General features: G+C 38.5%; 59 protein-coding genes, 1 riboswitch and 1 other annotated feature (2 of these 61 cut by a window edge). Of the genes, 44 read left to right on the plus strand and 15 right to left on the minus strand.

What is annotated here, in order from left to right; genetic code table 11:
- Nucleotides 1–664 carry the start of an aspartate ammonia-lyase gene (gene aspA, locus MKY07_RS08065; RefSeq protein WP_008406686.1) on the minus strand. 752 nt of this gene lie to the left of the window's left edge, so only the first 664 of its 1,416 coding nucleotides appear in the window; it begins with the start codon at nt 662–664; the stop codon falls past the left edge of the window.
- 212 nt (nt 665–876) lie between these two features.
- On the opposite strand from aspA, the gene MKY07_RS08070 reads away from it, so the two are divergent.
- Nucleotides 877–1,401, plus strand: a complete 525-nt coding sequence (locus MKY07_RS08070) for a dehydrogenase (protein WP_339264363.1) — start codon at nt 877–879, stop codon at nt 1,399–1,401.
- 322 nt (nt 1,402–1,723) lie between these two features.
- A riboswitch (glycine riboswitch) is annotated at nt 1,724–1,802 on the plus strand.
- Nucleotides 1,803–2,062: 260 nt separating this feature from the next.
- On the plus strand, nt 2,063–3,400 hold the full coding sequence (locus MKY07_RS08075) for an amino acid permease (protein WP_339264364.1): 1,338 nt from the start codon (nt 2,063–2,065) through the stop codon (nt 3,398–3,400).
- Between the two features lie 41 nt (nt 3,401–3,441).
- Here the strand turns inward: MKY07_RS08075 and MKY07_RS08080 are convergent, their stop codons facing one another.
- From MKY07_RS08080 to MKY07_RS08090, 3 genes are read right to left on the minus strand one after another with little or no spacing between them, the layout of a single operon-like run.
- Entirely contained in the window at nt 3,442–3,615 is a 174-nt protein-coding gene (locus MKY07_RS08080) for a hypothetical protein (RefSeq protein WP_339264365.1), read from the minus strand.
- Nucleotides 3,612–4,820, minus strand: coding sequence for an MFS transporter (locus tag MKY07_RS08085; protein ID WP_339264366.1), 1,209 nt, complete (start codon nt 4,818–4,820; stop codon nt 3,612–3,614). Before MKY07_RS08085 ends, MKY07_RS08080 begins: the two co-directional genes overlap by 4 nt.
- An 11-nt stretch (nt 4,821–4,831) precedes the next feature.
- The gene (locus tag MKY07_RS08090; protein ID WP_008407926.1) at nt 4,832–6,103 is read right to left on the minus strand and encodes a helix-turn-helix domain-containing protein; all 1,272 of its coding nucleotides are present in this window, start codon (nt 6,101–6,103) and stop codon (nt 4,832–4,834) included.
- A 214-nt stretch (nt 6,104–6,317) separates the two neighbouring features.
- Here MKY07_RS08090 and MKY07_RS08095 point away from each other — a divergent pair, with 214 nt between their 5' ends.
- The 30 genes from MKY07_RS08095 (at nt 6,318) to MKY07_RS08240 (ending at nt 35,287) form a co-directional block, all read left to right on the plus strand.
- A complete protein-coding gene (locus MKY07_RS08095) occupies nt 6,318–6,869 on the plus strand; it encodes a GNAT family protein (RefSeq protein WP_008407924.1) in 552 nt (183 codons plus the stop codon).
- Between the two features lie 198 nt (nt 6,870–7,067).
- Nucleotides 7,068–7,973, plus strand: coding sequence for an ABC transporter ATP-binding protein (locus MKY07_RS08100; protein ID WP_008407922.1), 906 nt, complete (start codon nt 7,068–7,070; stop codon nt 7,971–7,973).
- Nucleotides 7,960–8,898: an ABC transporter permease gene (locus MKY07_RS08105; protein WP_339264367.1), complete on the plus strand. Its 939-nt coding sequence runs from the start codon at nt 7,960–7,962 to the stop codon at nt 8,896–8,898. The genes MKY07_RS08100 and MKY07_RS08105 overlap by 14 nt, the downstream gene beginning before the upstream one ends.
- Nucleotides 8,899–9,161: 263 nt before the next feature.
- Complete coding sequence (locus MKY07_RS08110; protein WP_041865763.1) at nt 9,162–9,896, plus strand: GntR family transcriptional regulator; 735 nt, start codon at nt 9,162–9,164, stop codon at nt 9,894–9,896.
- Nucleotides 9,893–11,062, plus strand: coding sequence for an iron-containing alcohol dehydrogenase (locus MKY07_RS08115; protein ID WP_339264368.1), 1,170 nt, complete (start codon nt 9,893–9,895; stop codon nt 11,060–11,062). The genes MKY07_RS08110 and MKY07_RS08115 overlap by 4 nt, the downstream gene beginning before the upstream one ends.
- A complete protein-coding gene (locus tag MKY07_RS08120; RefSeq protein WP_008407916.1) occupies nt 11,035–12,783 on the plus strand; it encodes a thiamine pyrophosphate-binding protein in 1,749 nt (582 codons plus the stop codon). The genes MKY07_RS08115 and MKY07_RS08120 overlap by 28 nt, the downstream gene beginning before the upstream one ends.
- Before the next feature lie 3 nt (nt 12,784–12,786).
- Nucleotides 12,787–13,716 (plus strand): bile acid:sodium symporter family protein, encoded by a 930-nt coding sequence (locus MKY07_RS08125; protein WP_339264369.1) that lies wholly within the window; start codon nt 12,787–12,789, stop codon nt 13,714–13,716.
- On the plus strand, nt 13,713–14,663 hold the full coding sequence (locus tag MKY07_RS08130) for an SDR family oxidoreductase (RefSeq protein WP_339264370.1): 951 nt from the start codon (nt 13,713–13,715) through the stop codon (nt 14,661–14,663). Before MKY07_RS08125 ends, MKY07_RS08130 begins: the two co-directional genes overlap by 4 nt.
- 171 nt (nt 14,664–14,834) lie before the next feature.
- Nucleotides 14,835–16,472, plus strand: a complete 1,638-nt coding sequence (locus MKY07_RS08135) for a diguanylate cyclase (protein ID WP_014824076.1) — start codon at nt 14,835–14,837, stop codon at nt 16,470–16,472.
- A 17-nt stretch (nt 16,473–16,489) separates the two neighbouring features.
- The gene (locus tag MKY07_RS08140) at nt 16,490–16,870 is read left to right on the plus strand and encodes a response regulator (RefSeq protein ID WP_008407909.1); all 381 of its coding nucleotides are present in this window, start codon (nt 16,490–16,492) and stop codon (nt 16,868–16,870) included.
- Entirely contained in the window at nt 16,845–19,661 is a 2,817-nt protein-coding gene (locus MKY07_RS08145) for an ATP-binding protein (protein ID WP_339264371.1), read from the plus strand. The genes MKY07_RS08140 and MKY07_RS08145 overlap by 26 nt, the downstream gene beginning before the upstream one ends.
- A 30-nt stretch (nt 19,662–19,691) precedes the next feature.
- Complete coding sequence (locus MKY07_RS08150; protein ID WP_339264372.1) at nt 19,692–20,924, plus strand: DNA polymerase IV; 1,233 nt, start codon at nt 19,692–19,694, stop codon at nt 20,922–20,924.
- A gap of 266 nt (nt 20,925–21,190) precedes the next feature.
- A complete protein-coding gene (locus MKY07_RS08155; protein WP_339264373.1) occupies nt 21,191–22,675 on the plus strand; it encodes an MFS transporter in 1,485 nt (494 codons plus the stop codon).
- 118 nt (nt 22,676–22,793) lie between these two features.
- Nucleotides 22,794–23,243, plus strand: a complete 450-nt coding sequence (locus MKY07_RS08160) for a hypothetical protein (RefSeq protein WP_008407903.1) — start codon at nt 22,794–22,796, stop codon at nt 23,241–23,243.
- Nucleotides 23,244–24,182, plus strand: a complete 939-nt coding sequence (locus tag MKY07_RS08165) for an RNA methyltransferase (RefSeq protein WP_339264374.1) — start codon at nt 23,244–23,246, stop codon at nt 24,180–24,182. It abuts the gene before it with no gap.
- 127 nt (nt 24,183–24,309) lie between these two features.
- Nucleotides 24,310–24,744 carry a MarR family transcriptional regulator gene (locus tag MKY07_RS08170; protein ID WP_008407898.1) on the plus strand — a complete coding sequence of 145 codons (435 nt, stop codon included), beginning with the start codon at nt 24,310–24,312 and terminating at the stop codon, nt 24,742–24,744.
- Nucleotides 24,745–24,820: 76 nt separating this feature from the next.
- Nucleotides 24,821–25,804 carry a ring-cleaving dioxygenase gene (locus MKY07_RS08175; protein ID WP_339264376.1) on the plus strand — a complete coding sequence of 328 codons (984 nt, stop codon included), beginning with the start codon at nt 24,821–24,823 and terminating at the stop codon, nt 25,802–25,804.
- A 33-nt stretch (nt 25,805–25,837) separates the two neighbouring features.
- Nucleotides 25,838–26,440 (plus strand): alpha/beta hydrolase, encoded by a 603-nt coding sequence (locus MKY07_RS08180; protein ID WP_339264377.1) that lies wholly within the window; start codon nt 25,838–25,840, stop codon nt 26,438–26,440.
- A 440-nt stretch (nt 26,441–26,880) separates the two neighbouring features.
- Entirely contained in the window at nt 26,881–27,822 is a 942-nt protein-coding gene (gene rnz / locus MKY07_RS08185; RefSeq protein WP_339264378.1) for a ribonuclease Z, read from the plus strand.
- A gap of 124 nt (nt 27,823–27,946) precedes the next feature.
- A complete protein-coding gene (locus MKY07_RS08190) occupies nt 27,947–28,177 on the plus strand; it encodes an acyl-phosphate glycerol 3-phosphate acyltransferase (protein ID WP_339264379.1) in 231 nt (76 codons plus the stop codon).
- Between the two features lie 220 nt (nt 28,178–28,397).
- The gene (locus MKY07_RS08195) at nt 28,398–28,730 is read left to right on the plus strand and encodes a nitrite reductase (protein ID WP_339264381.1); all 333 of its coding nucleotides are present in this window, start codon (nt 28,398–28,400) and stop codon (nt 28,728–28,730) included.
- A 61-nt stretch (nt 28,731–28,791) separates the two neighbouring features.
- A complete protein-coding gene (locus tag MKY07_RS08200) occupies nt 28,792–29,121 on the plus strand; it encodes a histidine kinase (RefSeq protein ID WP_339264382.1) in 330 nt (109 codons plus the stop codon).
- Between the two features lie 13 nt (nt 29,122–29,134).
- Entirely contained in the window at nt 29,135–29,830 is a 696-nt protein-coding gene (locus MKY07_RS08205) for a hypothetical protein (RefSeq protein WP_339264383.1), read from the plus strand.
- A 48-nt stretch (nt 29,831–29,878) separates the two neighbouring features.
- Entirely contained in the window at nt 29,879–30,160 is a 282-nt protein-coding gene (locus MKY07_RS08210; protein ID WP_008407889.1) for a hypothetical protein, read from the plus strand.
- Between the two features lie 106 nt (nt 30,161–30,266).
- The gene (locus MKY07_RS08215) at nt 30,267–30,962 is read left to right on the plus strand and encodes a UDP-N-acetylmuramyl pentapeptide phosphotransferase (protein ID WP_339264384.1); all 696 of its coding nucleotides are present in this window, start codon (nt 30,267–30,269) and stop codon (nt 30,960–30,962) included.
- A gap of 338 nt (nt 30,963–31,300) precedes the next feature.
- Nucleotides 31,301–31,636 (plus strand): cupin, encoded by a 336-nt coding sequence (locus MKY07_RS08220; RefSeq protein WP_339264385.1) that lies wholly within the window; start codon nt 31,301–31,303, stop codon nt 31,634–31,636.
- Between the two features lie 27 nt (nt 31,637–31,663).
- A complete protein-coding gene (locus MKY07_RS08225) occupies nt 31,664–31,828 on the plus strand; it encodes a tRNA U-34 5-methylaminomethyl-2-thiouridine biosynthesis protein (protein WP_339264386.1) in 165 nt (54 codons plus the stop codon).
- Nucleotides 31,829–31,877: 49 nt separating this feature from the next.
- A complete protein-coding gene (locus MKY07_RS08230; protein ID WP_339264631.1) occupies nt 31,878–32,333 on the plus strand; it encodes an SMI1/KNR4 family protein in 456 nt (151 codons plus the stop codon).
- 65 nt (nt 32,334–32,398) lie between these two features.
- Nucleotides 32,399–32,764, plus strand: a complete 366-nt coding sequence (locus MKY07_RS08235; RefSeq protein WP_339264387.1) for a hypothetical protein — start codon at nt 32,399–32,401, stop codon at nt 32,762–32,764.
- A gap of 291 nt (nt 32,765–33,055) precedes the next feature.
- A complete protein-coding gene (locus MKY07_RS08240; RefSeq protein ID WP_339264388.1) occupies nt 33,056–35,287 on the plus strand; it encodes a PBP1A family penicillin-binding protein in 2,232 nt (743 codons plus the stop codon).
- A gap of 233 nt (nt 35,288–35,520) precedes the next feature.
- Here MKY07_RS08240 and MKY07_RS08245 read toward each other — a convergent pair whose 3' ends face one another.
- Together MKY07_RS08245 and MKY07_RS08250 are read right to left on the minus strand one after the other, a co-directional pair.
- Nucleotides 35,521–35,913, minus strand: coding sequence for a cohesin (locus tag MKY07_RS08245; protein WP_339264389.1), 393 nt, complete (start codon nt 35,911–35,913; stop codon nt 35,521–35,523).
- 201 nt (nt 35,914–36,114) lie between these two features.
- Nucleotides 36,115–36,669, minus strand: a complete 555-nt coding sequence (locus tag MKY07_RS08250) for a nucleotidyltransferase family protein (protein WP_339264390.1) — start codon at nt 36,667–36,669, stop codon at nt 36,115–36,117.
- Nucleotides 36,670–36,865: 196 nt separating this feature from the next.
- On the opposite strand from MKY07_RS08250, the gene MKY07_RS08255 reads away from it, so the two are divergent.
- Entirely contained in the window at nt 36,866–37,153 is a 288-nt protein-coding gene (locus tag MKY07_RS08255; RefSeq protein ID WP_014824058.1) for a hypothetical protein, read from the plus strand.
- A 76-nt stretch (nt 37,154–37,229) separates the two neighbouring features.
- Here MKY07_RS08255 and MKY07_RS08260 read toward each other — a convergent pair whose 3' ends face one another.
- The 3 genes from MKY07_RS08260 to MKY07_RS08270 form a co-directional block, all read right to left on the minus strand.
- Nucleotides 37,230–37,694, minus strand: coding sequence for a DMT family transporter (locus MKY07_RS08260; RefSeq protein ID WP_339264391.1), 465 nt, complete (start codon nt 37,692–37,694; stop codon nt 37,230–37,232).
- An 11-nt stretch (nt 37,695–37,705) separates the two neighbouring features.
- The gene (locus MKY07_RS08265; RefSeq protein WP_251688254.1) at nt 37,706–38,134 is read right to left on the minus strand and encodes a DMT family transporter; all 429 of its coding nucleotides are present in this window, start codon (nt 38,132–38,134) and stop codon (nt 37,706–37,708) included.
- An 81-nt stretch (nt 38,135–38,215) separates the two neighbouring features.
- Nucleotides 38,216–38,530, minus strand: coding sequence for a metalloregulator ArsR/SmtB family transcription factor (locus tag MKY07_RS08270; protein ID WP_008407867.1), 315 nt, complete (start codon nt 38,528–38,530; stop codon nt 38,216–38,218).
- Between the two features lie 584 nt (nt 38,531–39,114).
- Between MKY07_RS08270 and MKY07_RS08275 the strand changes: the two genes are divergently transcribed.
- Entirely contained in the window at nt 39,115–39,549 is a 435-nt protein-coding gene (locus tag MKY07_RS08275; RefSeq protein WP_339264392.1) for a DUF3885 domain-containing protein, read from the plus strand.
- 351 nt (nt 39,550–39,900) lie between these two features.
- Here MKY07_RS08275 and MKY07_RS08280 read toward each other — a convergent pair whose 3' ends face one another.
- From MKY07_RS08280 to MKY07_RS08290, 3 genes are all read right to left on the minus strand, one after another.
- Entirely contained in the window at nt 39,901–40,164 is a 264-nt protein-coding gene (locus MKY07_RS08280) for a hypothetical protein (protein ID WP_339264393.1), read from the minus strand.
- Nucleotides 40,165–40,293: 129 nt separating this feature from the next.
- Nucleotides 40,294–40,650 carry an ABC transporter gene (locus MKY07_RS08285; protein WP_339264632.1) on the minus strand — a complete coding sequence of 119 codons (357 nt, stop codon included), beginning with the start codon at nt 40,648–40,650 and terminating at the stop codon, nt 40,294–40,296.
- Between the two features lie 320 nt (nt 40,651–40,970).
- Nucleotides 40,971–42,206: an IS110 family transposase gene (locus tag MKY07_RS08290; RefSeq protein ID WP_339264394.1), complete on the minus strand. Its 1,236-nt coding sequence runs from the start codon at nt 42,204–42,206 to the stop codon at nt 40,971–40,973.
- Between the two features lie 385 nt (nt 42,207–42,591).
- Here MKY07_RS08290 and MKY07_RS08295 point away from each other — a divergent pair, with 385 nt between their 5' ends.
- Together MKY07_RS08295 and MKY07_RS08300 are read left to right on the plus strand one after the other, a co-directional pair.
- Complete coding sequence (locus MKY07_RS08295; RefSeq protein ID WP_339264395.1) at nt 42,592–42,975, plus strand: pilus assembly protein PilB; 384 nt, start codon at nt 42,592–42,594, stop codon at nt 42,973–42,975.
- Nucleotides 42,976–43,217: 242 nt separating this feature from the next.
- Nucleotides 43,218–43,460 carry a hypothetical protein gene (locus MKY07_RS08300; RefSeq protein WP_008407863.1) on the plus strand — a complete coding sequence of 81 codons (243 nt, stop codon included), beginning with the start codon at nt 43,218–43,220 and terminating at the stop codon, nt 43,458–43,460.
- A 339-nt stretch (nt 43,461–43,799) separates the two neighbouring features.
- Here MKY07_RS08300 and proC read toward each other — a convergent pair whose 3' ends face one another.
- Nucleotides 43,800–44,606: a pyrroline-5-carboxylate reductase gene (proC, locus tag MKY07_RS08305; protein ID WP_339264396.1), complete on the minus strand. Its 807-nt coding sequence runs from the start codon at nt 44,604–44,606 to the stop codon at nt 43,800–43,802.
- A gap of 70 nt (nt 44,607–44,676) precedes the next feature.
- Nucleotides 44,677–44,888, minus strand: a binding site (T-box leader).
- Between the two features lie 310 nt (nt 44,889–45,198).
- On the opposite strand from proC, the gene MKY07_RS08310 reads away from it, so the two are divergent.
- Nucleotides 45,199–46,140 carry an MBL fold metallo-hydrolase gene (locus MKY07_RS08310; RefSeq protein WP_339264397.1) on the plus strand — a complete coding sequence of 314 codons (942 nt, stop codon included), beginning with the start codon at nt 45,199–45,201 and terminating at the stop codon, nt 46,138–46,140.
- A 359-nt stretch (nt 46,141–46,499) separates the two neighbouring features.
- On the opposite strand, the gene MKY07_RS08315 is transcribed toward MKY07_RS08310, so the two are convergent.
- The gene (locus tag MKY07_RS08315; RefSeq protein WP_339264398.1) at nt 46,500–47,339 is read right to left on the minus strand and encodes a YitT family protein; all 840 of its coding nucleotides are present in this window, start codon (nt 47,337–47,339) and stop codon (nt 46,500–46,502) included.
- A gap of 153 nt (nt 47,340–47,492) precedes the next feature.
- Nucleotides 47,493–48,191 carry a diphthine--ammonia ligase gene (locus MKY07_RS08320; protein ID WP_008407857.1) on the minus strand — a complete coding sequence of 233 codons (699 nt, stop codon included), beginning with the start codon at nt 48,189–48,191 and terminating at the stop codon, nt 47,493–47,495.
- A 307-nt stretch (nt 48,192–48,498) separates the two neighbouring features.
- Between MKY07_RS08320 and MKY07_RS08325 the strand changes: the two genes are divergently transcribed.
- From MKY07_RS08325 to MKY07_RS08355, 7 genes are all read left to right on the plus strand, one after another.
- Nucleotides 48,499–49,845: a glycoside hydrolase family 28 protein gene (locus MKY07_RS08325; RefSeq protein WP_339264400.1), complete on the plus strand. Its 1,347-nt coding sequence runs from the start codon at nt 48,499–48,501 to the stop codon at nt 49,843–49,845.
- Between the two features lie 22 nt (nt 49,846–49,867).
- The gene (locus tag MKY07_RS08330; RefSeq protein WP_339264401.1) at nt 49,868–51,208 is read left to right on the plus strand and encodes a sugar ABC transporter substrate-binding protein; all 1,341 of its coding nucleotides are present in this window, start codon (nt 49,868–49,870) and stop codon (nt 51,206–51,208) included.
- A 137-nt stretch (nt 51,209–51,345) separates the two neighbouring features.
- Entirely contained in the window at nt 51,346–52,287 is a 942-nt protein-coding gene (locus MKY07_RS08335; protein WP_008407851.1) for a sugar ABC transporter permease, read from the plus strand.
- Between the two features lie 6 nt (nt 52,288–52,293).
- A complete protein-coding gene (locus MKY07_RS08340) occupies nt 52,294–53,130 on the plus strand; it encodes a carbohydrate ABC transporter permease (protein WP_339264402.1) in 837 nt (278 codons plus the stop codon).
- A gap of 31 nt (nt 53,131–53,161) precedes the next feature.
- Nucleotides 53,162–54,499 carry a sugar ABC transporter substrate-binding protein gene (locus tag MKY07_RS08345; protein WP_339264403.1) on the plus strand — a complete coding sequence of 446 codons (1,338 nt, stop codon included), beginning with the start codon at nt 53,162–53,164 and terminating at the stop codon, nt 54,497–54,499.
- 85 nt (nt 54,500–54,584) lie between these two features.
- Nucleotides 54,585–55,691 carry a glycoside hydrolase family 88 protein gene (locus tag MKY07_RS08350; RefSeq protein ID WP_339264404.1) on the plus strand — a complete coding sequence of 369 codons (1,107 nt, stop codon included), beginning with the start codon at nt 54,585–54,587 and terminating at the stop codon, nt 55,689–55,691.
- Nucleotides 55,692–55,916: 225 nt separating this feature from the next.
- Nucleotides 55,917–57,671, plus strand: partial view of a sensor histidine kinase gene (locus MKY07_RS08355; RefSeq protein ID WP_339264405.1) — the 5' portion only. It continues 15 nt past the right edge of the window; the window shows 1,755 of its 1,770 coding nt (coding positions 1–1,755); the start codon lies at nt 55,917–55,919; its stop codon lies beyond the right edge, outside the window.

Genomic DNA, 57,671 nt, shown 5'->3' on the forward strand with positions numbered 1-57,671 from the left:
GCAGCATTGTCTGCTGCGCTTTTTTGATGCGAGCAATATCACGAGAAACAACGGCAGCGTAGGCACCAAATTCCTGACCTAAACGAACGGGTACAGCATCTTGTAAATGCGTACGTCCCATTTTAACGATTGAATCGAATTCTACTGATTTTTTGATAAAGCTATCACGCATCATTTCCATTGCAATAATTAGATTATCTAATGTAGAAACTGTTGCGATATGGATAGCCGATGGGAATGCATCATTTGTTGACTGCGCCATATTGACATGGCTGTTAGGACTAATGATTGAATAAGTACCTTTTTCTTCCCCTAAAATTTCCAGTGCACGGTTAGCAATTACTTCATTGGCATTCATGTTCATTGAAGTGCCTGCTCCGCCCTGAATTGGATCTACAACAAACTGGTCATGTAATAGTCCTGAAATAATGTCATCGGATGCTTGTGCAATTGCATTGGCAATTACCGGATCCAATTTACCGATAGCGGCATTTGCAAGTGCCGAACTTTTCTTTACGATGGCAAATGCACGAATTAATTCAGGGTGCATTGTCATTTTAGTAATCGGGAAATTTTCTAATGCACGAGTTGTTTGAACGCCGTAATAAACGTCCTTTGGGATTTCTAATGTGCCTAAAAAGTCTTTTTCAATACGTGTACTCATTTGTACAAACCCTCCAAGAGAATGGTGTAATAGTTGGATAAACAACTACATTATACGCCATTTTATGATAAAAGCTTACTTGCTGAATTATTAGTTTATTTAACATAATCTTGTAAGTTTAAATTAACCAATAGTAACAGATAAAATGTGGGAAAATCGAAACTTTTTTATTTTTCATCCGACTAATTATGTAAGAAACGAGGTGATGGACATTGAAAAAATGTTTTAGTTGCATGCTTGTCATGGGACTGATCTTTCTACTTGCAGCATGTAATACGAAAGAGCAAGCAACCTCATCCAATTCGACCAACCCTGTTCAGGAAGAAAATCAAGTTGAATATGAATTACTGTTTCAATTAGATTCGATTCCCCCTGAAGTTGGTACGAGTATTTCAATCGTGCAGGATGAAAAGCTTTATACGACGTGGGCCGATATTTTTGGTTTTGAATCGATTCCGCCCATCGATTTTGAAACAGAAGAAGTGCTGTTTGTCACAGGGTATTCAGATGGCTGTGGAAGAGAAATTGAAAAAATCGAAAAAGACGGGGATACATTGGTTATTACTTTAAATTACCCTGAAAATATTCGCGAGAAAGACATCGCCTGCACAGACATTGCTTTAGACAATACGTATGTTGTCAAAATGAAAAAGTCAAACACAACAAAAGGTAAGCTGATCGATATCAATCGAACAACATACGAAGAAGATTCAACAGTACAGGAAAAACTGCAGTAAACGAAAACAGAATTACGAGGGGCTACCAATTCCTCTATATGAAATATTACACTGAAAATATTGAATTTTCGGTGTAATATTTTTTTAGTCATGAATTTTCTGCAAGATGAAAACATTATGTTGGGAATAAGGTTAAATTGCTATTTACATAATAACTGACTACGATTATCCATTGTAAGGCGGGCATAAAATTGATAGTATGATTATCGTACAATAATAGTATTGAACGCGAGCTATAGGAAACTGGAAGATGCCAGATGACCTATAGGCAACTAATTGCATACATATCAAGCGTTGATCGTCGTGGATAAAACTACTGGCGGGAGCAGTTTCTGGAGAGAGCGCGTATACCGCGTCGCCGAAGGGTTCATAATCTCAGGCAAAAGGACAGAAGAGTAATGAGAGACGCTTTTCCTTAAAAATTGGTGTATGTAGCATCCACTGTTTGAAAAAGAAAAGCCCTCGATAGATGTCACAGATTTTTTGGAATCTGGACGCGATTTCGCAGAGGCGAGATCGATTATTCTTAGACACAGGGACTGGCACATAATCAGTCCCTGTTTTAATTTTCCAGAAAAAATTACTTGATGGACCGCGGTGAAGTACTTATTATTTTGCGCTGTGTAAACAGACAAAATACTTATCCTTTGGAGGAATCGTTTTGGAACAACAAGAATTAAAGCGCGATCTGAAAAATCGACACGTTCAGTTAATAGCGATTGGAGGAACAATCGGAACGGGGTTGTTTTTAGGGTCAGGTAAAGCGATCTCACTTGCAGGACCTTCTATTATCTTTGCATATTTAATCGTTGGTATCGCACTATTTTTCGTCATGCGTGCACTTGGCGAAATGCTTTTATCAAAAGGCGGCTATGCATCGTTTACCGAGTTCGCCACTGAATATTTAGGGGATTGGGCAGGCTATATTACCGGCTGGACATACTGGTTCTGCTGGGTTATGACGGCAATGGCGGATATAATCGCTGTCGGTATGTACACGCAATACTGGTTCGACATCCCGCAATGGGTACCGGCTATCGCATGTTTAGTAGTTTTACTAATTTTGAATTTATTGACGGTCAAACTGTTCGGAGAGCTGGAGTTTTGGTTTGCGTTGATTAAAATCATCACAATTGTTGCATTGATTGCAATTGGAATTATATTGTTGATCATTGGTTTTGAAACAGATACAGGCAAAGTTGCCGTATCGAACCTATGGGAGCACGGAGGGTTATTCCCGAATGGGGCATTTGGATTCTTAATGGCGTTCCAGATGGTTGTCTTTGCATTCGTTGGGGTTGAATTAGTAGGGGTAGCTGCTGCTGAAACGGCAAACCCTAAAAAGAATATCCCATCTGCAATCAATAAAATTCCCGTACGTATTCTGCTGTTTTATGTAGGGGCATTATTCGTCATTTTAACCATCAATCCTTGGGATACATTAAGCGCTGCAAGTTCACCATTCGTTCAGGTTTTCGCATTGGTGGGTATTCCGATTGCAGCAGGTTTAATTAACTTTGTTGTGCTGACATCAGCTGCTTCTGCAGGGAATAGCGGGATGTTCTCAACGAGCCGTATGCTGTACAGTTTAAGTAATAATAAACAAGCACCAAAAGCATACGGTAAATTAAACAAAAATGCGGTGCCGCAAAATGGTCTGATATTTTCTGCGGTCGTAGTTTCGATTGGGGCATTGCTTAGCTACTTCATGCCGGACGATGCATTCAGTATCGTGACAACAATTAGTGCGATTTGTTTTATTTGGGTTTGGAGCATTATTCTGATTTCGCATATCATTTACAAAAAGCGTCATCCGGAATTACATAAAACTTCAGTTTTCAAAGCGCCATTAACACCATTCATCAACTATTTAGTATTGGCATTCTTCTTATTTTTACTAGTCATTATGGGTATTTCCGAATCAACGAGAACATCTCTGCTGTTAACACCGATATGGTTTATACTGCTGTTTGTTCTTTATAAGGTTCGAAAAAAATAACAGTAAACCGGGTTTCCATCGAGGAAGCCCGGTTTTTTCTATTAGTTTATTTTCCGCAAAAATTGGCTTCTTGCTTCTGAGAAGATTTTATTGTCACATGAATCACAGGAAAATTTCCCCTGCATATTCCGTTTGTAATTCCGGTATTTTACCGTTCCTTCTATTAATAAAAATGGTTTTTTACAGCAGTAGCAAATTGTTTCATACGTAATCATGTTAGCTCCTCCTTTACAAAAAGTGATTTATTGTGTAACAGGTGGAAATAGACGATACATGCGATGACAGCGCCGATAAAGGCAAAGAGGCTAGTTGTCAGCTGAATTGTATAGATTTCCGCCAAATATCCAATGATCAAGGTTAAGGTAATTTGCATTACGCTTTCTATCAGGCCAAGCGAACTGCCGAACCGTCCCATCAATTCGGTCGGAATAGTCTGCTGGTAAAAGGTCGCGTAGCCCGCATTGCTGAATGCCATAAACAGTCCGAGCAATATGAAAGCAGCGACCGCAATCGTCAAATTAGGCGAGAAATAAAATGTGAAATAGGATAGTAACGTACATGTAAACCCGATGCCAATGTATGAGACGAGTGACAGACTATTGACGAATCGGGCAGCCAAATAGCCGCCGACAATGGCACCGATTCCCGTGATACCTACAATGATTCCGTAAACTGAATCCGTTACTTGATGAAAATCCTTCAAAAACGACATTTCCTGAGAATCAAGCGAATAGCAGATCATTAAAGCTGTTGAATATAAAATAAAGAACTTCAGTACCGCTTTTCGTTGCGAAATGAAAGTCCAGACGATTGAAAAATCTTCACGGATGACAGCGGGTGTCAGTACAGTAGCGGTACCTGCCGATTTCTGCTCAACATTCGGCAATAAAAACATCATGAACGCACTGAACAGCAGCATGACACCATTCACCCACATTGCCGCAGCAGTACTGCTTATGGCGATAATGGCACCGCTTAAAGCAGGTCCAATCATAAAGCTTCCCGAGCCTAACATGCTGTTGATCGCATTAAACCGAAGACGATCATTTGGCAATACAAGTTTTGTAATCATAAATGTGCTGCTCGGATTGGCAAAACAGACGGCGACATTTGCCAAAAAGATAAAACTGTATATAAGCCAAATTTCCGAAAGCAGCGGCATCAAACACACAAGACCTGCGCGGAAAACATCACAAATAATTAAGATGGTTCTTTTATTGGCTCTGTCTACGATCGAGCCTGCAAAAAAACTGCACATAATGCGGGCAATCGGACCAATGATATAGATACCCGCAACCGCAGCCGGGGATTCAGTCAAATGCCAAACCGTTAAATTGAGAGCGATCAAGTAAATCCAGCTGCCCAATTTTGATGCGCCAAACCCAAACCATAAATAGAAATATTCTTTACGTAACTTCATCTCATCACCCCTTAGCTGCTCATTCGTTGACGAACTTTTTCACTCGCTTCCAATGCCTGCCTGTAGCAATTACTTGCCTGTTTATAGGCGTGGAGCTGCTCATAAAACTGTCCCCATAATGGAGCATAGAACAGAATTAGCGAATAATACTGCTGTTCATCGAAATGGGTAAAAGCTTCATCCTCCAGTAATTTCAATCCGCGGATCGTATGTGCTGTATCAACCGCATACTGCAATAACCTCCGCTGATAAATATGATGAGGGACAGTAAACCGAATTTCTTCATAGCGATTAAAGAGTATTTCCAACTGCTCGAAATCCTTTTGTACAAAGCATGTACGCATCCAGTTGATCGCCGAATGCAAGTCTTCGTCGTATTGATTCGCCAGTTCATAATGTTTAGACGCTTCCGGGAAATTTTCCTGGCATTCAAAACAGTAGGCTATGTTGTTATGCAGTGAGCTCCATTGCACCGGTGTTTGGATGGACTGGACATTTGACAGTAATTCAAGTCCTGCTTCAAACTCCTGAATAGCTTCACGGAATCGGTGCAAATCATTAAAAATTACACCTTTCATTGAGTAAAGTTTCAACTGAAACAAAGGTTTATACTGGTGGATAAAAAATTGCTGTGCCAGTTCAATATGTTCAAGCGCTTTGTGCAACTTGTAGCTTCGGTGATTCGCAAAAGCGATATGATAATGGTAGTTAGCCAGCTCAAACGGGTGGGCATTCGATAAATATTGCGCAAATTGATTTTCCGCTTCTTTAAGGGATAACTGTTCAAATTCGTGAAAAGAAAGATGGCCGAACGCCGTAATCGCTACGAATAGCTGCGTGATCCGATCTTTTTTCCAGCTGACGAGCGGCTCGACTTCATTGAGTATTGTTCTTGCATCATCATCATCTTTTATTGAGTACAGGAAACGTGCATATACAAGCTTTGCCATCAGCTGCTGTTCAAAAGGCTGCTCATCGTTTTGGATATCGGTCAATTGTTTAATTTCATCGGATGTTAGCTCGGCATTTAATAATAGTTTTTCGTATAGCTGCTCCAAAAAAGCGGTTTGGTTTTTCAATTGTTGTTCGAGCTGGTTGAAATCGATGCCTAAGTTTTCAAACAGCTGCGCATAAATCGAATGTTCTGCTATAACAAGTCCGTTCTCAATTCGGCTTAAATAGGAAGGGGTACAGATGCCGAATGCCACGTCATCTTGTTTCCGCTTCTTTTTTTGACGATAATATTTTAATAGCTTTCCCCAAGCATGTTCATTGTTTTCCATAAAAACACCTCATAGTTAGTTTACCAAAATACAAACCGGGAATATTGCGAATTTTCTTTAAAAAAAGCACAATTAACGCTGTGAAAATGGTAAACTTACACAAATCATTAAAGGATTAGATATTTTAATTGCATATTCTGAAATAGCTCTATATGATAAGAAAATAAAAAAGGGTTTATTGTTTTAAATGGGAGCTTAGATTGGAGAGATAGTAATGTTCTTTTACGAAGTAGATAATGAAATTCAATTAAAATTGATTACACAAAATGATGCAGAAGAAATCTTTGCTTTCATTGACCGTTCACGCGATTATTTACGCGAATGGCTTGGGTGGGTAGATAATACAAAAACTGTCGAAGATACACGCGATTTTGCCGCAATGAATTTATCAAAATTTGCAAAGCGTGAAGGTCTCGATACAGCGATTTTTTATAAAGGACAATTTGTCGGGAAAGTATCGATTAATACAATTAACTGGTCTCTGAAAAAATGTGAGATCGGCTATTTTTTAGATGAAGAATTCCAAGGTGAAGGGATTATGACACGCGCTGTAAAAGGCATCATTGATATTGCCTTCAATGAATATAAGCTTGGGAAAGTCGAAATTCATGCAGCCGTCAACAATACGAAAAGCCGTCATATTGCGGAGCGACTAGGCTTTATGCATGAAGGGACAATCCGTCAGGCAGAGTGGCTGTACAATCATTATGTCGATCATGCGGTGTATGGTTTGTTAAAAGACGAATGGGTAGGAGAATATAAATAACTGTTTTTGGCCTCATCAGAAGTAACTGATGAGGTTTTTTGTCGGAAAAATTATAAATAATGAAACTTTTTCCATACTCATCAAGTATAGTAATTAGAATCTATTACATGTGAAGTCATTAATGCCAATACATAAAACATTTAGGCACACGAAAAAGTGCTTGTAATAGAAGAAAAAGCAGAAAGCAGGTGTGGACAATTGTCACAGCCAATTGTGGAAATTAAAAATCTGAATAAAACGATTAAAGGCAAACACATTATTAAAGATTTGAATCTCGACTTTTATCCAGGTCAAATAACGGGCTTTTTAGGTCCGAACGGGGCGGGTAAAACGACGACGATCCGTATGATGACGGGGTTAATGTATCCTTCAAAAGGAGAAGTAATCATCGATGGGAAACAGCTGTCGACAAATTATGAAGAAGCGATCAGTAATATCGGTGTAATCGTTGAAAACCCGGAAATGTACAAATATATGTCAGGGTACAAAAACTTGCAGCACTTTGCCCGTATGCATAAAGGGGTAACAAAACAGCGTATTGATGAAGTCGTAGCACAAGTGGGTCTGCAAAATCGTATTCATGAAAAAGTAAAAACGTATTCGTTAGGGATGCGTCAACGTCTCGGACTGGCACAGGCGATGCTGCATCGTCCAAAGTTTCTGATTTTGGATGAGCCGACGAATGGTCTGGATCCGGCCGGTATCCGTGAATTCCGTATGTACTTACGCAAAATTGCGGAAGAGGATAATGTGGCAATCGTTGTATCGAGCCACCTTTTATCGGAAATCGAGTTAATGGTAGATCGTATTGCGATTATCCAAAATGGCGAGCTGATTGATATTCGCGAACTACAACATGTTGCGGCAGCACAATATTATATTGAAGTCGGACAGCCGGACCAGCTTCAGGCAATGTTCGAAGAGCCGTTAACAAAAGAAAACGGCGGCTATGTAGTGAATCTGACAAAAGAAGAAGTGCCTGCGCTTGTTCGTAAATTCGTTGAATCCGGTATCGATCTTTATACGATCCAGCCGATTCAAAAACGTCTTGAAGATCAATTTATCGAGATGACAGGTGGAGGTGCTATCGATGCAATACGTTAAAAATGAATGGATCAAAATGTGGTCGCAAAAAAATGCTTGGATTATGTGCGGGCTTTTAATCATGTTAATCGTATTTGTGGCTGGTATGAACAAATATTATGATGTGGATTCAAGTACTAAAGAGGCGCGCATAGCAGCAAACGAAGAAATGATGGCGTATCCGAAAGAAATGCTTGCTTCGGAAGATATAACGCCGGAAGATGAGCAATATTTCAAGGAAGAAATTGCGATGGCCGAATACCGTATCGCCAATGATTTGCCAGCAGCAAATGCCATGACATTTACGGAACATATGGATTTATCATTATCATTGACAATCATGGTGACGGGTATTTTTACAGTTGTGATTGCGGCAGGTATCGTATCTTCTGAGTTCGGTACTGGTACGATTAAAATGTTGCTGACGCGACCTGTATCAAGATGGAAAATTTTACTTTCGAAACTTGTTGCGTCCATTCTTTATGGTATTGTACTCTTTGCCGCTGGAATCGTTGTCGCATTAATTATCGGGATAGCTTTATTCGGTACAGATAGTTCGATAGCGTTATCGATTGTTGATGGGCAAATCGTGCAGGATACGGTGAAAAATACCTTTATTGAAACGACGCTTTATTCACTCGGTTCTACAATTATGACAATTATATTTGCGTTCATGATCGGTACAATATTTGGTTCAAGTACGTTAGCGGTAAGTTTATCGCTGTTCATTTTACTAATGGGTTCAACGGCGACAATGTTTATCGCCCAATATGATTTCGCGAAATACATTTGGTTTGCCAATGATTTATCATATTATGCACCGGGCAGTATGCCAATGATTGAAGGATTAACGTTTACATTCTCGTTAGTTGTCAATATTGTATATGCCGTTATTTTCTTGGCAATTACGTTCGGTTACTTTATGAAGCGTGATGTGACGGCATAGAGCAGAAAAAAATTTTTTAACAATACAATATAGCGGAAAAATATAATTTAAAAAATTCCCCATTCCTTTATCAATTTAGATTTAGGAAATGGGGAATTTTTGTTTTTTCCATTTAACGGAAATGATAGTTTGAAATATTATAGTAAAATCATATATTAGAAAATTCTGAAAATTAATTGTAATTATTGGAAACTACCTCTATAATCAATTTTACAAAGTTAACTGGTACGGACGTTATGATGTGCGGACCATTGGAGGTGGATATGTTGAACTTTGAAAATCATATTCCGTTACATATTCAGCTGAAGGATTTATTGAAAACTGAAATTGTCGAAGGGAAGTATGTAGAGAAAATTCCGAGTGAACGTGAATTGATGGAGCGTTTTACTGTTAGTCGATCCACCGTGAGAGAGGCGGTAAAGCATTTAGTCCATGAAGGCGTTTTGAAAAAAATCCACGGAAAAGGAACATTTATCACAAAAAATAAGACAGTGCATGACTGGCTTAATTCTTTGAACAGTTTTACAGAGACGGTTAGGCAAATGGGGATGAAGCCTGGGGCGAGACTACTGTATGCAAAAAATATTGATAACTTTCCAGAAGCAAATGCGATATTAGGGCAATCCATATTATTTGCGATATCCAGAGTACGAACTGCTGATGATCAGCCTATTTCAATTGAACGCCATTTTTACCATACTCATCTAGGGAAACAAATAGCCGCACACAATCTGAATGAAGCGACAATCTATGACATTATCGAAAAAGAATTGAAGATTACGATGGTGGAAGCTGAACAGACGATCCGCTGTAGTCCGATTAGTGAGGAAGATGCCAAATTGCTTGATTTGAAGCCTTATACAAATGTTTTAAATATTGAACGGGTCATATTGGGCGTGCAGGGTGAAGTGATTGAATATTACAGTAGCCTGTTCCATCCAGAACTGTATATGTTGAAACTGAAAACAAAAAGGACGGCTGGAGGTGCGAGCTCATGATTTATGAACTGTTCCTACCAAAAAAAATCGTGGCAGGTATCGATTCATTTCAACGATTATCAGCGGAAATCAAACAACTAAAGATACAGCGACCATTCATCCTATACAGCAGGAGTGCATTAGCGAATCAATTGGAAAATTTAAAGCAGGAAGTCTGTGATGCACACTTTTATGAAATTTCAAAAGGGGAGCCAACAACAGATGAACTTGACCGGGCTCTAGCTGAGCTTCATATAAACAGCTGTGACGGTGTTATAGCAATCGGCGGCGGGAGTGTCATTGACTTAGCGAAAGCGGTGGCTGTTTTTGCGGTAAATCCGAACTTGGGTTTAAGCGATGTTCCGAACATCCCTGAATTGAACAGAATGCCGTTTATTGCCATTCCTACTACTGCCGGAACAGGTTCTGAAGCTACAAAAGTAACGGTGATTACAGGCGAGAAACTTCAAAAAAAGCTTAATCCTGCACACCCGAGCTTCATTCCGGATGTCGTCATTTTAGACGCAACGCTTACGGTAAATGTGCCGCCATCCATTACGAGTTTTACGGCACTGGATGCGTTAACTCATGCAATTGAAGCATTCGTTTCAACGAAAGCTAATGCGATGAGTGATTATTTTGCTAAAGAAGCGATTTCCTGTATTTCAAAAAATATTGAGACCGTTTATGAACAGCCGCACAATATTGAGGCGAGACAGCAATTATTAATGGGAAGCTTTTACGCAGGAATAGCGTTTTCCAACTCTTCGACAAATTTGGCACATGCAACAGGGCGTGCACTAGGCGTAAAATTCCATATGCCTCATGGTCAGTGTGTCGCTCTGATGCATCCGTTTGTGATCCAATATTCGCTGGAAAGTGCGTATAAACGATACGAGGAAATTGCTAAAATCATCGGGATAACAGGGGCCCAATTTTTAAATGACTATTTGGACGAACTGAACAGGAAACAGCACGTTTGGAAGAGTGCACAAGCGATTGAACCATTACTGACGGATGAAGTGATCGAGCAACTTGCGGATCAAGCATTAGCCGGCAATGGTATTTTAACGAACAGGCAAGTGCCGAAAAATGGGGATATTCAAATAATTTTTAAGCAATTAAGAAAGCGTTTACAAATTGAAGGGGGAATTGTGCAATGGCAACAATGTCAGGTGGAGAAGTAGTAGCAAAAATGTTGGCAAAAGAAGGTGTAGATAACATCTTTGGGATTATTGACGGAACGTATTTCGGATTTTATTCGAATTTGCAAAAGCATGGAATTGAGCTCATCTCACCACGCCATGAAACGAGTGCTGCACATATGGCAGGCGCGTATGCTAGAGTGACAAATCGATTAGGGGTATGTATGGCTAGTAATGGACCGGGTGTAGCCAATATTTTGCCAGGTTTGGTAGTGGAAGAAGCGGAAGGCAATCGGGTGTTGTGCATTACGAGTGCAAGACGGACAGGCATAATGTATCCTGACCGCGGCGGAACATATCAGTGCTTCGATCAGACCGCAACCATTAAACAGTTTGCCAAATGGAGTGAGGCAGTACCTTCCTTTGACCGCATTCCTGAAATGCTGCGAATGGCATTGCGCAAATGCTATGAGGGGCGTCCGGGTGTCGTTCATTTGGATATTCCGGAAAATATTATGAATACGAAAGTAAATTGTGAACTGAATTTTTGGGAGCCTTCGCAATACCGCATGCTGGAGCTGCCGAAAGCATCGAACTATCAGATTGAACGTACAGCCCAACTATTGAAGTCAGCAACATTTCCGATTATTCATGCAGGCAGCGGTGTCATCCATGCAGGAGCAAAAAAGGAGTTGACCGAAGTTGCGGAAAAATTGCAGGCAATGGTTACTACAAGCTGGGCAGGACGCGGTGCCATGAGTGAGGATAACGTCCTTATGATGCCAATGGTGCATATTGAAGCAAATAATAATGTACGAAACGATGCGGATGTCGTATTAATATTAGGTTCTCGCCTCGGCGAAACCGACTGGTGGGGGAAAGCACCTTACTGGAATGCACATCAAACAGTCATTCAAGTGGATTTGGAACCTTCCATTCTAGGAGCTAACAAACCTGCCGAACTATTGATTCAGGCAGACATTAAAGCATTTCTACAAGAGCTGCTGGTCGTCTTAAATCAAGATTCGGAAACAGTGATTGATACAAATCGAAAACAATTGATTGAAAAACATATTGAGTCGAAAAAGCAGCATCGTAAAAAATTGAATGAGCATACTGCGGATAAAAATTCACCTTTAAATCCAGCACAAATCCCGCATATGGCGAATCAGATATTCCCTAAAAATACACCCCTTGTAATTGACGGGGGGAATACAGCCATTTGGTCGAACTTCTATTATGAAGTGAACGATGAAATGCCGCTTTTATCGACATTTAAATTCGGAATGCTTGGAGCTGGCGTTGGTCAGGCACTTGGAGCCGCAGTTGCCAAGCCGGAGCAGCCTGTATTATGCATTATTGGTGACGGGGCAATGGGCTTCCATCCACAGGAAATTGAAACAGCCGTACGCAACAATCTGCATGTTGTCTACATCGTGCTATGTGATAAACAATGGGGCATGGTGAAAATGAATCAGCATTTTGCGCTAAGACCCCTAAAAACGATGTGGAAAAAAACATTGGATCCACATGAAAGCATCAATGCTGATTTAGGTGAAATCCGATTTGACCTCGTAGCAAAAGCGATGGGTGCACATGGTGAATATGTAGAAACCATTGACCAGCTGGAGCAGGCTCTTCTAACATCTATTTCAGTAGGGAAATGTACAGTCATTCATACTGAGGTGGATCCAGTAAAGCATATGTGGGCGCCTGGTTTACGTTATTTTAAAGATATGCATGCCGAACCGAAAGGAAAATAATGTATGGGAATCGACACTATTCAAATCAACTTTAATGAAACAGCCCTGTTAATAATGAACATCGTTATAGGATTTATTATGTTTGGCGTTGCGCTCGATCTGCAAGTTTCAGATTTTAAGAGATCATTAAAGACTCCCAAACCGGCGTTAATCGGACTTGCTTGTCAATTCTTCCTGTTGCCGGCGATTACATTTGTACTTGTGAGCATTATTCAGCCGATTCCAAGTATTGCATTAGGGCTGTTTTTAGTCGCCGCTTGTCCTGGGGGGAATTTATCGAATTTTTTAACACATTATGCAAAAGGCAATACACCACTGTCAATTAGCATGTCAGCCATTTCCACAGTTTTGGCGATTGTCATGACACCGCTGAACACGATGTTTTGGGCATCCCTATATGGCCCGACAAAAGAAATCATAACATCATTCAGTATTAGCGTTGTCGATATGTTTACAACCATCTTCTTTATGCTGGGGCTGCCGCTTATTATAGGCATGTATATTCGAAAAGTATTTCCGAAATTTGCCGCGCGTTTTAATCAGATTATGATGAAGCTTTCGATTGTCATATTTATCTTGTTTGTTGTCATTATGGTAGCAAATAATTTCGATGCATTTATTACGAATGTAGGAGCTGTTATTTTGGTCGTAATACTGCAAAATTTATTGGCAATTTGTATCGGTTATTTCTCTTCCCGCGCATTAAAAGTTAATGAACGCGACAGACGAGCGATCGCTATCGAGGTCGGTATTCAAAATTCGGGGCTTGGGCTAGTGTTAATCTTCAATTTTTTTGGAGGTCTTGGAGGCATGGCATTAGTTGCGGCATTCTGGGGTATCTGGCATATTATTTCTGGTTTAGCAATCGCTACTTTTTGGTCAAGGCGTGCTCCGGAAGCAATTGTCACAGTTCAACAGGAGGTACAGGCATGAACGTTTTAATAACAGGGGCTGGCGGTTATTTAGGCCAGCAGCTCGTTTTGCATTTACTGCACAATACAAATCACACAGTTATAGCAGCAGATATTCGGAATAAGTCACCTTTTGAAGCGCATCCCAATCTACAATATATCGAATTGGATGTTCGCTCAAATGAAGCACGGCAATATTTCGAACAATATAACATCGATGTCGTCGTACATTTAGCTTCAATTGTCACACCCGGAAAGAAAAGCAACCGTGAATTCGAATATTCCGTCGATGTGCTGGGTACAAAGAATATACTGGAAGCATGTGTACAGACGGATGTAAAACGGATTGTCGTTTCATCGAGTGGTGCGGCTTACGGGTATTATGCCAATAACGCTGAGTGGATCGAAGAAACGAATCCAATCCGGGGCAATGAAGCATTTGCCTATTCGTATCATAAGAGATTAGTGGAAGAGATGCTCGACCAGTACAGAACGCAATACCCGCAGCTCGAGCAAACGATTTTTAGAATTGGTACGATTTTAGGGGAGAATGTGCGCAACCAAATTACCAATTTATTTGAACAAAATATAGTACTCGGTGTGGCCAATTCTAAAAGCCCATTTGTCTTTATATGGGATCAGGACGTCATCGCCTGTTTTGCCAAAGCGATTGACAGTGATATTACAGGTATCTTTAATTTGGCAGGAGATGGTGCTGTCACAATAGATGAACTTGGTATTTTGCTGAATAAAAAAGTAGTGAAAATACCAGCGACGGTGATAAAGGGGAGTTTGTTTATTTTAAAAAGGCTGAAGTTAAGCCAGTATGGAGAGGAACAGGTGGATTTCCTCCGCTACCGTCCTGTTCTGGATAACAAACGATTAAAAGAAGTATTTCAATTTACCCCTAAAAAATCATCGCTCGAAGTATTTAAATATTATTGGCAACATCGATTAAAGGAGCTGTAAAAAATTCACTTATAACGTTTTAAATATCAAAAGATGTTTTGCGGGAACTTTGCAAAACATTTTTTTTGCGGTTTTTATGGAAAATAAACAAATATTTTCATAAGGATATAGCAAATTTCATTTCTGCCTTTATACTAAAGATTAAGTCATTTGATTTTAGGGGATGAATTGGTGTTAAACGATAAATATAAAATTATGATGTGTGATCGAATTACTGAAACAATTCAAAATTGGGAACAGCAAAATACTGTTGAGGAACAGGAAATCTATACATTTCTTCATAATTTAAAAGGGACTGCTGGCTCAATTGGGATGGAAGGGTTATCCGAAATTGCGGCAACAAAGCTTGAACAATTAGAAGAAAAAAGCAGCAAACGTTGGGAAAAAGAAAACTGGAAAGCATTTTTATTTCAAATTGAAGAAACCGTAAGCTTTTTTGAAAAAAATGTGAAGCGCGGTCAGACTGAAGAAAATGATCTACCTTTTATAAAAAGGTCAAAACAAAATAACTTTATACTAGTAATTGACGATGATATTGTGTTTGCCTCATATATTAAGAATATTTTAGAATCAAAAGGTTTTATGGTCATTGTTGCCCATAATGGGAAACGGGGTTTAGAGCTGATTTATGAGCTGAATCCGGCCCTCGTATTTTTAGATATCAAATTACCGGATATAAACGGCTTTTCCATACTGGAGAATATTAATAAAATCAAGTCCAATCATATGTTTGTTACAATAATGAGCGTCGATGACAGTAAAGGGAACCGTGCAAAGGCATATGATCTGGGTGCGCTTGATTTTATAAAGAAACCACTAGATGCCGATATTTTAATTTCATATGTAAGAAACCGTCTAGTTTTTAAGCAGGCGCTTGAACTTTCGATTATGACAGACGAACTGACACAACTTTATAACCGGAAATATATGAATACCCAGCTGGAATTTCTAATGGAGCAATTTGAAAAAAGAGGTGAACAATTTTCGATTGCGATTGCTGACATCGATTTCTTTAAGAATATAAATGATACATATGGCCACATCGTTGGTGATGAAGTATTAAAAGGCTTTTCGAACTTAATCATGTCGGCAAAACGGGAGGAAGATATTCTTTTCCGATTTGGTGGAGAAGAATTTGTTCTTGTTATGCCAAATACGTCAAAAAATACAGCTTTCAGTATTATGGAACGCTTGCGTACGATTGTTGGAAAACAGCCATTTAAAGGGAATGAACAATCGTTTAATATTACATTTTCTTCAGGAATTGCGGAAATTAATCATCAAAATAAACACCCGAAGGCATTAGTTGAACAGGCTGATCAGGCATTGTATAAAGCAAAGACATCCGGAAGAAATCAAACGGTTCTATTTACAAAAGAAGAGCAAATCAGCAAGAAACAGAAATTGAAGCTTATTGTTATTGATGATGTAGCGATAATTCGAAACTTAGTAACGAACTATTTTAATAAACTGCAAGTACCGGAAGAATTTACGATGGAAGTTGCTGCCTTTGAAAATGGCGTGAAGTTTTTGGAGTCGAATTGGTATGAGAAAAATACAAAATATATTATTTTACTAGATGGCATGATGCCGCAAATGGATGGGATGAATGTATTGAAAAAAATCCGCGAAGAGTATTCTTCAAACGACGTCATCGTTTCGATGCTGACAGGCCGCAATGACGAGGAATATGTATTGGAAGCACTTGCAAACGGGGCGGATGATTTCATCGTAAAGCCATTTAATATCGCGGATGTAACAAACCGAATGCTTCAATTAGCCAACCAATTATTTTTAAAAGCTCGGTAAAAGAAAGGAATTAAACGATGAATAAAATTTTAGTAGTAGATGATGAAGAAATTTTAAGAATGCTTATTTGCGATACATTGGAAAGTTTTGATTTTACGATTGATGAAGCTGAAAATGGCTTAGAAGCTTTGGAAAAAATGAAGGAAAATAACTATGATCTCATTATCCTGGATTATATGATGCCTCACTTTACCGGATTGGAAGTAATAGAAAAGCTTTCAGATGAGTATAAGGCGAATACAACGATCGTTATGCTGACAGCAAAATCACAGGAATCCGACCGCCAGCTCGCATTGGATAAAGGCGCACAATATTTCATATCCAAGCCATTCAGCCCGATAAAGCTGATTTCATTTGTAGAGGAGCTCATAAATGCCAAGACTGATTCCGACATTTAAGAAAAACATACGTAATCAATTTGTCCGTATGCTTTGGTCCATCATAATTTTATTTACCATTATTGTAGGGGCATTTTTCATTTATACGAACGTTACAAATGAGCGGCTAATCAGCGAGCGGGAAGCGATTAGCGAGAAAGAGCAGCTCGTTCAGAAAATGAATGAAAGCTTCAATGATATATTTTTCCGTGCAAGAGGCTATTATGCATTTAAAGACAAAAATGAACTGAACATTTTATATGATCAAATGTCTGTATTTGAGATGGAGCTGCAAAAATTTGGTGAAATGCCCCTATCTAGCGAGGAAAACCTTCTTTATGAAGAGTTAAATCAATTTATTGTCACTTATCGGAATGAAATATTGCCGAAAGCCGTTTCCTATGTGGAAGCAGATAATTATGAAGCGCTGCGTGAATTATCAAATAGCGGTGCGAATGAATCAGTAAACAGTTTTATTGCATATACAAAAAGTTATACGACAGAAACGGATATGGTTGTAAACGATCATTTTAACCGGACGCTTGATCAAATTAAGTTTTTAACCGTTCTTTGTATTTTTCTGTTTATTATCGTATTTATAATCATTGGAATTATTTTGAAACGGGTTATCCAAAATCTGATTTCTCCAATCGAAAAATTGACGACCGCAACGGATGCTTTTGCAACTGGGGACTATGTTGACATTACGCCATTAAAAAATAAAGAAGATGAGCTTGGTGTATTGGCTACTTCCTTCTATAATATGACCCGTTCGATTCAAGAGAAGGAAGAAGTGCTGACAACGCAAAATGAAGAGTTGATGGCACAGCAGGATGAACTTCAAGGCAATCAGGAACAATTACAGCAATCCTTAAGCCATTTACAGCAGTATAATGAACTGAATCATGTACTGACTTTTACGTTGGATAAAGAGAAGCTGATAGAGGATCTACACAACTATTTACGTAGTATTTATGAATTCGATTCGAGCTTGATGTATTTAATCGACAGCGGTGAATTTGTATCAAAAGGATTGGCGAAAGAAACTACGGAACGCTTAATTAAACATTTGGAAATTGACAAGATTGCACGACTCGAGGAAGAAAAGACATTCGTAATTTGTCGTGAGGTAAAATCGGCAAGCAATATCGCCAATACAACGTATAATGACTATGACTTGTACACTTGTATTCTGAATTCCGAGAAGAAACTTGTCGCTATTTTAATGGCTACAAGAGAAGGGCGGAGTTTCTCGAGCAAGGAGTTAACCGACATCAATGGACATATGAACCAAGCTTCCATTGCGTTCGAACGAATATTCATGTATGAAGAAGTGGAACGTTCAAGAAAACTGAATCAGACCATCATCGATACTACCAATGAAGGAATTCAGTTTGTATCAAAATATGGGGAAGTACTGCTGCTTAATAAAGCATTATTTAATATAATTCGATATCCTTTTGAAGAAATCGATGATAAAGTACCACAACAACTATGGCTGAAGCATTTCCAGAAAATTGCTGAAGAGTCGGATGAGCTCGTTTACTTCCTGAAAATCGCGATTATTGAGGAGTTTACAAATACGAGAACGATGCGCTATTCCATTCAACAAGATGGTCGCAGTCCGGTTTTTGTGGAAGTTTATGCAACAAGTGTATTTGAAGGTGATGAAAAAGTAGGAACGATGTTTGTTCATCGCGATATTACGAGCGAATATGAAGTGGATATGATGAAGTCTGAGCTTGTAAGTACGGTAAGCCATGAATTACGTACGCCGCTCTCAAGTGTGTTAGGATTTACAGAACTGCTTTTGGCAAAAGAAATAAAGCCGGAACGTCAGAAAAAATATATCGAAACGATTCATAAAGAAGCAAAGCGACTAACAAACTTAATTAATGATTTTTTAGATATTCAACGAATCGAATCTGGTCAACAAGTGTATTCAATGAATAAGATCTCATTAACTGCCTTAATCGAGGATGTGCTGAAAAACTTCCAGATTGATCCGCAGCATAATATCCGTTTTGTAGATGAATCGACAAATGCAATTGTTAGTGCAGATGAAGAGCGTATCATCCAGCTCTTGTTCAATTTAATCGGCAATGCGATAAAATTCTCCCCTAATGGCGGCGAAATAATAATACGCATGCAAAATATAAATGAGACGGTGCAAGTTTCTATTCAAGATTGCGGAATTGGAATTCCTGAAAGTGCAATTCCGTCATTATTCCAAAAATTTAAGCGCGTGGACAACAGTTCGCGACGCAAAATCGGCGGGACCGGTTTAGGACTTGCGTTAAGTAAAGAAATTATATCCAAGCATAAAGGGGACATATGGCTTGAATCGGAGGAAGGGATAGGGACGACTATTTTCTTCACATTGCCATTGTATGATCAAGAAATAGTAGAAAACCGAAATGAGCTGACTGAAGAAAAAACGATATCAAATCGTACGGTAATGATTGTTGAAGATGATTTGAGTTTAGCGTTATTACTTTCGGAAGAGCTGAAAAGCAAAGGTTTTACCATCATTTATCATGATGACCTGAAACGTGCCTATGATGATGCCATTCAAATTCCATTAGTAGGTATTGTCATCGATTTAATTATGGGAGAAAATATGGATGGATGGGATTTGGTCGAAGCTTTAAGAAATCATAAAAATACAAAGGAAATCCCAATTATTATTTCATCAGCATTGGACAAATCAAGCGTCAACATGAATAAATACAATGTTGAAGAGTATTTTACAAAGCCCTATCCACCAGAAGAACTTTCAACACTTTTATTAAAATTTGTGAAAGATCAATAAAGGATCTGCTAGGTAAAGGAGGTGGGGGAAATGGCAGCGAGAATCATATTTCATTTGGATATGAACAGTTTTTATGCATCTGTTGAACAGTCGCATAATCCGAGTCTGAAAGGGAAACCGATTGCCGTAGCGGGGAATGTAAAGGAACGGCGCGGCATTATTGTGACAAGCTCTTATGAGGCCCGAGCGAAAGGGATTTATACAACGATGAATGTCGGGGAAGCAAAGCGCAAATGTCCGGAACTCCTGTTATTACCTCCCGATTTTCCAAAATACCGGGCAGCAAGTGCAGCGATTTTTTCAATATTACGAAGCTATACCGATTTAGTGGAGCCTGTATCGATTGATGAAGGCTATTTGGATGTAACGGAACGCTCCAAATCACAGCATCCGCTCCAGTTGGCCGAAGAGATTCAGGAGCGCATTTTACATGAGCTCGATCTACCATGCTCCATTGGTATTGCCCCTAACAAGTTCCTAGCAAAAACGGCATCGAACATGAAAAAGCCGCTCGGAATCACTATCCTCAGAATTCGCGAGCTACCGGAGCTTTTGTGGCCGCAGGAAGTTGTGACAATGCATGGTGTAGGGGAAAAAACAGCGAAGAAGCTGAATGGACTCCAAATTTTTACGATTGGTGATTTGGCACAAGCGGATGAACGGCTGTTAATCCGAAATTTAGGAAAAAACGGAGCTCGCCTGATTAAACGTGCAAACGGCATTGATTTGCGGCCGGTTGATCCCAATGCGATATTTGATACGAAAAGCGTCGGGAATTCGACGACGCTTCCAAGGGATGAGACGGAATATTATATTTTGAAAGAAACGTTCGAAAAGCTGAGCAGAAGTGTCGCTGAGCGTCTGAAAGTGAAGTATTTGGCCGGGACAACGGTGACCATTCAAATACGCAATTTTGACTGGCAGAATGCTTCACGCAGTAAAACATTGCGGAATGCAGTCAGTCAGGCCGATGAAATATTTGAAATCGCCTGGAAGCTGTTTACCGAAAACTGGGATGAGACACCTGTCCGACTTATCGGTATTACCGTTTCAAATGTTGTTGATCAATCCGAATTGACCCAACAGCTCAGTCTGTTTAATTTTGAACAGCATATTAAAGACGAGCCTATTTTGGAACTGGTCGATAATATTGAGAAGAAATTCGGAAAAGGGGCCATTAAACGTGGTGTCCGGGTGAAATCAAGAAGTTACGCATCGAAAACAAGCTTCAGCAAGGATTTTCTGGAAGATCATACGAATTAAACGCAAGCTGTATTAAAGATAAACTTTAATACAGCTTGCAATGTTTATGGTAACATAGTGCGGTTGGCAGACCTTTCAGATCGTCATTAGACGTGGGCCAGTAACCCAGCGTTTTACGCGCAGAGAAAACCACCAGTTCAACTGGTGGTTTTTATTAAATTCTCACAAACGCATACATAGTATTGTGAGAATAATTTTCATTTAGTTAGGTAACTACGAAAGACCCATGTTATAATAGGATTGATATTATGCTTCAGGAGGACACTATGCGTATACATCCTATCCGATTTTTAAGAATAATGGGCTTACTCGATGGGATTTCGCTCATTACATTACTACTTATTTCCATGCCGCTTAAGTATTTCGCGGATTTACCGCAATTTGTGACGGTAAACGGCAGTGTACACGGCGGTATTTTTATAGCTTATTTTCTCGCAATCGTCATTGTGCAACTGCGCATTCAATGGCATATCGGCTGGTCAATTTTAAGTGTGTTAGTCGCATTTATCCCATTCGGCAATTTTCTGTTCGACTATCAACTGAAAAAAATGCAACCGACTTTACATACAAAGCCGTTTCCGAAACAATGGCTCGTTTATGCCATCATTTTCTTTTCCTTTTTCGATCTGTTCGTCCAGTTGCCGATAATGAGCACTTATGCATTGTCGGTCGGCGCGACAACGTTTGTTGCGGGGATTGTTGTCGGTCTTTATTCATTTATGAATACGTTCGGCAATATTTTTTCTGGTATTTTTACTGATAAAATTGGGCCATTTCACATTTTAGTATTTGGCCTGTTTACGTCTGCAATTTCGTTGTTATGCTACCAGCTTGTTGATAATGCGACGGTCCTTTTAATCGTTCGCTGTATTCATGGGTTCAGTAGCGGGTTTATCACTCCGGCTGCCTTTACATTACTTGCGAATATGCGTGCATCCAACGAACAGGGGAGTGGAAGCGCGGTTACAGGCTCGTTTGTCGGCATTGCGGCGATTGTCGGTCCGGCTTCAAGCGGAATTTTAGCAAGCAAAATTTCCGTGCCGAATGTGCTTGGAATTGTTGCGCTGTTCGGTATTGTCTTATTGATAGGCTTGTTCCTGTTTTTACGCAAATCACCGTTACCGAAACGCGATAAGAAACAGGTCACCGAAAAGTTCAATTGGAACAGCGGTATTTTAAAAGCGTATGGCGGCGCATTTTTCCTTATGTTTTCTCAAGGTGTTCTTGCGTATTTGCTACCGATTTACGTGCAGGATTTAGGGTATGACTCACGTGTATCCGGTACATTACTAAGTGTATTCGGAATTGTCGCTGTCCTAATCTTTATATTACCGACGAACAAAATTTTCGACTATTTAAATCCGCAAGTGACATTGTTTGTCGGAGTACTATTACTCGGACTTGCTCAGATCGGCATTGGCCTGGCAACAGAAATGTCCTGGCTGTATGCAATACTCGCAATTTACGGGATCGGGTTTGCATTTTTATTCCCTTCTATCAATGCCCTGTTAATTGATGCAACGACTGAACAAATTCGCGGCAAAGCATATGGTTATTTTTACGCGTTCTTCTCCATTGGGGTAGTCGCAGGTTCTTCACTATTAGGCGCACTTGATTTAGTAGGAACATCCGGCTTTGTCTTTACAGGGACATTATTATTTAGTTTCTGTATCGTTGTTCTTTTTTCATTTATGAAATCAGGTGCCGCATTTGTAAAAGTTCAGCATAAAGAAAAAATGCATCATTCATAAATACACAGTTTTTTCGTTTTGAAAGAAATTTCTTTCTAATGCGCTTTAAACGATAGTCATGTATACTGGACTAGGTGATTTTTTATGGGCGAATATGGAATCGAAAGGAATTATAATCATGGTACAATTACATTTAGAAGTTTTAGAACGATGCAGTAAAGAAACAGAAGATACAATTACAGCGGAGAGTAACGCATTTGCATCAACACCGATCCACTATTTAAAGGACAACCAAGGGGAATTTATTTATGTGGAATGTACTCAATTCAATGATATACGAATTGATGCGGTAGCACTTGAATTTGATGATGCATTTAATCTATATACGGCATTATTCGGCTTAAAACTGCAAAAGAAACATGGTGAAGTAATTCGTCAATATTTGAAAGACAATGTGAAATCTGCATTAGGAAGCAGCAGTGCAGCGTTCTCTGGTCAAGAAGGACTTTGGGAACTGAACATTGCGGTTGACTGCATTGAGGGCTTCCATGAGAAGATGACTCTTACAGAAGTTTGTGAAATGCTTTATCAATTTGTTGCGCAATTAATAACGACAGTCGAAAAATAAATGACGCAAAAATATTTATATAGTTTTACTTGGCAAAGAGATGAATATGATCTTTCACGTTTGGAAATGCGCACATTTTTTAACTTTCACGTGGAAGGAAATGTTCTAATTAGTCAAGAAAGAATAGAGCCGAGTCGTAGTCCGTATATGCGTTCACGTTTGGCCATTTTCTATGAAGCGAGTTCAATAGAACAGCTGATAGAAATGGCGGCACAGCTGGAGCTTGGACAAAAGACGTTTAAAATTCATTGTTTAAACAATAGTGATGATGGAATTCAGCCAAAACTGAATCGCTCGATGCGAAACGACTATATGATTCGTGTCAGCTCGGCAATCAATGCCGAACCGGATCTGGAAAAGCCGGACGTAGTATTGGGACTTGTCTGCCATGAGGAGCGCTTTTATTTAGGCAAGCTTACATACGGTGAAGCGGTTTGGCTGAAGCATATGCAGAAGCCTGAAATGTATTCAACAGCACTGAGTACAAGGGATGCGCGTGCGATCGTCAATATCGCGGTACCGTTTCCGGACGGACTAAAGGTGATTGATCCTTGCTGCGGTATCGGTACGGTGCTTGTGGAAGCGATGAGTATGGGCATTGCGATTGAAGGACGCGACATCAATAAACGTGTTGTTTGGGGGTCCCAAATTAATCTCCGCCATTTCGGATATGAACCGAATGTGGAAATCGGTCCAATTGAAGAGGCTAATGAAGGATATGACGTCGCAATTATTGATATGCCGTACAATTTATTTACGCATATTACGGGTGAGCTGCAGCAAAGCATCATTACGAATGCCCGTCGGATTGCAAAGCGGGTCATTATTGTGACAATCGAATCGATGGATGATAAAATCCACGAAGCCGGTTTAACGATTATCGATCGAGCCGTATTGAAAAAAGGGAAATTCGAACGCCAAGTTTTAATATGTGAATAGAAGTAACGTTTCAATTCAGTGAATACCTGGATTGGAACGTTTTTTATTTGACACTGTATTTTATACATGGTATATTTATCTCGAATTAAAGATAAATGAATTCGTAATAACAGGGAGGAGGTACTTTATGAGTAAATATGACAAGCAATTAAAAGCATTTACTGTTTTACATCGGGCTCAAACTTCTATCCAAGAAGCGACGAAAAAAGATATCCAGCAGCATGATTTGAATTTAACGGAATTTGCCGTAATGGAATTGCTTTATCATAAAGGAGATCAGCCTATCCAAATCATCGGTAAAAAAGTATTGATCGCTAGCAGCAGCATTACGTATGTCGTCGATAAACTGGAGAAGAAAAATCTCGTTGCACGTGTTGCCTGTCCGACAGACCGCCGTGTTACATTTGTATCGTTAACGGATGAAGGAAAACAGATGATTGAATCGATTTTCCCTTCACATGAAGAGAAGATTGCATCGATTTTTGATGTGTTATCGGATGAAGAGCTGCAAAACTTAACAGACTATTTAAAGCGTGTGGGACACCATGCGAACAAATTATAAATTGATTACAAGCATCGGGTTCGGTGCATTTTTCTTAAACTAATATCTCGATATCGAGAAAATGGAGGCCATACAGATGAACCATATTAAAGGAATTCACCACGTAACAGCGATTACAAGTAGTGCAGAAAAAAACTATGAATTTTTCACATATGTATTAGGAATGCGTCTAGTGAAAAAAACAGTCAACCAGGATGATATTCAAACATACCACCTGTTTTTCGCGGATGATAAAGGGTCTGCAGGAACAGATATGACATTCTTTGATTTTCCGGGCATCCCGAAAGGACGTCACGGGACGGATGAAATTTACAAAACAGCTTTCCGTGTACCAAATGATGCGGCACTGGATTATTGGGAAAAACGTTTTGACCGTCTGAAAATACAGCATGAAGGCATCAAACCATTGTTCGGCAAGCAAACATTATCATTCATCGATTTCGATGACCAGCAATATATGCTCATTTCAGATGAAAACAATGAAGGCATCGCATCAGGTACACCTTGGCAAAAAGGTCCGATTCCATTAGAGTTTGCGATTACGGGCTTAGGTCCGATTCATGTACGCGTTTCGAACTTTGATTATTTCAAGGAAGTACTTGAGAAGGTATTAGTAATGCGTGAAACAGGTAAAGAAGATTCACTGCACTTATTTGAAGTAGGTGAAGGCGGTAACGGGGCATCGGTTATTGTCGAGCACAATACAGTATTACAGCCTGGCCGTCAAGGTTTCGGTACAGTTCACCATGCCGCGTTCCGAGTAGAAGATACAGCCGTATTGCGTGAGTGGATCGGCCGTCTTGAAAGCTTCGGGTTCGGTACTTCAGGCTATGTGGACCGCTTCTTCTTTGAATCGCTCTATGCACGTGTAGCACCGGGTATTTTATTTGAATGGGCTACGGACGGACCAGGATTCATGGGCGATGAGCCATACGAAACAGTAGGGGAAATTCTTTCATTGCCGCCATTCTTAGAGAGCAAACGCGACTATATTGAAAGTGTTGTGCGTCCGATTGATACAGTACGCTCAACAAAAACAATCGAGAAGGAATACGAGTAATTCGACTATCAAAATGAGAATGGAGAATGTCCGATGAACTATATTTTCAACAAAGGGAAAGTAGACAAGCCGGTATTTTTACTGCTGCACGGGACAGGCGGAGATGAGAACAGTCTGCTTGCACTGGCAGAAATCATTGATCCGGAAGCATCGGTTTTAAGTGTACGAGGCAATATATTGGAACACGGGATGCCGCGATTTTTCCGACGTTTAACTGAAGGTGTGTTTGATATGGAAGATTTGGCCTTCCGTACGAAGGAGCTGTATGAATTTATCGGCGAGAAAGCAAGTGAATACGGCTTTGACCGTCAAAACATTATTGCAATCGGTTATTCTAACGGTGCCAATATCGCAGCGAACCTGTTATTTGAATATGAAAATGCATTAAAAGGTGCGGTTCTGCATCATCCAATGGTCCCGAATCATGAAGCAACGGTTGCGAAACAGGACGGCACACATGTATTTATCGCAGCAGGAGTGAATGACCCGATTTGCCCGCAGCAAGAAGCGATTGATCTTGAACGCTATTTGGCCGATGCAGGGGCGAATGTAACGCTGGAATGGGAATCGAACGGTCACCAGCTTACGATGAATGAAGTACAAAAAGCGAAGGCTTGGTATGAGCGCACATTTTAATTAAAGATTGTTCATGCATAAAAGACCCTTTCCGGTTTCAGGAAAGGGTCTCTTGTATTTAAGTAATTTTCTTTTTACATTTTTTATTATCCGCAAAGACGGCAATTAAGGTTCCGGATATCACCGTCATCCATAAAATTAGGCTCATTTTTTCAACTCCAATCGTTTGTTTCATTACTATATGTTTAATGATAAGGAAGGATTAGTTGAATAGTCAGTTTAGCCAAGGTGGAGGTTTTTAATAAGGATTAAGGAAAGCCGACCTTAATTTTTTCTGCTAATCAAGTGTTGAAGAGGGGAATTTTTATCATTTCATATGATCATTTCTTTTGCCGCCCCTTTTTTTCTTTGCATATACTTATTTGCAACCTATAATAAATACAACGATAGTAAAAAGCTTCTACATGAGGCAAACTAAACTCGTGTTAGGAGGAAATGACATGCAAATCCAATTTTTAGGCACTGGTGCAGGGATGCCGTCAAAAGAACGCAATACGAGTTCGATCGCATTCAAACTGCTGGAAGAACGGGGCTCTATTTGGCTGTTTGACTGCGGGGAAGCGACACAGCACCAAATTTTGCATACAACGGTTAAACCGCGCAAAATCGATAAAATCTTTATTACACATTTACACGGCGACCATATTTTCGGGCTGCCCGGCTTTTTAAGTTCCCGTTCCTTTTTAGGCGGGGAGGACATGCTCACAATTTACGGGCCGGCGGGATTACAACAATGGATTGAACAAACATTACAATTATCGAAAACCCATTTAACATATCCGATTGAATTTGTCGAAGTAAAAGATGGCATCGTATTTGAAGATGAGAAGTTTACGGTACGTGCACTGTCGCTTCAGCATGTTGTCCCATGTTTCGGCTACCGGATTGAACAAAAGCCGATGCAAGGCGAGCTGCTGATCGACAAGGCTTTAGCATACGGTGTACCAAAAGGTCCGTTATTAGGGCAGTTAAAAGCAGGTCATTCTGTAAAATTGGAAGATGGAACAGTTGTGGAAAGCGGTGATGTAACGTCACCACCACAGCCAGGGTTCACTGTTGCAATTTTAGGGGATACAAAGTATTGCGAGAACAGTATCCGTTTAGCACAAAATGCAGATGTTGTCGTACACGAAGCAACCTTTGACCATTCCACAATTGAACTTGCGGGCAAGTATGGACATGCGACAAATACAGAAGCAGCTAAAATTGCAAAAGAGGCACAAGCGAGACATTTGCTGTTGAATCATATAAGCGCCCGTTTTTTGAAGCATGATCTGATTCCGTTTTTGGAAGAAGCAAAAGCGATCTTCGAAAACAGTTATTTAGCAAATGATTTCAGCCAATATGAGTGGCGAAAAAACGAATTGCTGGAAATTGAATAGATGAATTTAATCGAGGTGTATAGTAAACGGGGTGAATGTTTACTATATGCTTCTTTACTTTTTTAAGAGAATTTTGTCCAATAACAGAAAGTTTCCGCTATAATGGAGAAAAGGGGGATGAATGATGCAGCAACCGACAATTTCACCGAAAGTATTCCGATTGCTAGTTATTTTTCCAAATGTCATGAGCTATATTCTGTTATTTGGGGTCGTTGTGTACATACGAACAAACTTGGAAATGCTGAAAGTGACAGACGGCTTAACGACGTGGCTGATCATTGCGGCGGTATTAGGCCCGATTTCACTCTATACGACATTCAGTATTGTGAAGCGGATTAAGAATGGAACATTGTAAAGGATTCCGGTTCGCGTAAGGGGAAAAATATTAATTGAATTGATTACATGCCAAAACACTCAGTCACTATTTGAACTGAGTGTTTCTTTATTATCTACTCTCTAATAACTCGAAGTAACTGCAATCCATCAGATGGATTTCCACTATATCCCGATATCCAACGAGGGTAGGGACTGAAATATGCTAATATAGGCCTAACCTTGTATAAAGGAGGATTATTTTGAATAAGTTCGGCAGAGGATTTGTAATATTTTTAGGAATTTTGCTTACTATAATTTCAAGTATCGTATCAGGTGTGAATTTCTTTGATTTTAGTGGTGGTAAAGGCTTAAATACAGAAAAAATAGAAAAGAATTTAGAAAAATTAAAAGGCTATTCTTGGTTTAATGAAGTATATAAAATGGAGGAACATCAGCGTTCATTTTATGTAAGCCTAAAAATTAGAAAGTACTTACAAAGTTCTATGCGTGTAAATAGATTAATTCGTTGTGAAAAAGAGCGAGTAAAGTTTATTTTAATGTTAGAAGAAGTGGCCCGACTTCGTAATAAATGATTATTTAAAATTACCTAGTGAACTGGTTGTTAAAGAATAAATTTAGACGGAGGAAAGGCACATGAAAAAAAAAATTCTCTTTAATCTATTATTTTGTATAGTAGTTGTTATTGTTGCATTCAATTATTTTAATATTAAATCTCGAAGCGCGGTTGTATTCAATTATGTGGAAGACTATATGGAGACTAACTATGGGATTGATGGGGAAAATATAATTTTAGTAGAAAACAATTTCCGAAGAGGAATGGGGTTGTTTGAAATAGAAGTTAAGGATAAAGTTACGAATACCTATTACTTTTTTGAAGTCGATATTAGAGATGACTATTCATTAATATATATTATAGATCTTTCAGAGTTACATCGTAAAAATAAGGCTGGTCAAGAAGGGTGAGAGGTGGGAAATGATGAAACAAATTTATGCTTTTGAAAGTATTCCGGATTATGAAAACTATAAAGACGAAATCGATTTATTGAATAAAAAATTAAAGACATATAAAGAATTGTTAATTAACCAATTTGAGCTTATAGAGTTACCTAAAACAATTGTTTGGACGAGCAGTAAGAATGCTACTACCGTATTTTCGCAAGTCCCTGTCCCAGCCTATACAAATCGGGAAACCATTTATATGTCGCCAAGTGTTAGTGAATGGAAGGCGTTTTACCTTTCGCTATTCGATGGTGAGGAATTAGAGAATAGTGATGAAATTGAGTACATAAAAGCATATTTCCAATCACTGACGATCGATGACGTTTTTTGTATTTTAGCTCATGAACTAACACATCATATTGAACTCTTTCCTGATGAGTTTGGAGATGAGCGCAATAACAGTATTTGGTTTGAAGAAGGGATGTGTGAATATCTCTCTCAAAGAATGACATTAACGGAACATCGATATACAGAATTAAGAAAAATTGAAAACTTGATGATTAAACTATTTAAGCCAAAGTATGGCGTTTTTCTATTAGATGATTTTGGAATAGGTAGTTATCATCAACCATCGTTAGCTTCAATTATGCTCAATTATTGGAGAAGCACCGCTGCAGTTCATTATTTAATAGAGGACATCTATGAAGGTGTGTCCGTTTCCACAAATAAATAATCTGTTTGTGCTAATATATTCAATAAGTCTTTGCTTTAGGAGGTTCACATGAATTTGATCGCGCAACATCCTTATATTAAAGTAGAAAGAACCGTGACAAGTACTGAACAGTTTGAAATTGTACATGACCGGATCATTTATTTATACAATGATAAAGTCGTTACACAAAATAGAGTGTTTCCGATCAAAATTGTAATGGATTTTTCGTACCGGGAAATTGCAAAGCAGGGAGGGATCCTTTATTTACATACGTTGCAAGGTGTATATACGTATATCGTGAAATCCTCACCTGAAGCTTTCATCAATGCATATAGAGAATATTTTAAGTAAATGCAGTATTTGAAAAATTATATTTTTATGGTAGGATATAGGCGGTGACCGATTATATTAGGCTAATTTGGATTTACTATTCCAGTGTATAAGAGGTGGGGGGAGTTTGTTATATTTAACGCTGTTAGTAGGCTTGGTTTTGATCGTAATGACAACGAAGCTTACTCAAAAATTTAATTTATCAGGCATTTGGTTGATAGTTGGGCAAATTAGCGCGTCATTGATCATTGTATTGTTTGGTGATCTTGAAGTTAGTTATATTAATCAAATTGAATTAGGATTTTTAGCGATGCCATTTTCTTTATTATTCCTAGTAGGGTTTTCTAATGTGATGAATATCGAAAAAGAGCAACAACCATTAATCTTGCTGTTGCCATGTATTTCATTAATTTGTCTTTCCATAGCGGCATTTGTTATGGGGGTTACATTTGTTTCAATCACCGGACTATTTGCTGTGTTAACTATTATGTTGTGTGCTTCTATTTCAGGAAAAAAAACTTTAGGAAGAACCTTTACTACATCTATAGGTTTTGTAATTGCAGTACTGTCGTTGTCTTTACTTAAGCTTTCTTTTATCACAATTTACATTCCAATTTTTACTTTGGCATTACCGTTAGTAATTTATCTTTTCTTACAAAATAGATTAACTAGCGCACAGTCAATGATCATTAGCGCTTCAGTAGCTGTTTTGTTTGGTTTACTGATGTTTGTAATTCCCTTTAATATAATTTGGGATTTGGTAGTTGGGGCAACTGTTATTTTGGCTATTTCCCAATTCTCCCGTAAGTATCGATTTATTTAAAATTCATTTGGCGCGATTCTGTAATTGGAATCAGCGCTTATTTATTTTCTAGGGTGAAAATTTTGTACAAATAATCCTATGTAATTTTAAAGAATATAAAACTAAAGAAAAAAGAAAGAAGGTAACTGATGGGTATACTATTCGCTATATTATTTTTCGTTGGTCTCTTTGCTATATATGATTTGATTAGAAGAATGAACAATAATATTCTGGAACAGACGGAAGAAATAAAGAAATTAAGAGAAGAAATAAATCAAAGAGATTATAAATAATCTAAAGCACTCTTGGACAATGTTTTATCAAAATAAAAAATATAAATTCTTGTAGGGGGTTCTATCTTGCAACTATTAAATTTTACGAAAGATAAAGCGAAACCAGTTTTGAATTATAATTCAATTTTCACTACCTATAATAAAATTATAAAAACTGAAACGCCCACAAATTTTGGATTTATTTATGTCGAAGCTAACGGTTTAGTAGGTCGTCATGAAGCACCTGTTCCACAATTGTTTATCGTGATTGAGGGAGAAGGTTGGGTTCAGGGGAAAAGCGACGAGAAGGTAAAATTGCAAATGGGTGAAGCTGTCTTATGGGAAAAAGGAGAAAGTCACGTTTGTGGTAGTCAAAAAGGTTTCACTGCTATTGTTATACAATCAGCAGAGTTACAAATATAGTATGGCCATAATTTTAGGAGGTAAAGAGTGAAAAATATACTGGGTTTAATAATGGGGTCTATAGCAGGTTGGATAATATGGGGATATTTTACAGATGACTTTTCAGTAGAAAGGTTTTTCATGTTTCTAATGGGAATCATTTTAGGATATTTATTCGGTAGAAGTAAACCAAAAGGCGAAAGGACGATTTAGGAACTTCATTCCAGGATTAGGGGGTATGTATTCAATGGAGGAATTTACAATGAAAAGTATTTGGCAAGAGGATAACGACTATTATAAATTAGAGAGGTTAACAGATGAGATGGTAAAAAAAGCAGAAGAATTATTAAACATAAAGCTGCCTAATTCCTACATAAATATTTTGAAACAACAAAATGGAGGTTATATAAAATTTAATGCATATCCAACTAATATACCGAACTCTTGGGCAGAAGATCATGTTAATGTTGATCACATAATTGGGATTGGATTGGGTATGGATAAAGGGATATTGCAAAGTGAGTATTTGATCCAAGAATGGGAACTACCTAATAATGTTGTATTGATTTCTGGGGACGGCCACTCATGGATAGCTTTGGATTATAGAATTAAAATGACAGAACCTCCTGTAATTTTTATTGATACTGAAGAAGAAAAGATTATTGAACTTGCTCCTAATTTTGAAGCGTTTTTAAATGGGTTAACAGTATGGGAATAATAAAAGCTTAATTTCACACCAAGAATAGAAATGGTTTTAGGTGTATAAATATAGGTGAGGTGCAAATGAAAAATCTGATTTTATTTCTCTTTATTCTTTCTTTAAGTTTTATCGTTCTAGGGTGCATTAATGAAAAACAGGTAGATCCAGTAGATTCTTTAAGTGAATTAGAGAAAGTATATATGGAAATGCGGGAAATTGCTTGGGCAAGTTTGAGCGATACGGATAAAGAAACCGTGATGGGGAATTGGAAAGATGCAAAAGTAACTGAGGAACAGCTCAGCGTTAATGATGAAGTACTCCCAGATAATAATCCATTGAAAGTCATGAAAGTAATATTTAATACATCTCGAGACAGATTTCTGGGGCCGATTGGCATCTATATAAATCCTGATACTAATAAAATAATTAGTAAAGACATAAGAATGTAAATACCTCTAAAATAACCCTCAGGATAAAGCTTATCCTTTTATCAGAAAAATAATTCAGGAGTGCTTTACTTTAAGAAGCATTTTCATCAATTGGGCGAGATTCTTAAACAAGAATTAGCGCCCATTTTACATTTAAGGGCATAAAATGTAGGAGAAATGTTATGAACTGCATTGAATTTAAGAGAGGACAAAGTAGTGGTTTAACAAAATCCTATTGACTATGTATATCTCCTAACTAACAATAACCTTTATGCAGAAGCTGAATCGTAAGACTAAAAGGTGGAACGAAACGTGAAAAGAGTGGAAAGAAGACAGCAACAAAAATTAACCGGGCGGATATGGAGTAAGGTTAAAGATAAAAAAATAATGTTGAAAGTTATTGCAGTGGGTTCAGTATTTTTATTATGCTGTTTCCTCATATTTAATATTTTTATTTGGGCAAGCGATGTCAGTAAACTAGAAGAACCCACTCCGCAGCCAACGATTATTTATGATCAAAATGGAGATATAGCCAGTAAGGTTACGGGTTCTAAAATAGATGGGGTCAGTATAGGACAGATTCCGGAACATCTTATTCATGCTGTAATTGCAACGGAAGACCAGAAGTTTTACAAGCATAGTGGAATTAATATGATAGGGATTGTTCGGGCATTGACTCAAAACATGATGAGTGGAGAAATAGTGGCTGGAGGCAGTACGATTACACAGCAGTTAGCTAAAAATGTCTTTCTAACACAAGAACGTACATATACGAGAAAGTTAAAAGAACTCATATTGACGAAGAAAATTGAACGAACATACGATAAAGACGAAATAATGGAACGGTACTTAAACCAGATTTACTTTGGTGAAGGCGCATGGGGCATACAGCGTGCTTCCGAAACGTACTTCGGCAAAGATGTTAGTGAATTAACATTAGGTGAGTCGGCTATGCTTGCGGGGTTGATTAAAGCGCCGTCAGTTTTGTCACCATTAAAAGATATGAATAAATCAGTTCAACGGAGAGACCTTGTTCTAGCATTAATGGAAAAGGAAGGTTACATAACTCAAAACGATGCGAAAAAAGCAAAAGAACAACCTATCGTATTAGAGGGCAAAAAGATGGATGATTATAAGGGGAAATATCCTTATTATGTAGACCATATTATTGAAGAAGCGATCGAACAATACGGGCTTACAGAAAATGAGGTACTTTCGGGTGGACTTCATATTTATACAGAACTTAATCCTGCAATACAAAATGCAGTTGAACAGGTATATAAAGATAATGAAATGTTTCCTGAAGGGCAATCGGACCAGTTAATCCAAAGTGGAGCAATCTTCATCAATCCCTCAACCGGAGGAATCACTGCACTAATTGGAGGTAGAGGGGAACATACTTTTAGAGGATTTAATCGAGCTACTCAATTAAAACGTCAGCCTGCGTCAACTATGAAACCATTGGCGGCGTATACTCCTGCTTTGGAGCAAGGATATGAAATCTATGATAAGTTACAAGATTCACCTATTAATATTGACGGGTATCAACCTATGAACTATGACAAACGATTCCATGGTGAAGTAACGATGTATGAAGCATTGGTGAATTCATACAACATCCCACCGGTATGGTTATTAAATAAAATGGGATTGAATTACGGTATAAATGCTGTTGAGCGTTTTGGTATTAAACTAAAAGAAGAGGATCATAATTTAGGTTTAGCACTTGGTGGTATGAGTGAAGGCATATCTCCTTTATCTATGGCTCAGGCATATTCCACATTTCCTAATGAAGGTGTAATGGTAGAAGCACACTCTATACAAAAAATTGAAGATGCAGATGGCGAGGTCATTGCTAATTGGCATTATAATGAGACGAGCGTTACGAAGCCCCTAGTCGCTCAAGAAATAACATATATGCTTAAGGGCGTTGTTGAAGAAGGTTCAGCAAAGAATGCTCAAGTGGAAGGATGGGAAGTAGCCGGTAAAACGGGCACGACCGAGCTTCCTTTTGCGAATTCAGGGGGCGCGAAGGATCATTGGTTTGTAGGATATACGCCAGAAATTGTTGGGGCAGTTTGGATGGGATATGATCAAACAGATGAAAATCATTATTTGATGGGAACTGGTGGATCTACTGTCACAAAGATTTTCAAAGCAGTTTTGGCTGAATCTATGACAGAATTTAACCAAAAAGTATTTAACTTACCTCTACTAGCCAAACAGCTAAAAGAGCAGGAAAAGAAAGAGGAAGAGCAGAGGAAGAAAGAAAAAGAGATAGAGAAAAAAGAGAAGAAGGAGAAGGTTAAGAAAGAGAAAGAGAAAGAGAAAGAGAAAGAGAAGAAGGAGAAGGATAAGGAGAAGAAAGAGAAAGAAAAAGAGAAGAAAGATAAGGATAAGGAGAAGAAAGAGAAAGAAAAAGAGAAGAAAGATAAGGATAAGGAGAAGAAAGAGAAAGAAAAAGAGAAGAAAGACAAGGAAAAGGAAAAGGAGAAGAAAGACACTGAAAAGGAGAAGGAGAACAAAAAGGAGGAAAAAGAGTAATTTGAAATAATCGAGGTTTATTATGAGGGAAATCCTACTTTTCTAGATATAATCTGTTTGCCGGCTTTTGTAGCCATTTTTTCTAAGCAATTATTCATTTAGCCGAAGAGTGGGGTTCTATACCATCTTTATTGAAAAAAGGTTGAGTTTTAAAATTTTTTTAATCTAAAGTGAAGAAGCCTGTGAAAAAATCTCACAGGCTTTGCTAATAAATTTATCAAGACCTAAGTATTCTACTTATCAAAATTCGCACCATTATCACGCTTAAATGCTTGGTCTTTAGTAGGGGGGAATTCCTTTGCAATCTCTTCTAAGCTCTTCTGTTGTGATTTCATCGGAGCAAACGCATTGGACATTCGATTTGTTTGATTATTTGCAGGGAGGAATTCTTTCGCAATTTCTTCCTGGCTTTTCGGTTGTGATTTCATTGAAGCAAATGCATTGGACATTCGGTTAGCTTGATCAGCAGGAAGGAACTCTTTTGCAATTTCTTCGATTTTGGATTTAGCATCGGTTGAAAGGATGGGTGAAAATTCTTTCGCGATTTCGTAAAGAGTACCTAGCTTTGATTGATCATTACTTGCCTGCTTGTTTTCTTTATTGTTCTTATTTGACAATGTTATCATCTCCTCATTCCTTAATATGAGAGATAGTGAATGGAATTATATCAAGAAATGATTGACAAAATTTTTAGTGATATTCTTGTTTTTTAGATAGGTGAACGTCATGAAAAGAATAAAAATAAAATTGATTATCGGGCGCGATTCTATTAAAAGGATCAGCGCTCTATCGTTATGACGCTTGTATGTAGCTTAGTTGTTTTTCTTTTATTCCGAATCAATTTTTAATGTATTCCAAATAGAACCCCAATTTTTACTTTGTACTCGATTTGAATAAATAGGATGTAATTTGGAGTCTTGATTAAATGGAGGCGTAGGTCTAACTAGTCCTACGAATAAATCATTTAAACCATAAGGAGCTAAGATTTCTATTTGATTGTTATTTAAACGAACGGCTACTGCTGTAGGTGTTTCAGGGAAATGAGCAACACTTTCAAATGATGATGAATAGGGAGAAAGTCTGTTTTTAACATGCATTCTGGCTTGATTTTTTACGGACCAGGGCAGATGAGGCATACTCTTTTGCAACTCGGATTCTAACGCTTTTTCAGACTCTATTGAATTATTCAACTCGTCAAAATATATTACATCAATATCATTTATTTCTGTTTGTACATTATGTAAGTAATCCCAAACTTTATTTCGAATAACACCCGCTGCGACCCAGCAATCATTTAATTTTAATTCTTGCACGGTTTTTAAAATCGACATCATAAGTTGATCTGATTTTATAATGTTCGTTAACTCTAATTCGTAATCCAAATTTAATCATCTCCTTTTTTACTGCTATTATATCCTTTGTATTTTGAACTAGCTATTCCTTATAAAAGATTATACAAACTTAATGCTTACAATGTTTTGCCTTAGAGAAGCACTGGAAGTCAGATTGATTTCATTAGGGAAATTCTTAACAAGTTTTCAGTTTAACTGGTAAAGTATGTATATGGAGGGGAGTTTAATGGGGAATTTTTTAGTTGTACTAATGATCTTTTTAATCGTTATTGCAAATGTTATTGGGTTTATAATCTTCAAAAAGGAGAAAAGTCTGTACTCTGCTGCATTAATAATATTACTGCTGGCAGGTGTATTTGGGGGGCTAGGAATTGCGTTATCATTATTTATTAATGATGCCTTTGCCATATTCTACGGGCTGAATCTTGCCGGCTATTTACTAATTAATAGTCTGATTGTATTCCTTATTGCCATTTTAGTAACTATAATTAAGAAATTTTACAGTATTTTTTAAAATCGAATTATAAAGGCAATCCTCATCAGATGAAGATTGCCTCAAATTGGTTATTTATAGAGAAGACTTCACTCTCTTATGCAACAGTATCATCGGTAGTACGTTTATCTCCTTTATAGATAAAATATAGGGAGATAAACATAAAGAATAAGGCAAATGTTCGTTTAACATCTAATTCTATGACTAAACTATTGAACCACCCGAAATGATCAATAATCACTCCGATTACTAGTTGACCAGCTATACCAGCAATACTGGTTGCAATCACTCCAATTCGTGGTACTGCCATAACTGTCAACAGTAAATACATAGTACCTAAAAACGCTGCACTTAATTGCCATTTTGGCGCCTCTAAAATTCCTAGCAGATTCCCGTTACCAAAAAATAAAATAAATATGGTCAAAAACATTGTCCCAGTGAGAAAGGTTAAAAATGTTGTTTCAATTGTTCCGGCTTTTTGACTAAATGTACCATTGATAGATGATTGTGCGCTTAATGTGATACCGCCAATCAACGTGAATAGAATCATAAATAATCCCATGGCCATACCTCCTAATTTATTAATATAAGTGCGATGATCATTGAAATAACTGCATATATTTTTTCTTTATTAATCTTATTTTTCTTACTACCTAACCACCCGAAATGCTCGATCGTCATACTCATCACCAATTGCCCGATGATGACAGCAACCATTGTTATGCCTACTCCGACGAACGGGACACTTACAACGATGGAAGTTAAATAAACAACACCTAAGAGCCCTCCAAGCAATGCCCATTTAGGTGCCTCCAAAGTATAGGAAATCCTGCCTTTTCCAAAAAAGAGCCACAAAAGCCCCATGATGATTGAGCCCATAAAGAAGTTATAAAAGCTTGTTTCTATTTGTCCGATCGTTTTTCCTAGTTCAGCGTAAATTGCGCCTTCAAAGCTAAGTGCTGCTCCAGCTAAAAAAGCAAATAGATAAAATATAAAGCGCATAGATGAAATCCTCTTTTCGGTATAATTGTATATCTAGAAATATCGATATAAGTATTGATAAAAAAACAGAAATCAATAATATTAGATATCTGTTTTAAAGTATTCAGCTAACTGTTGAATAAATTCTTCATTACGTCTGTAGTATGTCCATTGTCCATGGCGAATCGACTCAAGTAAACCAGCTTTTTGCATCATATTTAAGTAGCTAGAAACAGTAGATTGAGAAATTTTGGCCTTTTCCTGAATATCCCCAACACATACTCCACCCTTGTAACTTACCTCCTTCGGTAGGTGAGCGCCTTGTTTTGGGAAATGTTTCTCGGGTTCCTTTAACCACTCTAAGATATTGAGTCTTGTTTCATTCGATAATGCTTTGAATACATCAATAGGTTCCATGCGTGTAATTATATATCTAGAATTTTCGATATGTCAAGGTGATTTATTGAAGTATTTCCCAGGAAAAGGTACCCACTAGTTTAACTTATCTATGGTTATATTTAGAATAAAACTATTAAAAAGTACTACATTTTTAATGATGTAAATGTGTTTGGTTTGAAAGATCATTTTAATAAATATTAAGATTCGAAAGGGATATATCCTAAACTATTCAACAATAAGGCGCGATTCTTCAATAAGAAAATCGAGTTTTTCAAGTCCATTTTCTGGAATAAGATTTAAAAAGTAAGCTTGATATTTATGTTAAAATTCAATGATAATTAAATTATTTAAAACAAAAATAGTAATGGAGCTGAAAACGGATATTTATGAAACTACAAGAAATTATGGAGTAACATTTTAATGGCCTTTCTATAACACCAGATTTTTATCATCAATGGAATATCGGTATACATCTAGAATTAGGAAATGACATTTATCAGTTTGGTGACAATAACCGCCTTAACATGAAAAGGTTTAATACGATTTATGAACAGGTATCTGCAATTGTTCCAATACTTTTCAAGAAAATGGATGACGTCTTAGTGGTGGTAAATTCATACCCCCATGAAACAAACAAAGTAGTTTATCCTAACTTTTTCAAACGATATGTAAAAGAACAAAAATTAAAGTATTTCTTGCACTTACATGAGTTCCAATGGCAGTTCGATGAAGATAATTTACTTATTCAGCAAATGACATTGTTCTGTAAAGTTTCTGATTTGAAGATAGAACAGCTTTTGAAAACATTAATTCATGAGGATTTCCATTCTCTTCAACCTCGGTTAAGAAAAGCACATAGCTATTTTGCACCTGATGTTTTTTTAATAAATGTTAATACTAATTGTATTTTTCATTTATACGATGATAGAGGGTGTGAAATTATAAGCGCAGATAAAGAACTACATGAAAAATACCTTGAAACTTTTAGTGGGTGGGAATTGCAGGAAAAATCTTTATCTTTTCGTTTAACTACTTAATATTCTTATTCCTTAATCGGGCGCGATTCTTCAATAAGAAGATCGCGTTTTCCGTTATAGGGCCATATTGTGAAGCAACATTTTTCTTGGGGGAGTGTTAGAGAAGATGCAGATTTATACCGATAAAAGAATAGCTATACAAGTTTTTATACAAATTAAAGATCATGCCCAGCAATTATAAAAGTAGCTTAAGTAACGTTTCATTGACTTGTATAAAATTACGTATAAACATTGTTCCATAAGAAAAGCGGAGAACGTTATTAAATAAACGTTTCCCGTATTTTGGTGTATTCCAAAACTTTAATTTGAGAACGTTATTTATTTTTGAAATTTATAAATATCCAAAAAATATTAAAGTACACTTTCTAAAGAAAATAAAGCAACCACACATAATACTAAGCCTAATATGAAAGTTAACAAATACAACCAATTCTCTTTAATAGGCTTGGTTATAAAATTTGTATATAGAACAAATATATATGCTAAAGCTGGGGCAAAAATAAGCATTGCAATCCAATGTTTTTGTAATGACCAATTAAAATCTGAAAGTCCTGGCAAAAAGAATAGCAAGCCAAATAATATACCTAAAGCGTAGGACTTAAAATAATTTCTCAATTTAACACCTTCTTAATTGTTAAGTTAATCTAAGATACTATTATAAATAAAAAAGCTAATAAAGCGGGGTTTTGCACATTTCAAAATGCTTTTGCCATTAAGCACTCGTTAGTGGCAAAAGGTATAATTTCAGTTTGTTATTCTAAGGTGATTTTTAAGTACTTTAAATGGAGTAGCATAAGAATCATTAAATTTCTTGATATGATTTGTTAACTCAGACCAATTCCTTTCAAAAAATGGGTGAATCTGAGTGGTATTTGCAATACTATACAGTTTAATTAAAAAGTAAAGAGCTTCCCATATCAAATAGTCTTCGTCCAACTTAAATAACATCTCAATGACTTTTGGTAAATAATTATATGCTTCTTCAGAAGTCATTCCCTTAGTAATTGATTCAAAAGAATTACTGAAATACCACTCGTCTTTTTCTAATTTTCCTTGCCATTCTTCATAAATTTCCAGTAATCTATTATCCGTTTTAATCACGTCCAATGTTAGATTTTACATATATATTTTATCACTTTTTATTCAACTAAATTGCCTCGTTAGTTGAAGTATAACCTTCCCAAACCGTTGTTTCATAGCCTTAATTAAGTCTTCAAAATCGTATTTGGGAACTTCTTTGTATGTAAGGTAGTAAAACCTACGAATATGACGGGCCCTTATGCAACAAAACCAGCTAATAGTTGTCAATAATTTTCATTAAAAATAATAAAAATATCATGTTATACTAAATTTGTGCATGCCAAATAACCGTCCAAATTCTTGATTTGGAAAGTTTAGGTTTGCTTGGTTAAATTGTTAAATCAAGCTATGTCTTGGAAAGAAGTTTTGTTTTTTAATATTGCATAAATCCAATGTAAGAGTTTGTTTGCACAAGCTATTACAGCTACTCTAAATGGTTTTCCTTCTTCACGTTTTTTATCATAAAACGCCCGTAGTTTCTTATTACGAGGAAGGATTTCATCTGTAGTTTTCTGTTTTCGACAATCACGAATTGCACATTTAACAGCCATATACAAAGCTTGCCGTAGTCTGCTAGAGCCTCTTTTGGTTATTCGGTTGTAAGTGCCTTTGAATGTACCTGATTCAAAGATACTTGGATCAAGACCGGCAAATGCGACTAGTTTCTTAGGGTGATTAAACCTTTCAATTTCCCCAATTTCAGATATAATCGTGGCAGCGATTTTTTCTCCGATACCAGGAATTGATTGGATAATCTTCGATTCTTCAATACTTTTGGCCAAAGCATCTATCTCATTTTCAAGTAGGGATAGGTGTTTTTTGTATTCGAAGATCATGTTAATATACATATCTAAACTTAGGGCAAGGCTAGAATATAAAGCCTGTTGAAATGGATTTTGAGCTGCTGCAGTCATTAGCTTTTCAGCCTGTTGATTTGCCCATTGTAGAGAACGAGAATTACAGAATTCTTTTATTTTAGTTGTTAATACTTCGTTATTGGCGCTCAATATATCTTCTGAAGTAGGATAAGTCTGTAGTATTTTTAAAGAAACATTCGAATATAAGTCGCCAAAAACATTACTATATTCAGGGAATACTTGATCTAAGACTGCCTGGAATTGTAGTTTAGTTTGTACAAACATGCCTGTAATATTATCGTGCTGTCTCGTAAGATGACGTAAGTTCGCAAGTTGGATGCCACGCTTTTTATAAGGCTCTAAATCCTCCTTATAATACAGCTCGCAGAGATGATTGGCATCAACGATATCTGTTTTTACCTTTCGTAAACTAGAACTTTTTGCCTTATAAGAGATGAGTGGGTTTACAATAATGATTAAATAACCTTTGTCTTCAAAATATTGAACAACTGGTGTGTGATAATGGCCTGTTGATTCCATTATTAGAGGGGGACGCCCTCCTGAAATATCTTCTACTTCTTTAATAAAATCTAATAAATTAGCCAACCCATCAAGATCATGTTTCACTTTAAAGCTTTTCTTGTAGGGCTTCTTTCTTTCCAAATATGCTTGAACCTGACTTTCACCTTTAGCTACATCCAGACCGATGACTGGATTCATTATAATCCCTCCTTCAAAATGATAATTACCGGTAACCCCTAAATCCTCTTTGTAGTGTCATAGCTTCGCTTGTTATACGAGATCACTGTCCCAACCAGCCTCAAACATGTTTCTACAAGTAGGGGGTGAACTGTTTTGCGGACGAGGTCTTAGCCCCACGGGCGCGAACGTTCTACCTCGGCTACCGTTATCATATATCGATATAAAAAATGGTCAACCAGAAATATTTTCTGGCTGACCTAATAATACGATTGGGTGCGATTCTTCAATAAGAAGATCGTGTTTTTCCGTTATATGACCATATTGTTGAACAATGCCTCTAAAGAAATTAAGATTAGCTATCATCTTAAAGACTGGATTATAATAACAAAAAGAGGTGACTTGAATGAGAAAGATTTCTATTGCAAAGATGCTATTTGCCCCGATAATAGTAGCATTAGTTACCACATTAAGCATCGTATTTATCGAAGGAGTATTCCGATCCGAAATAATGCCTCCTTCGACAGTTGAGAAAATACAGCTTGCTGTACTGCTCTATTTAGGAATCTATTTATTTACTATTATCTTTGTAGTCCCTATTGATATTTATTTAACTAATAGAATAAAAAACAAAATACTTTTTGTTGTTCTAACAAATGTTATCGGTTTAATTTTGGTGTGGTGCATTGATCTTTGGTTCTTTACTCTTGGTGGTTTTATGTCTATATATTTGATTTTCCCATTGTACTCAATTTTAACGTTAATACGATTCAATTCTGATGCGAAATAAAATATATAGAGAAGGATGAGTGAAGGTGGTTATCATTCTTTCAATATTCAACCATCGGGTGCAATTATTGAAAAGACATGTGGCTTCTTTAGCTAAAGAGCCATATTGTTGAATAACATTCTTTTAAGAAGGTTCCCAAACGCCGCTTTTGGAACGATTATGTTATATTTGCGTGGAATTATCGGAACTTTATGAATTCTAATCCGTAAATGTAATAATAGTTTCGAAGGAGGTGAAAAATTTTGAAGAAGTTTTCTGTATTTATAATTAGTTTCATAATATTATTTCTAGCATTTCAAATATTATCGGGTTTGATACTTACAGCTTTTCACACTCCAAATCTCCCTTCAATTGCAAATGATTTAAATCGAGAAATATCATTTGGAAGTGCCTCAAATCCGTTACTATTGGCATTGTTAACAGCCACAGTTGCTTATTCTCTATCTCAAAAGATATTTAGAGTATCAAACACTCAAACCAACTAACTTTTGCTTATATTCCACAAGGGTGTATAAAGTTTTTAAATACGTTCCCAAATAAAAGTTTGAAAACACAGAAAACGATATTCAACAATCGCGCACGATTATTGAATAATGACATTTTTCTTTTTTTCATAGCCACAATCTTTAAGAAAAGTGATTTAAGTAAAGTAAAGACCAAAATTTTAAAAAACATCCATTATCTCAATAAAGATTTAATGGATGTTTTTTAGTTTTATTAAAAATTTTTGTTATATACAACAAAAATTAAATCTCCTAAATATAAGTACTGTTTTATTTTATTATACTTTTCACCCTATATTCGAATTATTAGTAGGTGTTTTTTTATTCCTCACGCGCCAGTTCCCTTGAACGGTTTTCGGCACTTCGAACACAGTTCACAATCGCTTCGTTAAAGGACATCGATTCAAGTGCTTTGATCCCGGCTTCAGTCGTTCCTCCTGGACTTGTTACTTTTTTGCGCAGTATGGAAGGTTCCAAATTACCGGATTTCAGCATTTCCGCGGAACCAGCAATCGTCTGTACCATCAGTTCCCGTACAATTTCTTTTGATAGACCAAACTCAGCACCAGCCCGTTCAAATGCTTCAACCAAATAGTATAAATAGGCAGGACCACTTCCGGAAAGGGCTGTAACTGCATGAAGTTTTTCTTCCTCCACTTCGATGACAATGCCAATCGCTTCTAACATTTGAATATAAAGCGCACGCTTCACGTCTGTTACATGGTTATTGAATGCAATGCCGGATGCAGACATGCCGATTGTTGCGGAGGTGTTCGGCATTACACGAGCGATTGGGCGGCTGCCGAGATGCTCTTCAATCGTATCAATGCTGACACCAGCCAGTACCGATAAAATTGCGGTATCAGCACTTAGATGAGGTGCAATGACTTCCATAGCAGCACGCGCATCTTTCGGTTTCATTGCTAAAATAACGAGGTCTGCATCCCGCAAGTGTGTATGATCCTCCAATAGGTTGACATCATAGCTTTCCACCAGTTCGTTTAGACGTTCTTTATTCGACCGATTGGATATAAACAGGGCATGAGGGTTGATGACATTCTTTTTAATCCATCCATGAATGAGTGCTTCTGCCATCGAGCCTGCGCCAATAAAAATAATTTTTTGCATAAAGTATCCCTCCGATTTTTAAATCCGATCCTTTAAGGAACATAAAAAAGCATTTCCATCCCTACAAACAAGTAAGGACGAAAATGCATTGATTTCCGCGGTACCACCTTTATTCACACATAATGTGTGCAGCTTCAGCCTTTTTATCGCAAAGGGTACGGTTATGTTGTCATAACGGCTCAAAAGGAGGTTCGATTATTCCAGCGGGTTATGCCGATTTCAGCAAAGACGGCACTCTCTAAAACCTTAAAATAATCTACTTGGCTTTTTCATTGCCTGTAAATTTTGAATTATCCAAAATTATAGTGCTGTATTGAAAAACTGTCAACCTTTGACGTGACGAATGAAGAAAAAAGAGTTAAAATAAATGAATAGTCATTCATTACGAGCATATCAATTACGCCTCGGCGTAATTAGTCCAGATTTTTTTGAGTTTACTCAAAAGCTTTCAATTTAAAATCTGTGACATCTGCCAGAGGCTTATCTTTATTCAGCTGGCTTTTGTACCAGCAGCTGGGTTAAACAAAACAAGCAGCTATCATCTACTTGAAGAGGTGAGTGATTGCTGAATTAAGATAAAGGGGATTAAAATATGGAAGTACATAAAATTGTTATACCGACACCATATGCAGTGGGAGATGTAAATGCTTTTCTAGTAAAGGGGGATGCACTGACATTATTCGACGCAGGTCCGAAAACGGAAGAAGCATATGAAGCAATCAAATGGGGTTTACACAGTGCAGGTTATGACTTGAAAGACGTGGAACAAGTCGTGCTGACACATCATCATCCGGACCATGCCGGTTGGATCGATGCATTTCCCGGCGCGGAAGTGTTAGGGCATCAATATGTTGATTACTGGATGAAAAAAGAGCCGGAATTTCTGCAATATCATGAGCGATTTTTCAAAAAGCTTTTAATTGAGCAAGGCGTGCCTGAAAAATATGTGAACCGGATTTTACATGTTAAAGGGGAAATTGAGTTATTCGGTACAATTCCATTGACTGGCTATTTAAAAGAGGGCGATGAAGTGCCAGGTCATCCTGGTTTGAAAGTATATGAAACACCCGGTCATGCACAAAGCCATCTGATTTTTGTCAACGAGACTACTCGGGAATGTATCGGCGGTGATTTACTACTGGAACGCACATCTTCGAATCCATTAGTCGAGCCACCGCTTGATTTATCGATGGAACGTCCTAAATCATTGCTGCAATATAATGAATCACTTAAACGTCTGAAAAATCTAGAGATCTCCAAAGTGTATGCTGGTCATGGCGGAGAACTGACAAATATCGAACCACTCATTGATGAACGGTTGGAAAAACAGAGACAACGCGCATTAAAAGTATACGGTCTGCTTAAGACACCGCAAACTAACTTTGAAATGACAACTCAATTATTCGAACGCATTTATCAGCAGCAGTTAGGATTGACACTATCGGAAACATTAGGGCAGTTTGATTACCTGGTCGAGCAAGGTATGGTCGAGATTGAGGTGCGGGATGGGATTCATTATTATAGGAAATGCTGAGTGCGATAGAGAAGGATTTTGACACTTTTTTTATTTCAATAAGTCCAACGATTTTTATTTTTTTCTGATCGTTTTCATGGATGCCGGAAAAGCAAAAAATAGCCACTGGTCATTGCATGGAAGACGAAGACGAACTGTATTAATAAGAATCCATAAGAAAAGGGAGTGTCCGAGAATTATTTCTGGGACACTCCCTTTGCGCCGAAGATGGTAAGAATTTGTTCCAACTACCGCAGAAGCACCGTCTAAAGCGGACATTACTACACGAGGCTTGCACTGTCCAAAAAGTTTCGACTTTTTGGACAGCCCCTACTTTGGTTTATATTTGCAATTAGGCGGGGACCAATAACCTTATCGTATTAAGACTTGGATAGCTCAATAAAGCCTTTTCCAAACACATCCCGTACATCATGGACTGCAATAAAGGCATCCGAATCTGCTTCTTTTACGATATTTTTTAGCTTAATCACTTCTTGTCTGCTAATAACGATATAGAGGATTTCCTTTTGTTCCTTCGTATAATAGCCGTGCCCGGAAAGAACTGTTATACCACGGTTCATTTTATAGCTTACTTGATCTGCGATGGCATTCGGATTTTTCGAAATGATTGTCACCGCTTTTTGAGGATTCACCCCTTCAATTACAAATTCCATCACCTTTGTACCGATGTAAAGCATCAAAATCGTGAGCATAAGTGCTTCTGCGCCGATAATGAAATAAGATGAGAATGCGACGATTAAATCGAAAAAGAGTAGCGCGTAGCTAATATTCCAGCCTAGGAATTTATTTGCTATTCTCGCTAGGATGGTTGTGCCGGCAGTAGTACCACCGACGCGGATAATTAAGCCAATCCCAATACCAACAAAAACCCCACCAAAAATGGCATTAATTATAATTTCATCTGATTGAATAGACCAAGATTCAGTTAAATATAAGAAAATTGAATTGAAGATTATGGCGATAATCGTATAAATGGTTGTTTGCCTATTGAGAAATCGATAGCCGATTATTAAAAGGACAGCATTGATAGCAAAGCTGACAAGACTAGGAGACCATCCCATTACATAATAAAGAATAATCGTGACACCTGTTACACCGCCTTCACCTAAATCGTTTGGAATAACGAATAAGTTGATAGCAAGTGCAAAAAGAAATGCCCCAACCATTATTATAATAAAATCAGTTGTAAATTTTTTCATATTTCACTCCACCGTTTGTAACTGAAATTTGCCATAGTCGATATTGTTTCAAAGAGGAACCATTTTATCGAGTGCCTATGGAGTTGGATAACGCCAACAGCTATTTGGTATTTTAATGTGCCTGCAATATTATAACTTGCAAGGAGCCATTACTCAATCATTTGTATAAATTAATTGGAGCAGTAAAAACGCATAGTTGTTTTCTCGAATAATTTCAAGCGGCCTAAAGGAGATCGGCTGTTTAAAAATGGGTCCATCAATAACAGTTGTATGAAACTCGCCACCCTCACCACAAGGATCAATGCCCCGAGATTTTAGTTCCTGCACATATTCATAAGTTAATACTTTCCCTAAATCATCTTCACACATACCGAGTGTTAAGTTAACCGTAGTAATGATTGTTTTAAAACCTAAATTAATGAAGCGTTCCACAATTTCTGTATGATCCGCTTGCCATAAAGGCATTCCGAGCGTTAAGTTTGCAATGTTTGTCACTTTTTCATGCCAGCAGCCATGCTCTGGCATATCGAGATCGCCTGTAACAAGTGCTTCTGCTCCTAATGTTTTCATTTTGTGCAGCATATCAATAAACGTTGCTTCATAGTTTTCCCAGCTTGCTGCTGCTAAATAAATTGGTAAGCCAATAGACGCTGCTTGTGCTTTTATGAAATCGACGGTCATTCCATGAGAGTGAGATCGTGTCCCATATTCTTCGAGTACGATAATTAAACCTACAGCTTTCCCGGTCTTCATGGCCTCGTATAAAGCGAGTGTACTATCTTTCCCTCCGCTAAAGGAAACAACAAACTTTTGACCATCTGCACCGGTTTTCCAATCTTGTGAAATTCCCATCCTATGTATCTCCTTTTATATAATGAATGAACAATCTAACTGCTTCGATTATTCTGTCTAACTTAGTGTAGCGTATCCATCGCTCGTTTTCATTGAAAAACATTTTAATCGAAAAAATGGAATGGTAGTAGCTACTGCAAGTACGAAACAACTGTCATTGGTTCGTTTCGACCCCCCCCCCGGAACCTACAATATTTTACTATGTTTCCCGTACTATTTTTAGCATTTCCTATCTGCAGCTAGACTTCCATAAGCAAGATTTTATATGCTAATCTCAACAAGATTTGTTTGCAAAGGATGGGATACAATGCAGCATAGTTCGGCGGTTTATAATATTGAACAGTTTGGTGCGGTAGGTGATGGCTGGGCCAATAACACATCTGCGATTAAGCGTGCGGTAGAGGCTTGTTCACAGGGAGGGGGCGGGACGGTTTATGTGCCTGCCGGTGTGTTTGTGACGGGTGCGATTGAACTGAAAAGTAATATGCATTTGCATTTGGAGGCGGGTTCCGAGCTTTTGTTTTCAAATGATCGGGAGGATTATCCGGTCATTTCCTCTCGCTGGGAAGGGGCAAGTCGAGATGTATATATGTCCTGTATTTATGCCTGTCATGCAAAAAATATTGCGATTACAGGCTTTGGCACACTCAATGGCCAGGGTGCTTACTGGTGGAAACTTTTTAAAGAGGATGCCCTCGCATATCCTCGCCCTAATTTAGTGAGCTTTGACCATTGTGAGCGGGTGCATGTTGAGCAGGTGAAAATGATTGATTCACCGAGCTGGACGGTACATCCGAACGATTGTGACAATGTGACGATTTCGGCTGTGTCGATTGTTAATCCGGCGAATTCCCCGAATACGGACGGCATTAATCCGGAATCGTGCCGCAACGTGAGAATTTCCGATTGTTCGATTGACGTCGGGGATGACTGTATTGCGATAAAATCGGGTACTGAGGATGCGGAGCGTGTGATTCCTTGTGAGAATATAACGATTACGAACTGTACGATGCTCCACGGTCATGGCGGGGTCGTCTTCGGCAGTGAGATGAGCGGAGATATTCGCAATGTCGTTGTGTCGAACTGTATTTTTGAAGGCACAGACCGCGGCATTCGCTTTAAGTCACGGCGAGGAAGAGGCGGTACGATTGAAAATATCCGTGTAAACAATATTGTGATGAATAATGTCATTTGTCCGTTTATACTAAACTTATACTATTATCACGGTCCACGAGGAATGGAGCCGTATGTTTCGGATAAGGAGGTGCAGCCTGTTACAGCGCTGACACCGAAGTTCAGACATATTCATTTTTCGAATATAACCGCGACGGAGGTAACGGCGGCTGCCGGCTTTATGTATGGCTTACCGGAGATGCCGGTTGAGGATATTACATTCAGCCATATTCGTATTGCGATGAAACTGGATGCAGAGCCAGATTTACCGGCAATGATGGTGGATCTGGAACCGATGAAACAACGTGGTTTTTTCTGTTCCAATGCGGAAAATGTGTTGTTTGAGCATGTGACGGTCCAACAGCATGAAGGACCGGCATTTGAAATAACGAATAGTAAAAATGTCGTGATGGAACACTGTCGTTCCAAAGATACGGCAAAGGATGAAATGCTTGTCCAAATGTCGAATGTGAGAAGCTAGCTGACGTTAAGGGGGAATCTCATTGAGCAGCTTACGAAAAACCTATATGTTATATGTCTTCCCCATTTGTTTACTGTTAATGTTGGCGGGTTGTTCAAGTGAGGAAGCAGAAAAGGTGGATGGCTCGCCGAAAAAAGACGTGACCTTAACGTTTTGGTTTGATGATGCCGGTCCGTTACGTACGGCCATTTGGAAAGAACTGATCGCGACCTTTGAAGAGGAGCATCCCCATATTCATATTGAATACGAAGGCTTCGTGAAGGATATCGCGAAACCGAAATTCAATTCGGCACTCGCAATGCAGACATTGCCGGATGTTGGCAGCATTTATACGAGCTGGTTACCGGAATATACATATCGTGAAGCATTGGTGCCACTGGATTCCTATTTTGAAAAGTGGGAAGAAGGAGACAAGATTGCGGAGTCTCTCATCAGTTACAATCGAAATATATCACAGGATCATCAATTGTACGGATTGCCTTACACTCGAAATATGGATGTCCTCTGGGTACGAAAGGATTGGCTCTCCAACTATGAGCTGGATACGATAGATACATGGAATGACTTTTTTCATACGGTGAAAACTTTTACGGATAAGGAGCATCAACAGTATGGTTACAGCATTCGCGGCGGGGAAGGGTCGTCACTTCAGCTGCAGCGGATGATGTATGCCTATTCGGGTATTTCGACGTATATCAAAAATGGAGAGAGTACAATTGATGACCCGCTCCATGTGGAGTTTCTGGAAAAATATTTGTCGCTCTATGACTTACATACATCGAGAAATGATATTGTAAAAGATTATAAAGGCATGCTTGACGATTTTGAACATGGCGCTGTCGGTTTAATCCAGCATAATATCGGTTCATATGCAGAGCATCAAAAAGTGCTGTCACCGGATCAGTTTCAGGCATTGCCATTGCCGAAATCAGTCAATGGGCATTACACTGTTGAGGCAGGTAATACGATGGATATGGTAATGTTCGAGGGCACCGATCATCCGGAAGAGGCATGGACATTTATTTCCTTTATCGCGTCGCAAAAGGGACAAAGCCATTGGAACAAACGAGTCGGTCAATTGCCGACACATGAGGATGTGTTGGAGGAGGGCTGGGTGCAAAATTCGCCGCATCTGCAAACAGCGCTTTCTGTCTATCAAGATCCGAACACGAAAATGTACGAGCCGCCATTCTATTTAATTGCGTATAATTCCATCCGGTTTACGATTGTTGAACCTGGGCTTCAGGAAGTGCTGAGCGGTACGAAAACAATCGAGCAGTTCTTGAAAGAGTGGAGCGTGGCCATTGAAAATGAATATGCACTATATGAAAAATATCATGCCCAAACGGGAAGCGCTGAGTAGGTGAAAAAACTGCTCAGCGTTTTTTTATGCCATCAAAATGTGAAGATTCTTAAAATTTTTATCTAACATCTTAATATTTTGAATATTTCGGGAAAGCGTTTTCAATTAGAATGATTTGTAAGAAGGGAGGAAATTTAATGAGTTATTCCCCAGAAGTAAATGAACCAGTATTGGAAAAAAAGAAAAGCGAAAAAGTCCGCAAATTTAATAAGGCGAAGCTGGTCCCATATCTATTCATTACGCCGGCCGTACTAATGGTTGTAAGTTTCCTTTTCTACCCGATAGGAATGGTATTTTATTATAGCTTCCAAAACTACGATATTTCGGCACCTTACTATAATAGTTTTGCAGGGCTCGATAACTTCGTGAATATTTTTACCAGTGATAAGCTGTTCTTCCCGAGCTTACTCAACAGTTTGAAGTGGGTTGTTACAGAAGTGGGGCTTCAATTGGTATTTGGTCTGATTTTGGCTCTGTTGCTGAACCAGACATTTAAATTCAGAGGAATTATACGTGCGGTTGCTTTTATTCCTTGGGCGATTTCAGGTGTACTGGCATCTGTTATCTGGTCATTGATGTACAACGAGCATATGGGTGTACTGAATGATATCCTGATGCGTTTCGGCATTATAGATTCACCGCAAGCCTTTTTGGCAAGTACATCTACCGCATTTGGTGCAGTAGTTATTGCCGAACTGTGGAGGGGTATTCCATTCTTTGCGATTACTCTTTTGGCCGGTCTGCAAAGTATTCCGCAAGAATTGTACGAAGCAGCGCGCGTAGATGGTGCGAGCCGCTGGAAATCATTCCTGTTCGTAACATTGCCGCAGCTGAAAAATACGATTATTTTAACGACACTGCTGCGAGTGGTTTGGGAGTTTAATAACGTTGACCTGATCTTCAACTTAACAGGCGGCGGACCTGCCCATTCAACAACAACATTAACAATGTATATTGCAGAATTAGCTGTTCATGGCAGTAACTTTGGATATGGCTCAGCGCTTACAGTCATTTCGTTTGGTATTCTATTAGTTTTCGCGGCGCTTTATCTGAAATTATCGCGCTATGAAAAGGAGTGATAGCCTATGTTTTCTAAAAATAAAAAAATAGATAAGTTATTGACACTTTATGTGCCGCTCGGTATGTTGTTAAGTTTTACCCTTTTCCCGCTCTATTGGACGATCAATACGGCGTTCAAGCCTGAGGGAGATATTATGAAACGTCCGCTGGAATATGCGCCGCTTAATCCGACAGTGGAAAACTTTGTGATGGCGTGGAATAATGTCGGGTTTGCCACATTCATGAAAAACAGTTTGATCGTCGGCATCAGTACAGTAATTGTTGTATTAATCTGTTCAACATTATCCGGCTATGCATTGGCCCGTTATCAGTTCAAGGGAAAACGCGCTTTTATGCTGATGCTGTTATGTACGCAATTTATCCCGAGATCAATGATGATTATCCCGTTATTTATCATTTTCAAAAATTTAGGGCTGATCAGCAGTCCACTCGCTCTAATTATTACGTATACGGCGATTGAGATTCCGTTTACGACCATATTGATGAGCGGGTTCATCGCAAACGTTCCGAAAGAATTGGAGGAAGCGGCGATGATTGATGGGTGTACGAAACTTCAGTCCATCCGTCATGTCGTGTTCCCGCTGCTGCTTCCAGGTATTGTCGCAACAGGGGTGTTTACATTCATTTACACATGGAATGAATTTTTAATTGCCTTAATGCTCACGAATCGTCAGGACCGGTTCACCTTGCCGGTCGGTCTGAGTACGATGATGGGCGAATTCAATGTCAACTACGGTGCGTTGGCAGCAGGCAGTGTCATTGCCTTAATTCCGGCAGTAATTTTATTTGCATATGCACAAAAGCATTTAGTCAATGGTATGGGTGGAGCAGTAAAAGGTTAATTGTACATGAATTTATAAGGGGTGAAGGTTGATGTTCAAAAGCAAGTTCAGAAAATCGATAGCAGTAGGTACGATCGCAACAGCGTTATTATTGGCCGCTTGCGGGGATGATGAGTCGGCAGGTAAAAAAGAGGTATCAGCAGAAAACGGAAAGCCGGTAAAAATTACGTTCTGGGATGAAAATGCCGGACCGCAGCGAACACCGATTTGGGAGGAATTAATTTCCCGATTTGAAAAGGAAAACCCGATGATTGATGTGGAGTATGTCGGATTACCGAAAGACTCGGCAAAATCAAAAATGGATGCGGCCATTGCAGCGGACGATACGCCGGATTTGGCATCTGTCCAAACGAGCTGGTTACCTGAATTCTTGATTCGTGAAGCATTACTGCCATTAGATGATTATTTTGCTGATTCAGAGCTGAACGGTATGATCAATGAAGGGGCACTGAATTTCAATAAGGACATCGTAGCGGATAAAAAGCTATACGGAATTCCTTATACACAAAACCTGGATATCCTTTGGGTACGCAAAGACTGGTTTGAAGAAAAAGGAGTAAAGATTCCTGAGACTTGGGATGAATTTTATGCGGCTGCAGAAGCAATGACGGATAAAGCGAATAATCGCTACGGCTATACAATCCGCGGCGGAGCAGGCGGATCATTCCAAATTCAGCGTATGATGTATGCGTACAACGGGTTTGAAAATTATTTGATGGAAGACGGCAAAGCAACGATCAATGATTCGAAAAACGTCGAGTTTATCGAAAAGTATTTATCGTTATATGAAGACTACACACCGAAAAGCGATATTACAAACGGCTATAAAGAAATGATCGCCGGCTTTGATACAGGTGTAGTGGCAATGGTACAGCATAACATCGGTTCATTCGGTGAGCACAAGGAAGCATTGGAAGAAGGACAGTTCCAGGCGATTCCACTGCCTAAATCGGAAGACGGCAATTACGTGGCGGAAGGCGGAAATACGATCGGTATTTCAATTTTCAACGGGACAGATAATCCCGATGAAGCATGGAAATTTGCAGAATTCCTGAACTCGGCAGCTAGTCAAAGTTTCTGGAATGAGCAAGTCGGTCAGATTCCGACGAACAGTGACGTGTTAAAAGAAGACTGGATTCAAAATTCGCCTCATATTCAAACTGCATTTGAAGTGTATGATGATCCGAACACAGTTCTTTATAAGCCGCCATTCTATTTACCTGAATACCGTTCAATCCTGGATGGTACGGTCGATGCGGGAATCCAATCGGTAATGAGTGGTAAAGCGTCAGCACAGGAATTTTTAGATGAGTGGGCGGGTGCGATGGAAGCTGCGCAAGCTAAATACTCAGAGCACTTCGGCAAATAATACAAAAAAAGGGTGCGGTGCTTTAGCCACACCCTTTGTTTTTTGAAATTTACAAACGACGCTAAAGCTAAAGGAGAGGGCACAAATGAGAACGACATCCGAAAATATTACGGTTAATACACCGCTTGCACTGGCGGAAAAAGCATGTAAGGCAATTATGGATACGTATACACCAGATCAGCTGCCACCGGCGAATTCCTTCCACTATCATCAGGGGGTATTTTTATACGGTATGCTTCGTGTATGGGAAGCGACAGGTGACCAGCAGTATTTTGACTATATGAAAGGCTATATCGACAGCCTGATCGACGAAGAAGGTAACTTATACTTTGCACGGGATGAGCTTGATTCTGTTCAGGCAGGCATTTTACTGTTCCCTTTGTATGAACAGACAAAAGACCGTCGTTATTTAGTTGCTGCGAAAAAACTTCGTCATTTGCTGTATTCGATTAATCAGACAACAGAGGGTGGCTTTTGGCATAAAGATAAATATCCTTATCAAATGTGGCTGGACGGTTTGTTCATGGCGGCACCGTTTATGCTCATGTACAATGAGCATTTTGTCGAGGAAGAGCTAGTGCTGAATGTCGTTCGCCAGGAAAAACTGATGCGCGCACATATGAAGGATAAGAATACAGGCTTACTGTTCCATGCGTGGGATGAGAAAAAGGCGCAACCATGGGCGGACAAAGAAACAGGGTGCTCCCCGGAATTTTGGGGACGTTCTGTCGGCTGGTATGGTACTGCACTTGTCGATATTTTGGAATTGATCAACGGTTCAAGAGGGCAGGAAGAGATGGAACAATCGCTAAAAGATTTAGTGCCTGCTATTACGAAGTTTCAGGACGAAGAAACGGGCTTATGGTATCAAATTGTTGATAAAGGAGACCTTGATGATAACTGGCTGGAATCTTCCTGCTCGTCCCTGTTTATTTACTTCATCGCAAAAGCGATTAAACTTGGCTTGGTTGATGATTCCTATCAACAAGTAGTAAATAAAGCGTATGACGGACTGATCGAGCATATGGTCGATGTGCAGGAGGATGTAGCCAATCTAAAAGGTATCTGCATTGGCACATCCGCAGGGGTGTACGATTATTATGTGGACCGCCCAACTTCCGAAAATGATTTGCATGGCATGGGCGCATTCATCCTAGCAAGCATGGCGTTGCACGACATTAAGGCAAAATAATAATAGAAACGGAAAGGTACCCGGTTTATAGGGTACTTTTTTCTTGACTTCAAAAAATAAATGTAAAGTAATAACATGTTTATGTTAGAATAATTAGAAAATATAGAAAATAATTGTAGAAACTGCGTTACTCTTCTTGTATGCGTTTTATGTATGAAATATCATCTCCTTAAAAGAGAATGGAATGTTTGGTAGGTGGGGCATCTGGAACGACTGAGGACATTTTTGTATAAATATATTTTTCACTCTTTTAAAACAACGATGAATATGTTGTTTTTGCCGATTGTAATTTTATGTATTTTAGTGACGGGTGGTGTATCGACTTACATCGCAACGGCACAAATTGAAGAAAATACGTATCAAAGTATGAACGATACGATTTATCAAACGAAAAATTATTTAGACCACACCCTTTCGGATCTGTTTTCGCAGCTTGTGTCCATTTCCTATGATTCACGGCTGGTCAGTTTACTGATGAAGGAGCAGGAGCAGATTGTACCGGAAGATTACATTCCGATTGATAAAAACCTGCAGATCATTTACGGGCGGTACAGTACCATTTTGGAGTCGGCTACGATTGATCTGAACGTAGGGGAATTTTTGATTTATCAAAGTGAATTTACGAAAAAACCGGTCATTGACTATGATGATTTTTTCGTGAATTACAAACCAAACAGTGAAAATTTCAAATGGAAAAATGTGCATGAAGACGCAGCATTTCATACCGGGAATTCGGTGATGTCGATGTACAAGCTTTTGGAACTGAATGAGCTGGAGAAAAAAGGCATAGTGCTCTTTAATATTCGCGAAGAATTTTTCGGAAAGGTGCTGAGTCGATCACTCATCGGGGAGAATGGTTATTTGGCGCTTATTTCCGAAGACGGGATCTATCAGTCGAAGGAACTTGAGTCGAAATATACGCTTGATGACAAGACTTTTCAGAAATTGCATCAATTATCAAATCCAAAAGACCAAATTACATATACAAATGAAGACAATGAAGAAATGATTGTCATATACGATACGCTAGAGTCGAACGGATGGAAAATCGCAGCGATTGTGCCTGAAGATGATCTGTTGAACAAAGTGGAGTATATAAAAATATTCGCATTGTTTTTAATTATCATCATGATCGGTCTCGTTGTCTTTGTGACGAATATTTTCATTTCCTATATGTCGAAACCGTTTCAGAAATTGGCGAAACAGATGGATCTCGTCAATGAAAACCATCTTTATTTGGAAGAAAAAATATCAGGACCGAAAGAGATGCGTGTGTTGAACCGTGGTTTTATCGAATTGATCGACCGGATAAATGTGTTGATGGACCAGGTGATTTTGGAGCAAGAAGAAAAACGCCAACTGGAATTTGCTATTATGCATGCACAAATTAATCCGCATTTCCTCTATAATACGCTTTACTCGATTAAGGGGCTCTGTGACATGGGCATGACAAAAGAAGCGAGCCAGATGGTCACGGCATTATCGAACTTTTTCCGTATCGGGATTAGTAAAGGGAAGGAAATCATCTCGGTTAAAGAAGAAATTGAGCATATCGAAAATTATTTGATTATCCAGGAGATGCGTTACGGGGATGATTTTACGTATGAAATTGAAGTAGAGGAAAGCATTTTGGATAATGAGATTGTCAAACTTTCGTTGCAGCCGTTAATTGAAAATGCGATCTATCATGGCGTAAAGCAAAAGCGCGGCCAAGGAAAGATTGTGATTAAAGGATACCGGGACGCAGATCGTATTTACATGGATGTAATAGATAACGGCTCAGGAATTTCCGAGGAAAGGCTTGAAGCGATTCATGCGGAGCTGCAGCTGACTTACCAAGATCAGAAGCAATATATCGGAATTGGCATAAAGTCTGTCAATGACCGAATTAAAATGCAGTACGGGGAAGCTTACGGACTCACAATCCGAAGTGTATATGGAGAAGGGACATCAATGATTATTACTATTCCGGTGACAACA

It is taken from the genome of Solibacillus sp. FSL W7-1472, assembly GCF_037969775.1.
GTDB lineage: Bacteria > Bacillota > Bacilli > Bacillales_A > Planococcaceae > Solibacillus > Solibacillus silvestris.

What these genes read in the sequence shown, in the direction of transcription:
- MKY07_RS08170 (WP_008407898.1), top strand. Translation starts at nt 24,310, where the DNA reads ATGAGTAAATATGACAAGCAATTAAAAGCATTTACTGTTTTACATCGG.
- MKY07_RS08110 (WP_041865763.1), top strand. Translation starts at nt 9,162, where the DNA reads ATGTTGAACTTTGAAAATCATATTCCGTTACATATTCAGCTGAAGGAT.
- MKY07_RS08080 (WP_339264365.1), bottom strand. Translation starts at nt 3,615, where the DNA reads ATGATTACGTATGAAACAATTTGCTACTGCTGTAAAAAACCATTTTTA.
- MKY07_RS08145 (WP_339264371.1), top strand. Translation starts at nt 16,845, where the DNA reads ATGCCAAGACTGATTCCGACATTTAAGAAAAACATACGTAATCAATTT.
- MKY07_RS08150 (WP_339264372.1), top strand. Translation starts at nt 19,692, where the DNA reads ATGGCAGCGAGAATCATATTTCATTTGGATATGAACAGTTTTTATGCA.
- MKY07_RS08255 (WP_014824058.1), top strand. Translation starts at nt 36,866, where the DNA reads ATGGGGAATTTTTTAGTTGTACTAATGATCTTTTTAATCGTTATTGCA.
- rnz (WP_339264378.1), top strand. Translation starts at nt 26,881, where the DNA reads ATGCAAATCCAATTTTTAGGCACTGGTGCAGGGATGCCGTCAAAAGAA.
- MKY07_RS08165 (WP_339264374.1), top strand. Translation starts at nt 23,244, where the DNA reads ATGACGCAAAAATATTTATATAGTTTTACTTGGCAAAGAGATGAATAT.
- MKY07_RS08180 (WP_339264377.1), top strand. Translation starts at nt 25,838, where the DNA reads ATGAACTATATTTTCAACAAAGGGAAAGTAGACAAGCCGGTATTTTTA.
- MKY07_RS08265 (WP_251688254.1), bottom strand. Translation starts at nt 38,134, where the DNA reads ATGCGCTTTATATTTTATCTATTTGCTTTTTTAGCTGGAGCAGCACTT.
- MKY07_RS08115 (WP_339264368.1), top strand. Translation starts at nt 9,893, where the DNA reads ATGATTTATGAACTGTTCCTACCAAAAAAAATCGTGGCAGGTATCGAT.
- MKY07_RS08200 (WP_339264382.1), top strand. Translation starts at nt 28,792, where the DNA reads ATGAAAAAAAAAATTCTCTTTAATCTATTATTTTGTATAGTAGTTGTT.
- MKY07_RS08090 (WP_008407926.1), bottom strand. Translation starts at nt 6,103, where the DNA reads ATGGAAAACAATGAACATGCTTGGGGAAAGCTATTAAAATATTATCGT.
- MKY07_RS08160 (WP_008407903.1), top strand. Translation starts at nt 22,794, where the DNA reads ATGGTACAATTACATTTAGAAGTTTTAGAACGATGCAGTAAAGAAACA.
- MKY07_RS08105 (WP_339264367.1), top strand. Translation starts at nt 7,960, where the DNA reads ATGCAATACGTTAAAAATGAATGGATCAAAATGTGGTCGCAAAAAAAT.
- MKY07_RS08140 (WP_008407909.1), top strand. Translation starts at nt 16,490, where the DNA reads ATGAATAAAATTTTAGTAGTAGATGATGAAGAAATTTTAAGAATGCTT.
- proC (WP_339264396.1), bottom strand. Translation starts at nt 44,606, where the DNA reads ATGCAAAAAATTATTTTTATTGGCGCAGGCTCGATGGCAGAAGCACTC.
- MKY07_RS08340 (WP_339264402.1), top strand. Translation starts at nt 52,294, where the DNA reads ATGTTTTCTAAAAATAAAAAAATAGATAAGTTATTGACACTTTATGTG.
- MKY07_RS08325 (WP_339264400.1), top strand. Translation starts at nt 48,499, where the DNA reads ATGCAGCATAGTTCGGCGGTTTATAATATTGAACAGTTTGGTGCGGTA.
- MKY07_RS08125 (WP_339264369.1), top strand. Translation starts at nt 12,787, where the DNA reads ATGGGAATCGACACTATTCAAATCAACTTTAATGAAACAGCCCTGTTA.
- MKY07_RS08095 (WP_008407924.1), top strand. Translation starts at nt 6,318, where the DNA reads ATGTTCTTTTACGAAGTAGATAATGAAATTCAATTAAAATTGATTACA.
- MKY07_RS08155 (WP_339264373.1), top strand. Translation starts at nt 21,191, where the DNA reads ATGCGTATACATCCTATCCGATTTTTAAGAATAATGGGCTTACTCGAT.
- MKY07_RS08295 (WP_339264395.1), top strand. Translation starts at nt 42,592, where the DNA reads ATGAGAAAGATTTCTATTGCAAAGATGCTATTTGCCCCGATAATAGTA.
- MKY07_RS08315 (WP_339264398.1), bottom strand. Translation starts at nt 47,339, where the DNA reads ATGAAAAAATTTACAACTGATTTTATTATAATAATGGTTGGGGCATTT.
- MKY07_RS08235 (WP_339264387.1), top strand. Translation starts at nt 32,399, where the DNA reads ATGAAAAATCTGATTTTATTTCTCTTTATTCTTTCTTTAAGTTTTATC.
- MKY07_RS08350 (WP_339264404.1), top strand. Translation starts at nt 54,585, where the DNA reads ATGAGAACGACATCCGAAAATATTACGGTTAATACACCGCTTGCACTG.
- MKY07_RS08205 (WP_339264383.1), top strand. Translation starts at nt 29,135, where the DNA reads ATGAAACAAATTTATGCTTTTGAAAGTATTCCGGATTATGAAAACTAT.
- MKY07_RS08130 (WP_339264370.1), top strand. Translation starts at nt 13,713, where the DNA reads ATGAACGTTTTAATAACAGGGGCTGGCGGTTATTTAGGCCAGCAGCTC.
- MKY07_RS08230 (WP_339264631.1), top strand. Translation starts at nt 31,878, where the DNA reads ATGAAAAGTATTTGGCAAGAGGATAACGACTATTATAAATTAGAGAGG.
- MKY07_RS08345 (WP_339264403.1), top strand. Translation starts at nt 53,162, where the DNA reads ATGTTCAAAAGCAAGTTCAGAAAATCGATAGCAGTAGGTACGATCGCA.
- MKY07_RS08310 (WP_339264397.1), top strand. Translation starts at nt 45,199, where the DNA reads ATGGAAGTACATAAAATTGTTATACCGACACCATATGCAGTGGGAGAT.
- MKY07_RS08210 (WP_008407889.1), top strand. Translation starts at nt 29,879, where the DNA reads ATGAATTTGATCGCGCAACATCCTTATATTAAAGTAGAAAGAACCGTG.
- MKY07_RS08290 (WP_339264394.1), bottom strand. Translation starts at nt 42,206, where the DNA reads ATGAATCCAGTCATCGGTCTGGATGTAGCTAAAGGTGAAAGTCAGGTT.
- MKY07_RS08245 (WP_339264389.1), bottom strand. Translation starts at nt 35,913, where the DNA reads ATGATAACATTGTCAAATAAGAACAATAAAGAAAACAAGCAGGCAAGT.
- MKY07_RS08320 (WP_008407857.1), bottom strand. Translation starts at nt 48,191, where the DNA reads ATGGGAATTTCACAAGATTGGAAAACCGGTGCAGATGGTCAAAAGTTT.
- MKY07_RS08270 (WP_008407867.1), bottom strand. Translation starts at nt 38,530, where the DNA reads ATGGAACCTATTGATGTATTCAAAGCATTATCGAATGAAACAAGACTC.
- MKY07_RS08190 (WP_339264379.1), top strand. Translation starts at nt 27,947, where the DNA reads ATGCAGCAACCGACAATTTCACCGAAAGTATTCCGATTGCTAGTTATT.
- MKY07_RS08335 (WP_008407851.1), top strand. Translation starts at nt 51,346, where the DNA reads ATGAGTTATTCCCCAGAAGTAAATGAACCAGTATTGGAAAAAAAGAAA.
- MKY07_RS08260 (WP_339264391.1), bottom strand. Translation starts at nt 37,694, where the DNA reads ATGGGATTATTTATGATTCTATTCACGTTGATTGGCGGTATCACATTA.
- MKY07_RS08175 (WP_339264376.1), top strand. Translation starts at nt 24,821, where the DNA reads ATGAACCATATTAAAGGAATTCACCACGTAACAGCGATTACAAGTAGT.
- MKY07_RS08120 (WP_008407916.1), top strand. Translation starts at nt 11,035, where the DNA reads ATGGCAACAATGTCAGGTGGAGAAGTAGTAGCAAAAATGTTGGCAAAA.
- MKY07_RS08085 (WP_339264366.1), bottom strand. Translation starts at nt 4,820, where the DNA reads ATGAAGTTACGTAAAGAATATTTCTATTTATGGTTTGGGTTTGGCGCA.